The following is a 57,671-nucleotide window of genomic DNA, read 5'->3' as shown; positions in this document are numbered from 1 at the left end:
GAATTCGCTTTACCTTGTCCAATGCGCTCTTCGCCATAGCTATACCAAGCACCCGCCTTTTGTACAAACCCGTGTTTAACGCCTAGATCGATTAACTCGCCATCTCTGTTAATACCTTCGCCGTACATAATCTGAAATTCGGCTTGTTTAAACGGCGGAGCAATTTTGTTCTTAACCACTTTGACTCGGGTTTCGTTGCCGGTAATTTCATCACCGTCTTTTACCGCTCCGATACGACGAATATCACATCGTACACTTGCGTAGAACTTAAGCGCGTTACCACCGGTAGTCGTCTCAGGGGAACCAAACATAACACCAATTTTCATACGGATCTGGTTGATGAAAATCATCATGGTGTTCGACTGTTTTAGGTTACCTGTCAGCTTACGCATTGCTTGAGAAAGCATACGGGCTTGAAGACCCATATGGCTGTCTCCCATATCGCCTTCAATTTCTGCTTTTGGCGTTAAAGCGGCAACTGAATCGACCACTATAATATCGACAGCACCAGAGCGCGTTAACATGTCACATATTTCTAGTGCTTGTTCGCCGGTATCAGGTTGAGAGACCAAAAGTTCATCGATATTCACACCCAATTTTGCCGCATATATTGGGTCAAGGGCATGTTCTGCATCAACGAAAGCACATACTTTGCCGTTACGTTGTGCTTCCGCTACAACTTCAAGCGTCAAAGTGGTTTTACCACTTGACTCAGGTCCGTAAATCTCAACGATTCGTCCCATCGGGAAACCGCCAGCACCTAAAGCAATATCTAGACCCAGCGACCCTGTAGAAATAGTTTCTACATCCATTGTTCTATTCTCACCCAATTTCATAATTGAGCCTTTGCCAAATTGTTTTTCAATTTGGGCCATTGCTGAGGCTAATGCTTTGCTTTTGTCTGTAGTAGTAACCATTGTTTGGTCTCCGGAATTTGAAATTCTATTTTGTCATTATACTGTACAACCATACAGTTACAAGTCGCTTTCTAAAAATAGTCATGCTGAGCCATTGTTGAATCCATAGAGTCTTTGATTGGCGTAACATAACTAGATGGTTAGTTCATATGATTGAGCGACGTGTTAGCAGATATCAGGCGTAATTATCTACACCCTACCCGTCGCTCATAATGCTTCATGGATTTTAATCCAACGCTATGTTTTTACTAAGTTTTTTAAGAAAAAAGGCATCATTATCGGCTAGTCTTCGCTGGGTAAAGTATTCAATTTTTTGCTCGCTAACGCAGGTTCGTACCAGCTCGCTTTCTCAGCATAAAAAATATGCCTTTGAGGTTGGGCACTTGATGCATTATCTAAACAACCTGCCGGGATCACCAAGGCTTCCCCCGATAAAGACACATAAGGTAGCGCACTTCCGCACTGGCCACAAAACGCATTTGATATGCTTCTCCCGGGTACGTCGTAACGCTTGACCAGTTCTGCACCAGTAAGCCATGTAATATTATTAATTTCAGTAAATAGGTTCGATGCATAAGCCGAACCTGTCGCTTTTTGGCATTGCGTGCAATGACATAAATGAAAGTGTTTTATCACATCGTCACATTCAAAACGCACACTACTACATAGGCAACTACCGATTATTTTTTCCACTTAGTTTATCCGGTAAATGAGCATTTTGTCGTTGTTCGTCCGTTGTAAATTGATAATCTCACGTAATGCATTGATTGGTAATAACAGTAAGAGAAACTATACGCTATAAATGATATTCCAGTTCATAACTATGCTTACCATCCTGCTGAATAATCCGCATTTTACCGCTAATATCACGTAGTTCGTGACTTCCCGAGCCAGTCAATATAGTAATCTTTAACGATTGGGCAGCAGCTGACATTTCACCTTTATGTAGCAGAGTAAAGCTCCCTTTGTTGTCGTCGATACTACCAACAAACTCTTCGATAGCGAAGTACACAGCAATGCCATTTTCGGTGCGTTTGCTGATCATTTGCCCTACACCTTTACCCACTAACGCTCCAGTGTAGGTTTTATCGATCAACATGCGGCCGACCGGCGCAATTTCATCATTTTGCGCCGATAACATAACTTCAAATGTTCCTACTGCTATCATCATAGTTGCTCTGTCAATTAATTAAATTTGGCCATTTTAGAATGAACCGCTGTTATTTTTAGCAAATAATTTTACTGTCTAATTGAATTAACACAGTGCCAGTAGTTGCTGCAAAGCAAACTCAATCGCTTGTTCCCTAACTTGATGCCGATCTCCGGCAAAACACTGGCAGTCGGTCGTCACCTCTGCGTTAACAGCAAAACCAAACCACACAGTACCGACGGGCTTTTCTGTGCTACCACCATCAGGCCCCGCGATACCACTGACGGAAACCGCCATGTTAGCGTTCGCAGCTTGGGCGGCACCGAGTGCCATCTGCTCCACCACAGGTTTAGACACTGCTCCATGGTCGATTAAGGTTTGCTCACTCACGCCCAAAAGGGTGTGTTTTGCTTCATTTGAATAGGTAATATAGCCACTTTTAAACCAGCTTGAGCTTCCAGATGTACTTGTGATGGCGTATCCTATGCCCCCTCCAGTGCACGACTCAGCGCAGGTTACTTGCCAACCTAATTGCTGTAGCTTTCTACCGAGTTGTTGCGCTAATTGAATTGAATTGTTTGTCATATTTTGCATCCATCATAGGGTTATCTGACGCGCTAATTTTACGTAGCGGGCTTCATTAGCATGCCAAACATTGAGAATGAAACAAAGCGTTAAAAGCGACACAAATAAGAGTGCCATCCAGAATGCCTAAAACGAATACGTTATCATCAGCCGAGTCGGTTAAAACCAACCCCTCTTCTTTGCAGCAACATACTCCTATGATGCAGCAATATTTAAAATTAAAAGCTGAGCATCCAGATATTCTGTTGTTTTATCGCATGGGTGATTTTTATGAGCTCTTCTTTGATGATGCAAAAAAAGCATCCGAGTTACTCGATATTTCCCTTACGGCCAGAGGTAAATCAGGTGGTAATGCCATTCCCATGGCCGGCGTGCCCTACCATGCGGTAGAAAACTATTTAGCTCGATTAGTCAAAATGGGCCAATCAGTTGCCATTGTTGAGCAATTCGGTGATCCAGCTACTAGCAAAGGTCCCGTTGAGCGCCGAGTACAACGCATTGTCACCCCGGGTACTGTGTCTGACGAAGCCCTACTCAACGATAAACAAGACAGTATATTGGCCGCAGTATTTTGCGCTGCGCAAAAGTCTAATCAAGACTTGGTATTTGGTTATGCCACGCTGGACGTCACTAGCGGTCGCTTTACATTGTGTGAACTCTCGGGTGAAGAAGCCCTTGCAGCTGAGTTACAGCGCACAAATCCCGTTGAGCTTCTATACCCTGAAGATTTTGCTTTCAGCCATTTAATCAATCAGCGCAAAGGTTTACGCCGTCGTCCTCTATGGGAATTCGACATACAAACCGCCACTACCCAGTTAACCAGTCAATTTGGCACCAGCGAATTATCTGGTTTTGGTGTCCAGAATCATCAGGTGGGTATCTGCGCGGCGGGCTGTGTTATGCAATACATCAAAGATACGCAGCGCGCAGCATTACCACATATCGATCGTATCGTACTTGAATCACATAACGACACGGTTGTCATGGACGCAGCTACAAGACGCAATTTAGAGCTGACCTTTAATTTATCTGGCGGCACAGAGAACACCCTTGCTAGCATCTTAGACAAAACAGCCACGGCTATGGGCAGTCGACTACTACAACGCTGGATCCACCGTCCGTTAACCGACGTAACCGTATTAAAAGGCCGTCAGCGTAATATTCACGCACTCATGAACTCGCCTTATGGCCAGTTGCAAGATGCACTTAAAAAAATCGGCGATATGCAGCGCGTACTCGCGCGTTTAGCTCTGCGCAGTGCTCGTCCAAGAGACTTTGCACGTTTACGCCAAGCATTTGTGCTATTACCTGATATTCAAAGCTACCTTGAGCATGAAATAGAAAATGCTCAGCATAGTGATTTACCGCAACTCGCTGCCCAAATAAGCCAGTACCCTGACTTTGCTGAATTGCTCGAACGTGCAGTCATTGAAGCGCCACCGGTATTAATTCGTGATGGCGGGGTGATAAAAGAAGGCTATAACGAAGAGCTTGATCACCTACGAGCCTTATCAAAAGGCGCAACGGACTATTTAGAAGCATTGGAATTACGTGAAAAGGAACGTACCGGCATTGCCAGCTTAAAAGTGGGTTATAACCGGGTACATGGCTACTTTATTGAAGTGAGCCGCAGTCAGTCAGATCTCGTGCCTGTGGAATATGTACGTCGTCAAACTTTGAAAAACAACGAGCGTTATATTATTCCCGAACTCAAAGAGCATGAAGACAATGTGCTAAGTAGCCAAAGTCGCTCGTTAGCCCTAGAAAAACGCCTATATGACGAGTTATTCGATTTACTTCTGCCAAAGTTAAAAGAGCTTATGCAAAGTGCTGATGCGATCGCCGAGTTAGATGTACTGACTAACTTGGCGGAACGTGCCGAGAGCCTAGATTACCACTGCCCAGATTTATGTGCCCAAAGTGGTATTCATTTTAGTCAGGGTCGTCACCCTGTGGTAGAGCAGGTATCGGATGCACCGTTTATTGCCAACCCCATTGAAGTGAATCCATCACGCAGAATGTTGGTGATTACAGGTCCGAATATGGGCGGTAAATCAACCTATATGCGCCAAACCGCGCTAATTGTATTAATGGCCTATATCGGCAGTTACATTCCTGCCCAAGACGCCCGAATTGGCCCAATCGATCGGATATTCACTCGAATTGGAGCGTCAGACGATCTTGCCTCTGGTCGCTCGACTTTTATGGTTGAAATGACTGAAACAGCAAATATTTTAAATAATGCTACGGCCAATAGCTTAGTCTTAATGGATGAGATTGGCCGAGGCACCAGTACTTATGACGGCCTATCTCTCGCTTGGGCCTGCGCCGAATACCTCGCCACTACACTTCAATCATTTACCTTATTTGCCACCCATTACTTTGAACTGACCAGTCTAGCTGACTCACTGCCCGAACTAGCGAATGTTCACCTAGATGCTGTCGAACACGGCGATACCATTCGCTTTATGCATGCGGTACAAGATGGCGCGGCTAATAAGAGTTATGGCCTACAGGTAGCGCAATTGGCTGGCGTGCCTAAACAAGTCGTGCAAGCCGCCAAGCGAAAATTACATGAGCTTGAAACTGGCAGTGCTGGGAACCAAGAGCCGTTAGCAAGTCAATCACGCACAGCCAAAACTGCTATTACTCAAGAAAAGAGCGAAACTCAATTAGACTTATTAGCGCCCGTTAGTGAAGCTGAGAATCTGTTACACAACATACAACCGGATGATCTTACACCGAAACAGGCGCTCGACTATTTATATCAATTAAAGAAATTAGTCAGGTAGACTTGAAAGACCATAACTTGCCATAAACGTTAAGCTAAATATTGCAGGTAACGTTTATGGTGAGCCGTTGTTTTACAGACGTTCCATTAAACTAAGGAGACTCATAGGTGTGACCGGCTTCTCAAGAAAGCCAACAGCGCCAATTTCATATGACAGGTTTACCGTTTCTTCCGACGTATCAGCCGAACACATAACGATTTTCACCTCGGGGATTTCTTCACGAAGAATACTTAATAACTCTAAACCATCCACTTTTGGTAGTTTAATATCCATTAAGATAAGCTGATAATCTTTACGGCACACTCGGGCCATCACTTCAGCCGAGTCGCCCGCGGTATCAACCTGCATATATCCATTCCCTTGCAGCACAGTACTTAGAAAAGTGCAGATGGCTTCAACATCATCAACCACTAAAATGGGACGCATTTTATCCATAAAGCTAATCCTTTGACTATTTGGTCTACAGTGTAAACCAATAAAAAGCCATAATCTGTATATTTTTTGCAAACCTAAGCCTCTTTTCAATTGTCTGTCGGGTCCTATTTACGTATACTGTTACGCCGTCCGGTACTGAATAATGTCACGCCTTTTAAAGGGAGCTAGACTACATCAGTATTAAAAAAATCTTACTCAACTCCAACGCCTTAGGGTACTCATGACAAACTATATTTTCGTCACAGGTGGTGTCGTTTCATCACTTGGTAAAGGCATTGCTGCTGCATCACTCGCTGCTATTCTAGAGGCACGTGGTCTTAATGTGACCATGTTGAAACTCGACCCATACATTAATGTCGATCCAGGCACAATGAGCCCCATTCAGCATGGTGAAGTGTTTGTCACCGACGACGGCGCTGAAACTGACTTAGACTTAGGTCACTACGAGCGTTTTATTCGCACCCGTATGACTAAGCGCAATAACTTTACAACTGGCCGTGTGTACGAAGAAGTCATTAAACGCGAACGTCGTGGTGATTACTTAGGCGCAACCATTCAAGTCATACCGCATATCACTAATGAAATTAAGCGCCGTATTGTTGCGGGTGCTGAAGGCGTTGATATAGCCATTGTTGAAATTGGTGGAACCGTAGGTGATATCGAATCACAACCGTTCTTAGAAGCGATTCGTCAATTGGGCACCGAAGTGGGCCGTGAACATGCCATGTATATGCACTTAACATTGGTGCCTTACATTGCAGTATCGGGCGAAGTGAAAACCAAGCCTACACAACATTCTGTTAAAGAGCTTCGCTCAATCGGGATAATGCCTGATATTTTGGTTTGTCGTTCAGAAAATGCATTGCCATCAAACGAGCGCCAAAAAATTGCTCTGTTCACCAATGTAGCTGATAAAGCGGTTATCTCCCTAAAAGACGCCAACAGCATTTATAAAATACCAGCAGCACTAAAAGCACAAGGTATGGACGAGCTTGTTGTACAGCGCTTTGGTCTAGACTGCCCAGAAGCGGATTTGAGTGAATGGGAACAGGTGCTATACGCTGAATCTAACCCGATTGGTGAAGTAACCATTGCCATGGTCGGTAAGTATGTTGAGCTACCAGATGCCTACAAATCAGTTAATGAAGCGCTCAAACATGCTGGACTTAAAAATCGTTTGACCGTTAATATTCGTTACATTGACTCTCAAGACATTGAGAGCAAAGGCGATCAAATTCTTAACGGTTGTGACGCAATTTTAGTGCCTGGTGGTTTCGGTGAGCGTGGTATCGAAGGCAAGATTGCAGCTGCCAAGTATGCCCGTGAACAAAAAGTTCCTTATTTAGGTATTTGCTTGGGTATGCAAGTTGCTATTATCGAATTTGCGCGCAATGTTGCTGGCCTTGAAAATGCCAACAGTTCAGAATTTGATCCGCAAACACCCTACCCTGTCGTTGGTTTGATCACTGAATGGCTAGATGCTGATGGCAGCACCGCACAGCGTTCTGAGGAATCAAATTTAGGCGGCACCATGCGCTTGGGTAGCCAGTTGTGTCATTTAATTCCTGGCAGCAAAGTCCATGAGTTATATGGCTCATCTGAGATTTACGAACGTCATCGTCATCGTTATGAAGTGAATAATAATTTGCGCGACAAGTTAGAAGCAGCAGGATTGCAAGTAACTGGTCTGTCTACTGATAAACGTCTAGTAGAAGTCATCGAACTAGGCGATCATCCTTGGTTTGTGGCGGGGCAATTTCACCCCGAATTTAACTCTACACCTCGCGACGGTCATCCTTTATTTGAAGGGTTTGTTAAAGCCGCGGGCGAATATTATAAAAATAATAATTAGCAAACGATTGAAAACTAAGCGTATCTGCTCTCAGATAAACGATAATTTTTTATAACAAGGCTACAAATATGTCAAATATGTCAAACATCAGTAAAATCATTGCTCGTGAAATCATGGACTCTCGTGGTAACCCTACGGTAGAGGCAGATGTATATTTAGAGTCAGGCACAATGGGCAGAGCGACTGCACCATCTGGCGCATCTACTGGTTCACGTGAAGCGCTAGAACTGCGCGATGGTGATAAAAGCCGTTATTTAGGTAAAGGTGTACTGAAAGCGGTTGCGGCGATTAACGAACATATCGCCACTGCCCTGCTTGGCAATAGTGCATTTGAGCAAAAGAAAATCGACCAAATCATGATCGATTTAGACGGCACTGAAAACAAAGAAACGTTTGGTGCAAACGCCATTCTTGCGGTATCTCTTGCTGTCGCTAAAGCGGCTGCAATTGAAAAGAAAATTCCCTTGTATCAACATATCTCTGAGCTTAACGGCACACCGGGCAAATATTCAATGCCGGTCCCTATGATGAATATCATAAACGGTGGCGAGCATGCTGATAACAATGTTGATATTCAAGAATTTATGGTTCAACCCGTTGGTGCGCCTAGCTTCCGTGAAGCATTGCGCATGGGTGCTGAAATTTTTCATAGCTTGAAAAAAGTACTTTCAGCTAAAGGCTTGAGCACAGCCGTTGGTGACGAGGGTGGTTTCGCACCAAACCTTGCTTCGAATGAAGAAGCGCTAAAAGTCATTATTCAAGCCGTCGAAAATGCAGGTTACGTCATGAATAAAGACGTGACGCTAGCGTTAGATTGCGCCGCATCTGAGTTCTATAAAGATGGTAAATACGATCTTAAAGGCGAAGGTAAAGTATTTGATTCAGAAACCTTTGGTGATTATCTAGCTGACCTAGCGGCTAAGTACCCTATTATCTCTATTGAAGATGGCCTTGATGAAAGTGATTGGGATGGTTGGGCAAGCTTAACCAAGAAAATTGGCGACAAAGTACAACTTGTTGGCGATGATTTGTTTGTGACCAATACCAAAATTCTTAAACGCGGCATTGATAACGGCGTAGCTAACTCAATTTTGATTAAGTTTAATCAAATTGGAACGTTGAGCGAAACCCTTGAAGCCATCCGTATGGCACAAGCGGCTGGTTTCACAGCGGTTATCTCTCACCGTAGTGGCGAAACTGAAGATGCAACCATCGCTGATTTAGCAGTTGGTACAGCTGCGGGTCAAATAAAAACCGGTTCATTGTGTCGTTCCGACCGTGTTGCTAAATATAATCAACTATTGCGTATTGAAGAAGCATTAGGTGATGCAGCAACATACGGCGGACGTAAAGAAATAAAGGGTCAATAAGACCTATATCTGGAGTGCTTTAGTTACATGCTAAAGCTTTTTAGATGTAAGCGGGCAGCGTTTGCTGCCCCTCATTTCTTATGGTGACGCCTCCCGCGCAGCCCCAAGTAAATATATTCTCTGACTCACAGCAGCAGACCCATTTTGCTGAAATTTGTAATGCTTTGTATGAGCGAGAACTCAGTTCGCTTGCCCAGCAACCCATCTCCAACATTAGTTTACTACAACGTAAATTAGGCGGTCTACGCCATCATGTTAAACGCGCCGCATACCATTTCATTCACCATACAGGCCCTTTGTCTGTTGACGTGCATAACGCCAGTTGGCAAGCAAAGCAAAGTGCTACCTGCATGGGTAGAAGACGCGATAAAGATAAAACCCACCAATGGTTCGCGCAATATGCTCGGTCAGGTCTGCCGGTTGTGGTTTATGTGAAAAACATACATGGCGAATACTTAGAGTTAGACTCCATTGACCGCATCGATACCGAGACTCAGAAACTGCACAGTAATAAATTTGGCTGGTTTGCTATGAATGGAACCCATGACATTGACCTTACTAGTAGCAACATTCGGGACCACTCAACTGTCGGCGAGTGTGTATTATTACGTCCAAGCAATGCTATTTTTTCAGCCGCGTGCTGCGGGCATACTTGGAACCATAAAGGTCGTAGTCAGCCCCGAACATTAACCCTCAGAGAGCTGTTACTTTCTGGTAGTATTAATTGGAAAAATTTTCGATAAGCGAAATGCCATCCTGCAATTCACTTCAAACCTCACAAAAAAACTAGTCAGACCACCTGTTTTTCCTGATAAATCAAGTTTATATGCATTTTTGTTATATATTGATTTGTTAACTAAGGTTGACGCATGCCACCCAAAGAGTTACAAATACCGCACTGACGTTTCGAGCTTAATATAAAATGAAAACATTTTTACTATCAACTCTACTTCTGCTGGCAGCAAGACTGCATGGGTAGGTTGTAAGCGAAACGCAAACAATAACTAAAAACCCGTGCCTAGCACGGGTTTTTTCGTTTATAGCGTGTTAGAAACGCGCATCATTCAATAGAGGAAAATATATGTCCAACCAAGTCAAAATATTCGACACCACATTACGTGATGGCGAACAAGCACTAGCAGCAAGTTTGAGTATGAAAGAAAAGCTACAAATTGCTTTCGCGCTAGAGCGACTTGGCGTTGACATCATCGAAGCCGGCTTTCCAGTATCGTCACCAGGCGATTTTCAGTCAGTACGCAGTATTGCCAAAGAAATCAAAAATGCCACTGTTTGCGGATTATCTCGCGCCTTAGAAAAAGACATTGACGCCTGTGGTGAAGCCATGAGTGTGGCTGAACAATTTAGAATACATACTTTTATAGCGACTTCTGACATTCATGTAGCAAATAAGTTACGTAAGTCACAAGATGAAGTGGTCGAAATGGCGGTTAAGGCGATTAAGCATGCGGGCCGCTACACGGATGACATTGAGTTTTCTTGTGAAGATGCAGGTCGCACACCTATTGATTACTTATGTCGTATGGTTGAAGCGGCTATTAATGCTGGTGCTACCACGGTTAATATTCCAGACACGGTGGGTTATACGACACCAACCGAGTTTGGTGGCATTATTCAAAATTTGTTCAATCGCGTACCTAATATCGATAAAGCGGTTATTTCAGTGCACTGCCACAATGATCTAGGTTTAGCCGTTGCCAATTCTTTAGTCGCAGTTGAATACGGCGCTCGTCAAATTGAATGTACCATTAACGGTATTGGTGAGCGTGCGGGTAACTGTTCGTTAGAAGAAATCGCCATGATTTTGCAAACTCGCCAAGCCATGTTGGGTTTAAACACCAATATTCGCAGTCAGGAAATTTCTCGCACCTCTAAATTGGTCAGCCAATTATGTAATATGCCGGTACAAGCTAACAAAGCAATTGTAGGCGCAAATGCTTTTAGTCATTCTTCTGGTATCCATCAAGATGGCGTCTTAAAAGCACAGAATACTTATGAGATAATGACCCCAGAAAGTGTGGGTATAAACAAAAACAACTTAAACTTAACGTCACGCTCAGGCCGCCACGTTATCAAACACCGCCTTGAAGAATTGGGATATAAAGCTCAAGACTACGATTTAGATACCTTATATGCATCATTCGTAAAATTAGCCGACAAAAAAGGCCAAGTGTTCGATTATGATCTTGAAGCCTTATTGTTTTTTGATAAGCAAAAACCAGCGGACGAGCATTATAAGTTACTTTATTTACAAGCAAGTTCAGGCAAAGAGATCATCCCAAGCGCCACCGTTAAGTTACAAGTTGGCGATGAAGAAATCATTCAGTCATGTACAGGCAATGGTCCAGTAGATGCTGCATATAACGCTATTATCAAAGTGTTAGGCCATGAACAACTTGATATCGTCGATTTCAAACTCGACTCTAAAGGTGAAGGGGCCGATGCGCTTGCCCAAGTGAGTGTCATCGTTGAATATAACGGCCGCCGTTTTAATGGTATCGGTTTAGCCACAGATATCGTCGAGTCTGGCGTTAAAGCCCTAATCCATGTATTAAATAACACCCATTTAGCCGATCGAATTGATCATCAGAAAAAACAACAAACACAGATTGCTGGAGTCTAGGAACACATGTCGAATTATAATATTGCCGTGTTGGCAGGAGATGGTATTGGCCCAGAGGTCATGCAAGAAGCAAAGAAGGTTTTATCAGCTGTAGAACAAGCGTTTAATGTATCGTTCACCTTAAATGAATTTGATGTAGGTGGGATTGCCATCGACAACCACGGTGAGGCACTGCCTCCAGCGACGTTAAAAGGCTGTGAAGCAGCTCAAGCTATCTTATTTGGTTCAATTGGTGGCCCGAAATGGGACAGCCTTCCTTTAGAGCAGCGACCTGAGCGTGCTGCTCTGCTTGCCCTTCGTGGCCATTTTGACTTGTTCAGCAATCTTCGTCCGGCAAAGATTTATCCAGGTTTAGAGTCCTTATCTCCATTGCGGGCTGATATTGCTGCCAGTGGCTTTGATGTACTTGTGGTACGTGAACTCACTAGCGGTATTTATTTTGGTCAACCTAAAGGTATTGAAGGCGAAGGCGAAGAACAATTTGCCTTTGACACCATGCGCTACAGTAAAAAAGAAATCCGTCGTATCGCTATCAGTGCGTTTGAAGCGGCTCAGAAGCGCGGTAAGAAGGTAACATCGGTAGACAAAGCCAACGTGCTATTGTGTAGCCGATTGTGGCGTGAAGTGACTGAAGAGGTCGCTAAAGACTATCCTGAAGTCACCCTAGAACATATCTATATCGATAACGCCACAATGCAATTGTTACGTTATCCAGGCGATTTTGATGTGATGTTATGCTCGAACCTATTTGGCGACATTATCTCTGATGAATGCGCCATGATTACTGGTTCAATGGGCTTATTGCCTTCAGCCAGTATTAACGGTGAAAGTTTTGGCTTGTATGAACCCGCCGGTGGTTCAGCCCCGGATATCGCAGGTAAAGGTATCGCTAACCCGATTGCCCAAATTCTATCCGCATCTATGTTACTTCGTTTCAGTTTAAATCTAACGGATGCTGCCGATGCAATTGATGCTGCAGTCGTTAAAACCCTTGCCGATGGCATATTAACCGGCGAACTGCTCAGTGCAGAGAATCGTGGCCAAGCCAGATCGACCAGTGAAGTAGGCGATTACATCGCCAATATTATCGCCACAGCAAACGCTTAAAGGAAAGACCAGACATGAGCACCACCTTATACGACAAAATTTTTCAGGCACATATTGTCGATGAAATAGGCGACGATGCATTATTGTATATCGATCGCCACCTAATCCACGAAGTTACTTCTCCCCAAGCATTTGACGGTTTGGTACAAAAGGGCCGCAAAGTTCGACGTCCTGATCTAACATTTGCCACCATGGATCACAGTATATCGACTCGTTCTTTAGCCATTGATGCCTGCGGTCCTGCAAACAAATTACAGTTACAAACCCTGGCGGATAACTGCGAGAAAAACAATATTCAATTATTTCCTGTGGGTCACCAAAAACAAGGGATCGTGCATGTAATGGGTCCTGAACTTGGTTTGATTAAACCTGGCACAACCGTTGTTTGTGGGGATTCCCATACCGCGACTCACGGTGCTTTTGGGGCGCTCGCTTTTGGTATTGGTACCTCGCAAGTAGAACACGTATTTGCTACCCAAACTTTGAAGCAGAGTAAAGGTAAGTGTATGCAAGTTAAGGTCACTGGAGCTCGTCCATTAGGTTTGACTGCAAAAGACATTATCTTAGCTATTATCGGTAAGATTGGTCATGCAGGCGCCACTGGCTGTGTCATCGAGTATTGCGGCGACACTATCGAAGACTTGAGCATGGAAGAGCGCATGACCGTATGCAACATGAGCATCGAAGCCGGGGCTAAGGCGGGTCTTATCGCCCCAGACCAAATCACCTTTGATTATCTTAAAGGGCGCGAATATGCCCCTAAAGGTGATGATTGGGATGCTGCAGTCGCTTATTGGAAGACGTTGAAATCTGATGCTGATGCTACTTTCGATATCGTCGTAGAGCTTGCAGCCCAAGATATTGCTCCACAAGTGACGTGGGGAACCAACCCAGGTCAGGTTATTGGCGTTAACCAGCCTATCCCTGCACCGGAAGACTTTAGTGACTCGATTGACCGTGATTCAGCGGTAAAAGCCCTTAAATATATGGATATTAAGCCAGGTCAAAAATTATCAGAACTAACGGTCAATCATGTGTTTATTGGCTCTTGTACTAATGGCCGGATAGAAGATATGCGCGCCGCTGCTGCGATTGCCAAACAAGGTAAAGTTGCCAGTCATGTAACGGCTATTGTGGTGCCGGGCTCTGTCGCAGTCAAAGCGCAAGCTGAGGCTGAGCAGCTAGATAAGATATTCCTCGAGGCGGGCTTCGAATGGCGTTTGCCTGGGTGTTCTATGTGTCTTGGTATGAACGATGACATTTTGGGCCAAGGAGATCGCTGTGCATCAACTAGCAACAGAAACTTCGAAGGTCGGCAAGGTCGCGGTGCACGCACCCATCTTGTTAGCCCAGCCATGGCTGCTGCCGCTGCTTTAGCAGGGCATTTTGCCGATACGCGCGACTTCGTTGCCAACGATTAATAATTAGGAATAAACATGAGCAATCAATCTACCCCAGCAAGCTCTGGTATCAGTGTGCATACTGGCCATGTCGCACCGCTAAATCAAGCGAATGTGGATACAGACCAAATTATTCCTAAGCAATTTTTAACTTCGGTTACCAAGAGCGGTTACGGAAAACATCTATTTCATGATTGGCGTTATTTAGACTTACATGAGCAAGAGCCCAATCCAGACTTTGTGCTTAACAAACCTGAGTATCAGGGCGCTAGTATTTTACTTACTCGCGAAAATTTTGGCTGCGGTTCAAGTCGCGAACATGCGCCTTGGTCATTAGACGACTACGGCTTTAAAGTTGTTATTGCCACCAGCTTCGCCGATATTTTCTACGGTAACTGCATCAATAACAGTTTGCTACCGGTGAAACTTGAAAGTGCGCAAATCGATGCTTTATTTGAAGCGGTGGCACAAGACGCTAATTGTCAGGTTGTAGTGGACTTACCTCAACAACAAGTGCGCTTTAATGATCAAGTGCTGCCGTTTGACATAGCACCTCATCACAAAAATAATCTGATCAAAGGCTTAGATGCCATTGGTCAGACCCTAGAACTGAATGATAAAATCAGCGCGTTTGAAGCTAAGCAACCTGCTTGGCAGTGTTAATTAATTTTTAAGAGCGTCACAGGGTAGCCGCTTAACATAGCGGTTACCCTGCCTTTTGGTTATTTATCATACAAATGAAAAAAATGTTCCTTCCATCGTTCTAAAAACGATAATATTCACTTAACACTTTAATAAATATAACTTTTTTTAAGAACTTCTATTTATTATTAAACCTGCAGATTTGAAAACGTTTACAGCCAAGCATTCTGACGCTAATCTATAGTTTATCGGTTATCCCAGTAAGAGAGAACTCTTTGGCTAAGTTAGGCATAAAAGATATTGCGGCCATCTCCGGTGTTTCTCCCGCAACGGTATCGCGCACTTTGCGTAATCCAGGTATTGTCAGTGAAGAAACCCGTAAAAAAGTGATGAAGGCTGTAGAAGAAGGGGGATATACCCCGAGTCGATTTGGTGCCAACTTACGTACCCAAAAGAGTGGCAATATTATAGTGGTGATGCCAGATATTACCAATCAGGTAAATGCAGGCATCATACGCGCTATTGAGCGACAAGCACAAAAGGCTGGCTACTCAATTCTGCTTGGCGACACGCAAGGCTTGATTGAGCGAGAAAAGCATTACGCCAGCATGGCGCAATCTGGTCAAGCTGACGGCGTATTATTATTTACTTACCATATGCCTTTCAATCTCAACCACAATCAGCCTGTGTTGAAACAGTTACCCCCAATAGTCAATTCATGCGAATCAATTCCCATTGAAGGGATCAGTAAGGTCATGATAGACAACGTATCAGGCGCGCGCACGGCTGTTGAACACTTGTTGAGCCTAGGCCATAAACGTATTGCTGCGGTTATGGGCCCAACTGACACGCCCAGCACGGTAGAGCGTTTTGATGGCTATAAGAGTGCACTAAGCAATGCAGGTATAGAAATAGATGAGCAGCTGATTATCCGCGGAGATTATGGATTAGATTCTGGTATGGGAGCCATGGAACAGCTATTAAAACTGCGTATGCGACCCACTGCAGTATTTTGCTTCAGTGATGATATGGCCATCGGCGCGATGAGCGTATTGCAAGAAAACGGTTTTCGTATTCCACAAGATATTTCGATTATGGGTTTTGACGATATCCGCTACGCCCGATTAATGACCCCTGCCCTGACCACTATTCATCAGCCATTAGAAGAAATAGGTAAAGCGTGTATTGAATTGTTGCTTGAACAACTCGATGGTAAATCAGAGCCTGGTCGGTACGTTGAACTGCCTTTTACACTCATGGTTCGCCAAAGCACAGGACCCGTCCCAGTAGATCGTTAATACGATTTTTATCGGCCTTAAAATCCATTACACTAAGGGAAATACCTTTAGTGAGCGATGTATGAAAAAAATATTAGCAATTCTTGGTAGTGCGCTACTCTTAACCGCCTGTGATTCGAACGAAGTCGGTGATGTAAGCTTAGGTTTATTTACCACCAAAGATATCAAACTGAATATTCTGCAAGACCCACTTATCAGAGGGGTAACGTGCCACGTGGCCAGCATTGAAGCTAACTTAAGCTTTTCTGATCCTTCTGACAGTTCGATTTCCTGTCGTCAGACAGGTGAAATCACCCCAGAGATGATTGCCAAAATTGATAAGTCAGCATCTGGCGATGTGGTATTCAAAAAGTCTAAAAGTGTGTTTTTCAAAACCATGAAGATACGTCGTATTTTTGATCCTAGTAGTCAAACACTGATGTATGTGTCGTACTCGACCAAAGAAACCTCAGGTAGCTTTAAACATAGCCTATCAACCGTGCCTCTATGGGGCACAAAAGCCTTTAATAGCTATACCGGTTCATAGCTCAGCCGTTATTGCAAAAAACGCTCCCTAAATGCCATTAAGCGTAAAGGGAGCAAATGAGGAAACTATTTTTTAGCCATTTATTACGTTTAGAAAATAGGTAAGCAACCGAGTTTTTCTTTAGCAAAAAACATTGTCACTAACCTTTTAAAATAGTCGCAATCACATGATGCTCGCCGCTAAATAGGCTGTAATCAATCATATTACCCGCTACCTGTGTACCGTCAATTTCCAATCTTATCTTACCAGTGCTTATTCTGTGCGGATTACGTACTTCTATGCTGTAATGGGCATTGCGGAAGCGACGAGAAACTGCAAAACTAGGCCACTCAGCTGGAATACATGGCGTGATAGTTAAGCCCTTATAATCAGGCTTAATACCCAAAATGTACTGCGTTGCCGCATAAAAACACCAAGCAGCAGTCCCGGTTAACCATGAATTTTTCGCCTGACCAGGAGTGGCTGCATCGTTACCTGCAATCATTTGACTGTAAACATAAGGCTCAGTTTTATGCAGTTTTTGCACGTCTTGCAGGTAAGCGGGTGAAATGCTGGCAAAATACTCAAAGGCCTTATCGCCTCGCCCAAGCATCGCTTCAGACACCATGATCCACGGGTTGTTATGACAGAAAATCCCGGCATTCTCTTTATATCCAGGAGGATAAGATGAAATTTCACCCAGATATTTATCGTAGCCACTAAACGCCGGTTGATTGAGCATAATACCGTAGGGCGTGGCTAAATGCTTTTCAACAGAATCAAGTGCTTGGCGGGCTTTTCCATCTTGCATGCCGATGCCTGCCATCACGCAGAAACCTTGTGATTCGATAAAAATTTTGCCTTCTTGGTTCTCGTGACTGCCTATTTTTTTGCCTCTAGCATCATAGGCACGCAAGAACCATTCACCGTCCCAACCATGTTTAAGCACGGCATCTCGCATGGTATTAACGTGCTGCTGAGCGTAATTGGCTAATGTATCTTGACCAATTTGTTCACATAATTGCACAAAGTCTTGTCCGTAAAGCACAAATTGCCCAGCAATCATTAGGGATTCAGCTACATCTGATTGCCCTCGCTGGGTAGTTTGATAGGACTCATTAGGATCCTCTGAAAAACAGTTTAGGTTTAAACAGTCGTTCCAATCCGCACGTCCGATCAATGGCAAGCCATGGGGACCTAAATTATTTACGACATGCTCAAATGCACGGCGTAAATGCTCAAAGTGATCTGTATTTCCTTCATTGTCACCATCAAAACCAACCTTTTCAGTTAATATTGAAAAGTCACCGGTCTCTTTAATATAATTTACCGTAGAGAGTACCATCCACATGGGGTCGTCATTAAAGTTACCACCGATGTTAGCATTACCTTTTTTAGTCAAAGGTTGATATTGATGGTATGCGGAGCCGTCAGCTTTTTGAGTGGCACTCAAGTCTAAGATACGCTCTTTGACTTTATTGGGCACCATATGGGCAAACCCTATGGTGTCTTGGTTAGAATCTCTAAAGCCCATCCCACGGCCAATACCCGATTCGTAGAATGAAGCACTTCGAGATAAGTTAAACGTCACCATATTCTGATATTGATTCCATATGTTCAGTGAGCGATTTAACTTTTTGTCTGGACTGTTTAGCTGGAATGTACCGAGTAATTTATCCCAATGGGCAGCTAATGCGCTAAGTGCTTGTTGAACACTGTAGGCACTTTCATAACGACTCATCATATCTTTAGCCGGCGTCTTATTAATCACACCTGGAGATTGCCACTTTTGCGCTTTATCCACTTCGCAGTAACCTAGCACAAATACCAAAGTATGCTCTTCACCGGGCGCTAGCTCTACTTCTAGATGATGAGATGCAATCGGTGACCAACCGTGGGCATGTGAATTGGTTGCTTGACCGTTTTGAACACACAAAGGATTACCGACACCACGATAAGGTCCTAGGAAGCTCTCTCTGTCTGTATCGAAGCCGCTAATAGGTTGATTAACCGAATAAAACGCATAATGATCACGACGCTCTCGGTATTCGGTTTTGTGGTAAATCACACTACCTTCAACTTCGACTTCACCGGTAGATAAATTACGTTGAAAGTTCGCGCCGTCATCTTCTGCGTTCCACAAACACCATTCAATGTATGAAAACAGACTAATTTTTCGATGTCGAGCACCGCTGTTTTTAAGGGTCAATCGATGCACTTCCGCTTTTTCACCTAAGGGCACAAAACAGGTAAGTTCGGAGTCTATATCTAGATTGCTGACGAGAAAGCGACTATAGCCCATACCATGGCGGCACTCGTAACGTTCTGGTTGCTTATCAACCGGACGTCCCGAGGCAGACCATACGTCGTCATCACATTTTAAATAGAAATAGCGACCCGATGTGTCAACAGGCACGCTGTTGTAGCGATAACGGGTTAACCGGCGAAACTTAGGATCTTGATAAAAGCTATAGCCCCCAGCAGTGTTGGAAATCAAGCCGTAAAACCCATCATTACCAAGGTAATTGATCCAAGGTGTGGGTGTAAATGGCGTCGAAATTACGTATTCTTTTCGTTCATCATCAAAATAGCCAAATGAATTGTCTTTGGTGTCAGTGAATGGCTTGGTCATGGGTAAATATCTCTCTTGGTGAATTACGCAGCACTGAGGCAAAAGCGCTATTGATGATCTGTGGATAAAGTATTACGACGCTCAACAAGTTGCGCATTCATTTGGCGCTGCTTTTTATCGGTAAGGGGGTAAAACAGCATGAGCAAAGCGCCCGCGACACCAAAGGCGGCAGGAATAAAGCTCATAAGCTGTTGCATGCCAGGCAATGACGCGGCAATGGTGGTTGAGTCCATACCGTTGTAGCCATAACCCGCCAGTACTACCAGCACTAAAGCACCCGCGAAGCCGTTACCGGTCTTCTGCACAAACGTACCTGCTGAGTACACAAGCCCCGTCGCTCGACGACCATTACGCCATTCAGAATAATCTGCGGCATCTCCAAGCATGCTAAAGAACAAGGTAGGCATCATGGCTGCAAAAAATTCAGCGGCACAACCGAGAACAAAGATGTAAGTAATATTTTCAGCGGATAACCAATAAAAGCCACTCGTCAACGCACTACTAAATAGCAAAGCGACAATAAATAAATTGCGTCGGCCTAATTTATTAGCCAAATAACTGGTGCACAGCGCCCCCAGAATTGACACCACCAGCAAAGCAATAAAGTATTGCCCTGTTAACAGTTCATCACCGACAAAGTACTTAAAATAGTAAGCAATAACGCTGTATTTAATGCCATTGAACATCATGGTCAAAAAGCCCATGCCGAGTAAAATAAGCCAAGGTTTGTTGGTTAATAAATCGAGCATATCTTGCTGCGTACCAGAAACATCTCCCCGAGGACGATTCAACATGCGGCGAACAAGCCAAGTCGCTGTGGCAAAAACGAATACAAAAATCACACCCGTCAATAGATTGCGATAGTAGAAGAACAGCGACATTGATAGCAGAGGAATCAGCACAAAAGGAGATTGCTTGGTCAAATCCCATAACTCGCTGCGCAAGCTACCTCTAACATGTTCAACTGGCGCAACTCTCTCTTTGGTAGTCGCTACTGACGTCACCATCAGTGCCATCAATAACCCTGCGAAAACATACATGGTGTACTGGTAACCCTGTACGTCGTCTCCATCACCTAGCAAAGCCACTAAGGTAGGTAAAAAGCCCATTACGAACAAGCCGCCTAAAAAGGCTCCAGCAAAACGAAAACCAGATAAACTCGTGCGCTCTCTATCATCTTCGGTCATCACGCCCATTAATGCGGAATAAGGCACATTGTTAACCGTGTAAGCCAAGGTTAACCCTATATAGGTCACGTAAGCATAAACCAACTTACCGCTGTCGCTGAGATTTGGCGTAGTAAAGCACAGCACCATAAAAGCGCACAAAAAAGGTGTCGACCAAAATATCCACGGGCGGAATTTCCCCCATGAGGTATGGGTTCGATCGGCAATCATACCCATAATGATATCTGTTACACCGTCAGAGAGGCGGACCACTAAAAATAAGATAGCAGCTGCGGAGGCAGTTAATCCGAATGTATCTGTATAAAAAACCGCTAAGTAGGCAAGCGCTCCTCGCCAAACTAAATTGGCAGCCGCATCCCCCATGGCATAGCCAATCTTTTCGTAAAGGGGTAGTTTGATCATGAAAGTATTTCCTTAACAGACATGTACTTTATGTGTTGGCGCATTGTTGTTATTCCTATATCCAATGCCCTTTTAGGCGCTTGCGTCAGCACATCTTAATGGATAACGCCTGAAAGAATTACCATCGTCGTGCATTGTTAACGTAACGTTAAATGTAAATGAAAACGTTTTCAATGGTTTTGTGAGATTTTATACAAATTTAACGGTTTTTATTATTAAGCAGGTAAAAAAAGGAAGACCTGATGATCATTCTAGCGAGAGGAAACAAAGAAAAAGAAGAAAAAATCATTGCCGAGTATATGAATCGTTATGGATGCTCGTATCCGTAATAATGCATCACGACCACCATTATTGCCTAAGAAAATAACACGACCTAAACATCCCACTTAAACGATAAAAAGCGACATAATCGACTAATGGTCGAAAAGAGTCGCTTATACCTACTCCAGTAAAAAATAACCGCTCAGCCAAATTTAAAAGGACTTAACCAAGGCGCTTGAATGGAATTCCTCAGCGGGTTTTGTACTATGTTCTCGGTATTTGAAAGGGAACAACCATTGCTGTACACCGACGCCTTGTTTTAAACCCGCTGGATGAATTCTAAGAGAATAATTATTGATTAGAATTGGTATTAGACCTTTTGAAAACCGTAACGTTGAACATGAGAAAGCAAATCACGATTGCTTTTCAAGCCGCTCATTAACTTACGCAGTTGTTGTTGGTTTTCTTGTAAATCTTTCATCGCACTTTGCGGTTGGTCGAATACCCGTGAAGATACGTCGTTTACCGTATCAAATCCCATGCCGTACAACACGTACTGATAACTAGCAGAAGGGAACATAATTTCGTTTTGTACAAAGTCACTGCGACTCGGAGGCTGGAAACGCCACTGTATAAGTAAAGCACGTAACCGTGATGAAATTGATTCAGGTGCGCGCATCTGCTGCCAGTAAGGCTCACTGCGTTCACTCAATACGTAATGCAACTTTAAAAATTCAACAATATTTTCCCAGTGCAACAAGAAGCGCCGATTAAAATTATCGCTCGTGACCTGCATATGTTCCCTAGTAACAGGCATATTTTCGGCAATAGCCGTAGCCGACAACTCAACAAGTGCTAACGCCGAGGCTTCTAATGGCTCTAAAAAACCCGCGGATAAACCCACAGCGACACAGTTTTTATGCCAAAAATATGCTCTATGCCCTGGCTCGAAAGAAATTTTACGCGCCTGTAACTTAGCAGCTTGCTCGTCACCTATCGACTGAGCCACATAAGACTTTAGTGTGCGCTCAGCTTGCTCATCATTGATATGGGCGCTGGAGTAGGTATACCCTACACCTCTGCGATCCTGAAGGCCTATATCCCAAACCCAACCCGCTTCTTGTGCAGTCGAAACAGTTGCTGATTCAATGGGCGCATCAGATTTGATGTAAGGCACGTGTAACGCCATGGCACTGTCATTAAACAAGACTGACTTTTTGTCAATAAAAGGCACATTAAAATGTTGGCCTAGCAATAAAGAACGTGCGCCGGTGCAATCAATAAATAGATCCCCACTGAGTTCACCGTAATCGCGGGTTATCAAAGATTTGATATCGCCATTGTCATGACTAAGCACACCCTCAACGTGATCTTGAATGTGCGTGATACCCAGCTTTGCGGTACAGTGTTGCTGTAACAACTGACCAAATTTACCTGCATCTAGATGATAGCCGTAGTTGAGCACACCCGCGTATTCTGGGGTAGCGTTTTGCTTAGGGGCAAGTCCAGCTTGGCATACTTGGCTTTGGGCGCTGACGACATCAGCAAAGGACTGCTCAGCACCATAGGTCTTCCACGTGCTGTATTGATTTGCATGACCATAACCGTTAGGCACCACAAACGGATGATAATAGAAGTCTTTTTTAGAGCCCTCTTTCCAGCCGACAAATTTTGAACCTTGTTTAAAAGCCGCGCCGCAGTGACGGATGAATTCAGTCTCACTTATCCCTATGCGTTGCAATGAATTACGCATCGAAGGCCAAGTCCCCTCACCTACCCCAACAATATTAACGTCTGGGGATTCAATTAATGTCACTTGGAGTTGACTGTCACTGGAGGCGCATTGATGTTCAGCGGCTATAATACCGGCGGTTAGCCAACCCGCACTGCCGCCGCCCACTACGACAATTTTTTTAATACTGCGGTTATTCATTTATTACTACCAATCTAAAACGTAAAGCGCCCAGTGTTGCCTAATGAGCGAGCATCGAATAAGCAAATACTATCGTATTTGATAGGGTTTAATGCAAAAATTCCTGTCATATCGTTATTCACTTATTATCTTTATTCGTTAATTTGCCGAACAATATCGTTGAAGAAATTGCTGGTGACTCGGTAAACTGCTAACGCGCTGCTCAATTGCCTTGCGCATACCATCGAGAAAACGCCGCAGTTCATCATCACTCATCTCATTTACGATACGATGATACTGCTTCGGCTCTAAACCTTGACCCAGCATAACTTGAGTCCATGAATCCACTCGGAAGATATCGCCATCATCCAGAAACACACGACCCGTTTCCTTAAATAGATGAATTTTATGAGACAAGGATGCAGGCACATCCATGCTCTGACAATGACGCCAAAACGCCGAGTCGTCTCGCTGAGTTACTTTGTAATGCAAGATGATGAAATCACGAATGCTATGTAACTCACTCGTTAGCTTTTCATTGTACTCATCAATGGCAGATTGGCGCACCCCATCAAATGGGAATAAACGCATCAAGCGTACAATACCCGTCATAATCAGATGAATACTGGTGGATTCTAATGGCTCTACAAAGCCACTTGCCAAACCTAAGGCAACACAGTTTTTATTCCATCCTTTACGCCTACGACCGGTTTTAAACTTAATGACTCGAGGCTCATTGATTGGACTACTATCTAAATTCGCCAGCAGTGCTTCTTTGGCTTCTTCATCACTCACGTAACGGCTACAAAAGACCATGCCGTTACCGACTCGATTTTGCAGCGGTATCCGCCATTGCCAGCCAAAATCATGGGCTGTAGAGCGGGTATAAGGCAGTGGATCGGAATTAGCTTGTGTTTGCACTGCAATAGCGCTATCGCAAGGTAACCAATGAGACCAGTCTTCGTAACCGGTATGCAGTGCCTCTTCAATTAATAGTCCCTTAAAGCCGGTACAATCGATGAAGAAGTCTCCGTCGATTACTTGGCCTGAATCCAGGGTCAACGAGGAGATAAAGCCATTATGGGTATGTTTATTAACAGACTGAATTTTACCTTCAATGCGCGTAACTGATTCACCGCAAAAATCACGTAGAAACTTCGCATAAAGTGTCGCATCTAAGTGATACGCAAAATTCATTGGCGCGTTAGCGGAAAACGCGAACTTACCCTGCTTTGATGCTTGCAACTCATAGCAGTAATCTCCAAAAGGGGCGTTGATCCCGAGTTCTTTGCCTCGTAGCCAGAAATGATGAAATTCTCCGGCCCAACATTCTTTTCCCGTGACACCAAATGAATGAATGTAAGTATCGTCTTTTTGACCCCAATGATTAAACTCGATCCCCAGCTTAAACGTGCTATTGGTGGCGCGCATAAAGGCTTTTTCATCAATATTGAGTAACTTATGCAGCGTACGGATAGGCGGAATAGTTGCTTCCCCTACACCAACGGTGCCAATATCGTCAGATTCCACTAATGTAATATCGAGTGTTTTTCCCAGTAATTTGGATAAGGAAGCAGCGGCCATCCAACCAGCTGTCCCCCCACCTGCGATCACCACCTTCTGAACTTTTTCGCTATTCAAGACCGACCTCTACCTACGTATATTTGTGTAGTGTGTTTGTTTTAATATAACTAAAAAACAAGCCGCGATAAATCGCGGCTTATGAAATGCCGATTAACTCGGCTTACCTACAGGCACACACACTCATTAAAACACTAGAATGTATAGCGAGCCCCGAGCGCGTAACGTGCGCCAAGTTGCTCTAAGTTCCATAATTGAGCTGATGTACGACCGTGACGGCGACTGTTCTCTTCGGTAATGTTAATCCCTTCTAAAAATACCGATAAATCGTCATTCACTTGGTACGATACGTTGAAATCAATTTGCGAATAAGACTCAGTAAAACCCGGTTCATTCACGTATTGACTGGTGGTATCAAGGAACTTGTCACGCCAATTATAAGCGATACGCCCTTGCCAACCATCTTTCTCATACATAGCCACAAGGTTGGCAGTATCACTTAACCCCACTAGCGCAAATTGAGTTACTGATGGATTAGCGGTTGTGTCGTAACCAACATCACCATTAACTGTCGTGTAGTTAGCTTGAATACCAAAGCCGGTATCACCAAAGAAATGCTGCGCAGCAAGTTCGAAACCGTATATATTCGCGCTTTTATTATTGACCGGTTTTGAGTTTATGAACGTCAAATATGGGTCATCTTCATTAGGCAATACATCATATTGAGCTTCAAATTGTTCAATGGTTAGTGAATCGTACGCAATGTTGTTTTCCATGGCAGCAACCATGTTAAACAAGTTTGTATCGGTTAAAGGCTGGCCAATCCGCTCAAGCTCTGCTGCTGCCGCCTCTGCACGCGGACCAGCTGTCGCATCACGCAAACCAAATATGCTTTCTTCAACTTGCTCATTACCAATGAAATTTTTCACGCGTTTATCGTAGAACCCTATAGACACATAACTGGTATCTTCAAAGTAATACTCAACCGACAAGTCGAGGTTGTCTGACTCTAACGGCACAAGTGACGGGTTGCCAGAACTCGCGGTGGCTGTTGCCCCCTGGGTAATGAGGGTTGGTCCACTTGGCGTGCCTACAGAAGCCGCTGCGCTTAAATTATTATATGTCGGACGCGCAATGGTTTTGCTGTATGACAAACGCGCTTTCACACCATCGATGACTTCGATGTCGAAATCGATACTCGGCAGAACATGATCATAATCAGAGTCAACTGCTACATCCTGGCTTTCAGAGCCAAAGCGCACGTTGAAATCATTGTTTCCTTCCCATGCTATTGCATTTGGTAAACTAATATTGGCAACGGATTTTGAATCTGTACTCTCGTAGCGTACGCCGGCCAAAATATTATATGGACGACCACCTAGTTCGCCGTCTAATTCGAACTCCACATAGGCAGCAAATATATCTTCTTCAATAGTACGATTAGTAGCATAAGGATTATCCGCTTCGAAGGCAAAGCCATATTCTTGGGCCGCAAAAGCGCCAAGTTGCGCCACGCTACCTGTAAACCCTTGGCTAAAGATACCGTTAGTGTTGTAGTCTTCAAATTCATCAGCAAAGCTAAATGGCGTTAAATAATCTGCTGGCAACTCGCCAGGGTTTTCGATCCCCCAGTTCCCCATGGTGCGGCGGGTCAACGCTTGTAATGAAGTACTCTCCATTGAGCGTGATTCAACACCGAAGTTAATCCCACCGTCATCAAATGCGTATTCACCGTCTAAACGGAACTGAGTAATATCTGTACGCTGCGAATTAAAGTTCATATCAAGAATAGCGGTACCCACATCGTCTTGGTCAAGCACCCCATTACCGTTTAGGTTATCACGGGAAACATCGTCAAAATCCACCGTCATAATAGGAAACTCACCCGAGAAATCAGCTCCTTGACCACGATTCACGTTAGCGCCTAAACCTAGGTTTGTCCACGTACCGTAAGGCGCATCAGGACGGCCTTCAGCCGATGAATCATGCACATCGAAGAACAAGGCTAATCTATCATTCACATGGTATTCAACATTGAAACCAATGGATTTATTTTCATTAATTTGATTTAGTTCTTGCATTGCTAAACCAAGATCCCGTGGCAATAAATCACGGCGTTCTTGTTCGATAATTATCGGTGTTTTAACGATACCATCGTCAAACGTTAGTTCAGAAAAATAACCGTCATCCATCCAAATTGATTGCTCAGCGCGCGCTTCAAATAAATCTTGTTTAGAGTAGGTATAATCTAATGTCGCGGTTAAATCTTCACTGGGTGCGTACTGAAAAGTCAGCTGTGCATTGGTCCGTTTACGCTCGCGATCTGCGATGGAGTAACGTAAATCTGCAGGAATAGCGAATAGCTGTCCATCTGCAGGGCCGTTATTTATCACGACCGCAGGGCCGTTAAAACCTGGTAAGCTTGGGTCCGTCTGATTAGGCGTTTGAGGGATAGTCCCCTCATAAGGGTTAACGCGCCATTCATTAACAAATGCCCCTACTGCAGAGCTATCTCGCTCCTGCACACTGGCCGACAACGACACACCAAAAATACCGTCGTCATCAACAAAATTAAAGAAGCCTGACACTTCTGGCGTCACGTCATCACCCACTCGATTTGTGGTGTCCATTAATGCTTTAGCACCCACTGAGCCGGTAAAGCCACTTTCTACAGCCTCAAGAGGCCGAGCCGTTTTAATATTAACTGTTGCGCCAATGCCGCCGGTAGCGATACTTGCACGGCCTGTTTTATAAACTTCAACCCCGCGCACACTTTCAGAGGCTAGGTTTGCGAAATCAAATGCCCGTGAATTAGGCGTGCCACCGCCACCAGGTATCGCGGCACCTGGCATAGCACGGCCGTTTAGCGTGACCATATTAAAATCAGGACCAAAACCTCGCGCTGTGATCTGGCTGCCTTCACCGTTACTGCGACTAATAGAAATACCGGTAATACGTTGCAACGATTCCGCTAAGTTAGTATCTGGGAACTTGCCGATATCTTCAGCTGAAATAGCATCTACGACCCCCGCGGAGTCACGTTTAATACCCATAGATTCTTGAATACTTGAGCGCATGCCACGCACTTGAATCACTTCCAGATCACTTGCCGTTTCTTGTGCAACAGCAACGGCTGGAGCAAGCACTGCACTGCCTAGCAGTATCGAAATACTTTTGGTTAGCAGCGATTTATTAAATTTCGCGTATGTGTTCATAATTGTGCGTCCTTTGTGTTTCTATTAGTAGAGTTACTTGAAAACCATCCAAGTTAGAGGAAAGCCCTTATTTCGCACTATCCCCGCTTAATCACCATGTCTAAGAAACGCGTCACTAAAATGCATCGTACTGCTAAGTACTTCGTTGCAATGCGTATTGCATGGCATTTTTCGGTATGCGATTCATCCATTACGCTAAAACCAATCACGCAATGTAAACGTTTTCATTATGCTAAGATTAATTTAACAATTCGTCAACATTTTACTGGTCAAAAATATTGAAATTTAGACTTACAACATCAAGGTAGTCAAATGTTACAAATACATTAATGGAAATTATCAATGTTAGGTATTAATAAATCGGTTAACTCTATGACAAATTCGGCGCGTCATTCTAAATAAAACCACTCCCCCCCTATAAATAAAGGCTTAAATTAGATAAATGAAAATGATAGATTTTATTCACTTTGCGATGAAACACAGTCAAATGTTAAAAATACATTTCTTAAAAACACGTAAAGTAATTGAATAAATATTAACTATCACAAAATATTTAGTTTTTTTTATTAACAAATGTATATTTCATTGAGGAATATCGGTTAAATTAACTACCTCAAAAGTTATGTAGGTAAATCATTCTCGAATAATTGCTCTGAAAACGAAAACATACCTGTTTTTCCGATGGCAATACGCCTCTAATGCGTCGTAGAAAAAGCAGCTAATCAAGACTCCCCAATGTCACATATTTCTACTTAGTCAACGATGAAAGTAACTGAATTTTTTTAGGAAATGACACAATTTACGCTAACTAACAGCTCACCAATCCGTTGTAGAAGCGATACCGTGCGAAACTATTTGAGAACCATCTGAAACTTTATGGTTAAAAAAGCGTGATGATAAGCTCGGTTTAAAAAAACGTTTATTAGTCAACCACAGCTACAAATAGGCAAGAACAGCCGCGCAAAGCAATTTCATAATATAGAGCCTTTTTATGACTAGACTTGATAGTTAGACGCTCAACCCAGTTGATTTATTCGAATGGATATCCGCGCCCCTTAACCCTCGCCTATTTTTAGGCGGATCCTCATCTTACAAAATAGATCGGTAAAGTGTTTTTGATATGAGTGCAGCCAATTTTTACAAGATATAAAAACGTTTTTATACATTAGTTGGATTTACGTTGTACTACCTAGGGTACTATTGGGGAGTAATTAGCTGCTCAAATTTTTGGTCTATGCTTGCTTTGCGGCCATCTTTCGTTAGGGTGCTAAATGCGCGGTTGAATCTTTCCATCCACGTTTGACCATCAGGATAAGATTTAGAAATAATAAAGTGCAAATTAACCTTTTCTAAATCTGTAGGTAATACGCGTAACTCACTATCAATCAGCCGATTATTATTTACCTCATTTAACGACACATAGCGGTTGGTTAGCCCTGCATCGCTCCACCCACGTTGCACATGACCAATACAAGCTGCGCCATCGAGCACTCGATTTATCTTTAAATTTAGTTTGTCGACGACCCCATCATGAGCAAAGTCATCGCTGTAACCAAAGGGAAGGCATAAGCGCTTATTTTTTAGTTGCTGAATATCAGTGATATTAGATGTCTTAGCCACATAGAAACGTACAGAAATATAATTGATCGCAGTGGAGAAGAAAAATTTCTCCGCCCTTTGCGCAGAATAAACATATGGAAAGGTTCCTAAAAACCGTTTCTCTTCGGTCCACATCTGACCGCGACCCCAAGGTAAAGTATGAATATCAACCTTATGACCCATTTCTAAGAATGTGCCTACTACCAAAGCTTGTGACCATCCGCCCTGAGGCAAACGTTGAGATACATAAGGATAATAACCTTCTCCCGTTGCCAATCTGATCTGTTCACTGGTCGTATTTACAAGCGCTGAAGAAGTACCAGAGACCCTCGCCACAAAAGAACGGTTTTCTAGTTGCTCACTCTGCTGGTTAGTCTTTGTCGTGTTCTGGCTTGTTAATTCACTTGCGTGGCTGATAAAACTTAGCCACATGCATAACACTGGTATTAATATAGCAGTGATGCAGTGCAGTTCCTTGGCTAACATGTCTGTTATGTGTCCATAATCGCGGTAATCCGTGTTCAGTCATCGCATTATGCATATTAAACCGTACATTTCTAGCCAATGACGTGTTTAAGCAGGTGGTCTGCGGTGTTGACGGATTACCACTCGCTAAGAGCAGACATACTGAAAGTTTGTCCTTGATAATTCAGGATAACGTTTTGCGGCTCAATGTGTTCGATTTGAACTTTGTCGTCAATCATGTCTCCTTCATGTAGTCGCCTATTATTCACCTCGACCCAACGATCTTGTTCAGAGGAAGAATACATATGCATTGAAAATACCATTGGCGGAAGCTGAGTGAGTACCCATGCGGGCAACTGATCAATGCGAGGCGTATCTATACTTTTCGTTTGTGTAGGTTCAAAGTCTTTGTCTGGCTCATTGTCTATTTCGGTAATGGCTTTTTCAAATCGTTTCAGTAAATCAGCTGATATTCTAGAACTCGATTGTTCGGTTCCGTAACGCTGGCTAGTCCGACTATCAACAGTATTTACTTTACGGTCCTGTGATTGACTAGGATCGACGTTAGTGCGGGCTAGTGATTTGTTTTGCTTGGGTTGGACATCATTTGATGACGTATTGACTATTTCGGGCTTTGCAATTTGGCTAGTGTCAGTATTATTTGTTTCTTTTGTTTCTTCAATCGATTGGGCAACCACCTCAGTGGAGCCCGTAGAATTGGTATTCGCCACTTTCGATGCTAAATCAACCTGCTCACTGTTATTGGCTTGCTTTAGCATTCCGGCCATATCGAGCTTGTCCAACCACTTAGGTGCAACTGACGCTCCCCAGCCTAATGCAAAACCAACACAAATAACCATAAAACCTTGCACCAAGGGCTTAGCATAGTATTGCCATCGTGACGGCAATGCCTGGACCGATGGTAGAAATAAGCTGCGATTGAACTGATCAGACACAGCCGCATTTGCGCCATGCTCACTTAAACGATCACTCTCTAATAACTTTTGGGTTTGTGATTTTTGTACTTTTGGCTTATCTATTTCGACGGTTTGCGCTGGATCAATCTCTACTTGTTGAACCCCCATTTCACCAAGTCCAGTGACCATTTCCATACTGGTTACTAAACCTGATTTACGTATTTTTATCGGTCCATTCTGTTGTGTGATTTGAACAATCACCATGCCTGGCAATAACGCGTCGATAGTTACGAGGTTATCCATACCAACTGCCTCCTAAATACCCAACACCCAAGGCGACAACAAATAAAGCGCTTAACAATAAATTGCGCTGTTTGCCCCGACGTTGCGCGACTACGTCTGCGCCTAAAATTTGCTCAGCTGCGGCATAAAAAATATGTGTATGTACTACGGGGGATTGCTTAGTAAACGTCAAGGTTAACGCGCGATCGCATAATAAATTAATGACTCTTGGTATACCCCCTGTCACTTGATACACCGCACCTAACGCGCCAGAACTGAAAACACTACTGTCGCCATTGGCCACGCCCAAGCGATGGCTGATATAGGCTTTAACTTCACCCGATGTAAGCGGCAACAAGTGATAACGAGCCGTGATCCGCTGAGCCAACTGGCGCAACTCATTGCGTTTCAAAAGCTGTTGCAATTCTGGCTGGCCTATCAACACTACCTTTAATAATTTCTCTCTATTCGTTTCGAGATTTGTTAGCAAACGTAATTGCTCAAGGACCTCAGGTAACAAATGCTGAGCTTCATCTATAATCAAAACCGTATTCAAGCCGCTGTTATGGTTGGTCGCTAATTTATTAAGGATCAAATCAGTAAAATATTTAAGACTGGCCCGCTCATAAAGATACTCAATACTTAGCTCATCGCAAATGGAGGCTAATAGCTCTATGGCCGATAAAGTCGGATTAAGCACCATGGCTACCTGAGTATTATCAGGTAATTGCTGCATTAATTTGCGCGAGACAGTGGTTTTGCCTGTACCCACTTCTCCCGTTAGCATCACAAATCCGCCACTTTCACGCAAACCGAACGTTAGGTGCGCTAAAGCTTCTTTATGTCTGGGGCTCATATATAAGTACGCTGGATTAGGCGCGATGGAAAACGGATTATCTGAAAGTCCGAAATAATTGAGATACATAACAACGCTTCTAATGACAGTTTGAGGATAAGCGGAGGATAAACTAACCACTTCATCTAAACTTGTCAAAAATAAGCCTGTGTTTAGTGAAACAGCGTATGTCTTGCGCTCTTCGACATCAAATTAGCGATTGATCAAGACGTTGATTCAACATCGAATCCATATTACCAATATGGCAACGATTTTTGCTATCAGCACAAATCAGGCATAATAAGGTGATTTTATTATTTAAGGTATGTATGCAGGTATATTTAGTTGGTGGTGCGGTACGCGATAAACTTCTTAATCGCCAGATAAAAGATAAAGACTGGGTTGTTGTCGGTGCCAGCGAAGCAGACATGCTTGCTAAAGGTTATCAGCAGGTAGGTAAAGATTTCCCGGTATTTCTGCACCCTACAACCCAACAAGAATATGCTTTGGCGCGCACTGAACGTAAAGTAGGCCAGGGTTATACCGGTTTTGAATGCGATACTTCGACTAGTGTTACCCTAGAGCAAGACCTAATGCGCCGAGATCTCACGGTGAATGCAATGGCCATGGACGACGCAGGCAATATCATCGACCCGTTTGATGGTCAGGGTGATCTTAATAAACGCATTTTGCGCCATGTATCGGCTGCTTTTGTCGAAGATCCCCTGCGTGTATTACGCGTAGCGCGTTTCGCGGCACGCTACTCCAGTTACGGTTTTACCATTGCCGATGAGACGAAAGTGCTTATGCGTGATATCAGCCAATCTGGTGAACTAGCGAATTTAAGCGCGGAACGTGTGTGGGTCGAAACGGCTAAAAGCCTGCTTGAAGATACCCCGCAAGTGTATTTTGAGACATTGCGCGAGTGCACCGCGTTAAAGGTCTGGTTTGCTGAATTAGATTGTTTATGGGGCATACCAAACCCGGCCAAATGGCATCCAGAAATAGATACTGGTATTCATACCATGATGGTACTTGAACAGTCTGTACGCATATCGAACAAACTGTCTGTGCGTTTTGCCGCCTTGGTACATGACTTGGGTAAAGGTTTAACCGATCCCACGCTGTGGCCGTCTCACAAGGGGCACGAGAAACTCGGTATAGCACCTATCAACACATTGTGTGAGCGCTTAAAAGTGCCTAATGATTGCCGCAACTTAGCCATATTAATGAGCGAGTATCACAGCTATGTTCACCACGCATTCAAGTTAAAGGCTTCGACCATCAACGACTTTCTAGATAACTGTGACGTATGGCGTAAACCCGAGCGCTTTGCTGATTTGCTGTTAGCTTGTACAGCAGATGCACGCGGCAGAACAGGCTTTGAAGACAGCCCTTATCCTAATGCCGACTATATTTGGCAGGCTTACTTACTCGCTAAAGAAGTCAACGTGCAGGAAATCGTACAAGCTGGATATAAAGGTGCAGAAATAAAACAACAACTCAGGCAAAAACGCATTCATGCTATCGCTGCAAACGTGGCATAATACCCGTCCGCTTTTTGTAGCAACCAGACCATAATCAGAACAAACAAGGCTTACCATGTTATCCACCACTCAATTAAACACTATGCTGACATTACAAGAAGGCATGAACTATAAAGTGAACCCAAATTGGTTGAGCGCGAACTATGCATATTTGCGCGCGGCAATGATCGAATCAGTCGAGGGTATTGAGCATCACGGTTGGAAATGGTGGAAAGCCCAACATAAAGATTTATCACAGTTGCAAATGGAGTTGGTGGATATTTGGCATTTTGCTTTATCGTCGATCATTATCCAGTTCAAGGGTGATATCAGTCAGTCTGCCTGTGTCATTGCCGAACAACTTGCATCCGGTAATAACAGTGTTACGTTTGATGGTAAAGATTACCCATTTAGCAGCTTGGATATACTCGACAATTTGCAATTGATGACAGGTCTTTGCGCTGCCAATCGATTCGATGTGTCTTTATTCATCAAAATTGTCGAGCAAGCTGATATGACCGCCGATGAACTGTATCGTCAGTATGTGGGTAAAAATGTATTAAACTTCTTCCGTCAAGACAACGGTTATAAAGATGGTAGCTACTTAAAGCTATGGCACGGCCGTGAAGACAACGAACACCTAGTCGATGTGTTAAACACATTAGACATTGCTTTACCTGATTACAGCGATAAGGTTTATCAGGAATTAAAGCAGCGCTACCCAACGAATTAAACTCGTTAATTGCCTTAGGCATCTCGGGAGCTTAACAGTTTTGTTTTTGCGCCCATTATATTAAGTACAACTTTAAGAAGCATAGAAACGCCATGTTTGAGCAACTAGACCTAGATGATGAACTTTGCCGCGCAGTCGCTGAGTTAGGCTACATAGAACCCACCAGTATTCAGCAGTTGGTTATTCCAGCAGCGATGGAAGGCAAAGATATTCTTGCCTCAGCCCCTACAGGTACGGGCAAAACAGCAGCATTTTTATTGCCTGTTTGCCAATTTATACTAGATTACCCCCGTCGCGGTATTGGCTCGACGCGGATTTTAATCTTAACCCCGACTCGTGAGCTCGCCCAACAGGTTTATAATCAGGCTTTAGAGCTAAGCAAATACACGGATATCGTCTGCGGAGTGATAACAGGTGGTATTAACTATGGTACCGACAGAGACACACTAGAAAAAAATCTAGATATTCTTGTTGCGACCCCGGGGCGTTTGTTCGAACACATTGAACAAGAAAGTTTTGATTGCCGTGATATTGAATGCCTTATTTTAGATGAAGCGGACCGTATGCTTGATATGGGCTTTTCATCAATCGTAAACCAGATTTCTGCTGAAGCTCGCTGGCGCAAACAAAGCATGTTGTTTTCAGCCACTCTTGAAGGTGCTGGCATTAGCCGCTTTGCAAAAGATATTCTGAATGATCCCGTTGAACTTGAAGCCGCTCCGAGTCGCAAAGAACAAGGTAAAATTCATCAGTGGTTACACCTAGCTGACGATGCTAAACACAAATATGCCTTGCTCAAGCATATTCTGACACATCAGGTTGAATCAGCGGTCGTTTTTGTTAAAACTCGCGACCGTCTGAACGAATTAAAGCAGGTATTAGAGCGTGACGGTTTTATTGTATGTTGGTTACAAGGTGAGATGCCGCAAGATAAACGTAATTTATCCATGGCTAAATTTCGCTCCGGTGAAGTCAAAATTCTTATCGCCACCGATGTAGCTGCCAGAGGCATTGATGTAGAAAACATCAGCCACGTTATTAACTACGACATGCCACGTACTGCTGATATATATGTACACCGTATTGGTCGTACGGGTCGCGCAGGTAACAAAGGCACCGCTATTTCGATCGTCGAAGCACACGATATCGCAATCGTGCCTAAAATTGAACGTTACACGGAGCAGCCCCTTAAACGCCGTGTGATTGATGAGCTGCGCCCGAAAAATAAAGAAGCTAAGCCACCGGCCAAGAAAAAAATGAGTAACCGCGCCAAAAAAGCGGCGGGTGTACCTTTGAAGAAAAAAGCCAAGAAGAAAAAGAACAAAAGCTAATTACTGCTCTTTTTAGCACACGTTCAATCATAAAAAAACCTGCACAATTGCAGGTTTTTTTATGATTGAAGAATAGCTCGAAATCAGCTCGGATTATTCTGGTTAGGCATTTCTAGTAGGGTAAATTGGCTATCGGAGTCACCTACCACTCTTACGCTGCAACGTCCCCAACTGGCAGGGATATGCCATATGCTATCGGTTGTAGCGCTGTATAACTCCCTTTTGTTATGGCAACGCAGTTCAACAGAATTTAGCTTACCGCTTACATCTTGCAAGCTAAAGGCACTTCGACTCAATTCATGCCACCAATCACCGTCTTGCTTTACTTTACCGGGGATCGAAATCACCTTGTCGCTTTTAAGTAAATTAAGCACCTTAGTCACATAGGGTTTAAGCAAGGCGATATTTTCGTCGTTATTCTGTTGGGTTTCGATACGCTGAAATGTATCCAAGGAATCAAGGTATTGCGCTTGCGTTAGTTGCAGCGCAAACATGCGATTTAGCAGTAAGGAATACGCTTCGTTGCCCAAATATTCACCTTTTCTGTCGGTATTCAAGATACGTTCAATGTGTTTAAGCTCTGCAAGATCGTCGCTCTTGGCTTTTGCCAAGTCAGCTCTTAGCAACGAATAGAAGACAAACTCTATGCTATTGAGCAAACCTTTGTCTTTCATGCTGTCACTCAACTCACGCGCTAAGGAAATATCATTGCTGTTTAACGCTTCTCGTACATTTTCATAATTGCGTTTAAACTTACGCCTAACCCCTCTTACTCCTCCATCTAACTGAAAGTCCATTTGAACTTTGTTGTAACATTGCTCGATTGGCTTGCCATCAATAAACGCGGGGCTGTATTGCCAGTTTTTCATTGCTGCTACAGCGGCTTTCTCGAAATCTTGCATGCCCGTTGAATCAACGACGACTATGTTATTTACGCTGCCGTCAGTACCCACCACGAAATTCAGTTGTACCCAGCCCTCTGCGCCTTTGCGCGCCATGCTTACTGGGTATTTAGGTGCTACACGCTCTATAGGCTCAGGGAGCTTAGATGACTCTAAAAGCACCGTGCTAGGTTTGATTACTGCGACCAACTGAGTCTGAATTTCGGCTTTTATTTTGGTTTTAGATTGAGGATCCACAGCAGCTAGGGTATATCCTGCCATTAGGCTCGCACTGCTAAGTAGAAGTGATTTGGCTAAAAAATCCATAATGCATCCTTGCGCTAGTAAGCAGCTAAATTTTGAAAATATAGTAGCGAAATAAAAAACGGTACACTCTATTTATGCAATCAAGAATAAATAATTTACCTATCAACAGCAAGGCATAATAGTAATGAGCCCCCACCATCGATGTGGATAAAAGAGCGCCACAGTGCAATATCAATTACGGCCTTAAACAGGTAAAATTCGGTTATATCAGTCCAATGCATGAGTTCCCCCTTGTCACGTAAAATCGTATTAGCCACAGGCAACAAAGGTAAAGTGGCCGAGCTAAGTCAGCTACTTAGTCCACTAAAGATAAATATTATTCCGCAGAGCGAATTTGACGTACCTGAGGTGGCGGAAACCGGCACCACCTTTGTTGAGAATGCCATAATCAAAGCTCGACACGCAGCCAAAATCACCGGTTTACCTGCCATTGCTGATGACTCAGGTTTAGCCGTTGATGCATTAGGCGGTGCACCGGGTGTATATTCAGCGCGTTATGCCGGCAGCAATGCCAGCGATAGCGACAATATTGATAAGTTACTCCACTCACTGAATGATATTGAACCTGCAAGACGCCAAGCACGCTTTTTATGCGTATTAGTTTATATGCGCAGTGCCGATGACCCCACACCGATAATTTGCCAAGGCGAATGGCATGGTGAGATTACGCACGAGCGCTGCGGTGAAAGCGGCTTTGGTTACGACCCAGTGTTTTGGGTAGAACAAAAGCAGTGCACCTCGGCGCAGCTAAGCAAAGAGCAGAAAAACGCTCTAAGTCATCGCGGCCAAGCCCTGCAACAGTTACTTGTCAAATTAAGTACTGATCTTGATTAACTCTTTAAGCAGCAACGTGAGCAACAACATGCATAGCGGTTCGACATCAATGGCAGCTTCTGCGCTCGTTAAAACACTACAACTCCCTCCCGTTGCTTTGTATATTCATATACCTTGGTGTGTGCAAAAGTGCCCTTATTGCGACTTTAACTCCCATGGACAAAAGCAAAGTACCTTGCCTGAAGCCGAATATGTCAGTCATTTATTGGATGACTTAGCCGAAGACGCCAAGTTTATTGGTGATCGCCCCGTGCGCAGTATTTTCATTGGTGGCGGCACGCCTAGTCTCTTTTCCCCCGAGGCCATTGGGCGTTTATTAGCAGGCGTGCGTGAGCGGGTGAATTTAGCATCCGATGCCGAGATCACGCTTGAAGCAAATCCTGGTACAGTGGAAAGCGAGCGTTTTAACGGTTTTGCCAAAGCGGGGGTAAACCGCATTTCAATTGGTGTACAAAGCTTTCAGCAAGAAAAGTTAGAAAAACTTGGCCGTATACACGACGAGCAACAAGCACTCAACGCGGCAGGTTATGCACGTAATGCTGGCTTAAACAGTTTTAACCTTGATTTGATGCACGGCCTACCCGAGCAGTCCATTGACGATGCTTTATTTGATTTACGCCAAGGTATTGCCCAGCAACCACCGCACTTGTCTTGGTATCAGCTGACCATCGAACCTAATACCCAGTTTCATTCTAAGCCGCCTATACTGCCTGACGACGATATATTGTGGGACATTCAAGAACAAGGCCACGATATACTTAGTAGCGCGGGCTATGAGCAATATGAAATATCTGGCTATAGTTTGGCCGGCCAGCAATGTAAGCACAATCTTAACTATTGGCGATTTGGCGATTACTTGGGTATCGGTTGTGGCGCACACGGTAAAATCACCTTAAAAGACACGGGCCATATCGTTCGTACCGTTAAAGTGAAACACCCTAAAGGCTACATGGATTTAACCCGTTCCTATATGCACCAGCGGCATATCGTGCAAGATGACGAATTGCCGTTTGAGTTTTTTATGAATCGATTACGCTTACTTGAAGCCTGTCCTAAACAAGATTTCACCGATTTCACCGGGCTAGTCATGGATGAGCAAACCGAATTAAAAGCCAACTTAAACAGCGCCATCGAAAAAGGTTTGTTAGCCGAAACAGACACCCATTGGCAAGTCACCCCACTTGGCCGACGTTACCTTAATTCATTACTAGAAATGCTGGTATAAATGATGATTTATCCCCACTTAGGGTCAACTTCTTAATCGCTTAGCAGCATGCTCGAGTGCCGACTGTGATAAGTCGGCACCTTGCCACAGACGTTTAAGATTTTTTGCCGCCACTAACGTCGCACCAGAACCAAAAAATGGGTCTATGACGATATCCCCTTCCCTTGAACTTTGAATAATGAGATTTTCAATTAGCGGCACGGGCTTTTCCGTCGGATAACCCCGCCAAACGCGCTTTTCTTGCAACACATCAGGCATACCTAAGTCCTGTAATTTACGTTTACCTTTTTCAAAAAACAGGATGAATTCATAACGCGCTCGATAGTGATAGCCCATTCCTATGGCGCATTTGTCCCACACCAGTGGTTTCCAGAAAGTAAAACCAGCAGCCTCAGCAAGCGGCTTAACCACAAACATGGTTTCCTGATCGCAGAACAAGTAAAAATGACTGTTGGGTTTCAACACCCGGTAAATCTGTTCTACTAGCGCAGTAAAACGGCTATTAGGGAAGATTTCAAACCAGTCATTGCTCGACGCTTTACTGTGTTTTAGGCGTGTAGTGGTGCCTTTGGCTCGATGTTTTTCTAATGATTCATATGGTGGATCAGTTATCACTAAATCGACGCTGGCGCTTGGCAGATTTGCCAGCCATTCAACAGCATCTTGACGGAATAAATTCATAGTAAAGGATCTTTGACTAGCAACGCAAAACGGCGGCTATACTAGCAGCGGACAGGCGCCAACCCCAGTCTTTATATGTAATAACAACGGCGAATAGCCATTTAATGAGAGCGGGACTTCGCGCTGCTTACTACATCGTATTGCGCCAACTCGGGAATATCTCGACGCAAACGATTCTCCACTCGATCAAGACGATTAAATTCGTTGCAAAACCAGTGTGCTTTTTGCTGTAAAGTCTGGCCTTTGGACGTAATAACCTCATCTACGGAATTGCCGATGCTGTCAATTTTTTCAGCTAACTTAGCAATTTTTTCTTCGGTACTGGTACTTTCTGAAACCAAACCACCAATCGCCGATAAAATCCCCCCGAGCGAGGTATTCATTGCTTCTTCGATTTGCTCTTCGAGTTCACGGTCGACTAAATCGTCCACGTTCTCAAGTGTGCCCGGACCCATATAAAAATTACTGCCCGCATGTATGAATTTTTCTTTGACTCGGGACTGTACTCTGGCAAGAGACGAGCGAAGTTTTTCGTAGCTATCGTGCTCGTCCCCTACTAATCCTAGATATACATGTTCAACTGTTTCAATGGCCAGTTCAACACCTTCGCTGGCCAGTAAAATCATTTTTGGTACGACGTGGTACACACCATCAGCCAGTTCTTTCAATTCTATTTGCTGTTTGGGCGACAGCGTTACCCACTGTCCTTGAACAATCAGCTGATCGTCACCGTTAATTTGATAAACGGTACGACTGTTATCAATGACTCTGATCTGATTTGTCGTTACCACTAACCCATAGTTTAACTCGACGTCACACTTATATTCAGCTTTTACATTGGCTATATGGAAGCACAGAAAAATTAACCACAAAAAACGCATATCAAACCGCTAACTTAAAAAGACCCAGATATTCTGACCATTAAATCTCGGTATTGAAAGCACGATACGATAATCGAATTAAAATATAGGTTAATCGACTGTTCTCACTAGTCGGGTATATACGAATAAACGTTTTTCTTTCAGCGCATTACTGCTGTTAAAAAATGCCACCACCCAAGCTCGACTGGCATCGGTCACAGAAGGAGTCGATGTCCAGTAATCATCGGATAATGTATCAGGGAAAACAATTTCATTAATCGCTGGGCGCACACACGCTCGCTCAGTCAGGGTCGCGAGTTCTTTCAAATTAGGTACCCGCCAACCGCTTAGACCAGCAAAGGTATAACCATGAGCATCATCTAACGCTTGCTGCCAATTCAGTTCATCGGCTTCGCCTATACAACTTTCATTGCTGTAAGTTTGCCCAAGGCTGCAGCGCATCCACATTAGACCACTTTCGGTATGCGTGGCCGTGCCATCAGTATTGACCACAAACTGCTCCGCGCTTGCAGTTTCGCTCACACTATCAAGACATGTTTGTGCGCTTGCATTAAAACTAAGTAGGGCCAAAATTAATAACTTTCTCATATTATCGTCCTGCTCTAACTAAGCGCACATTGACCGCTGTAGACTTATTTAAAAAATTATCGTTACCTGATGAAAAATCAATCGCCCAAGCGTTTTGCGCTTCCTCGTTAGTTCCATCAACACTCGTTTGTGATGTCCAGTACCACAAGGTGCTGGTTGATCCATCATCTGCATAAGGAAAATAATCTGTATCTAGCAATGGCGTGGTCGATTTACCAAAATGTACCACGGACAATAGTTCATTATGGTTGGGCAATTTCCAATCATAAAATCCGCATAACCCTTGGGCATTCACTTCATCAACAAACGCCTGAGTGTTGCAGTTACTGATAGAACAACTCGGCACACTTGGGTTCAATGGGCCGCTGTATCCTCCGTTATTTTCTTCCTCATACCAACTATAGGTATGACGACGACCATGTAAGTCACCGGTCGTGGTTTTTATTTCCCATACCAGTCCGGTTACATTGTCACGCACACAACGCCAAGGTTGACTGACATCATCCACTTCGTCACCAATGTTATCCAGACGAGTGAAATCGAATCCGCCCTCACCGCGCCCCGCTTTAGTTAACATATTATTATTGGCAATAATGTCGCGCCCTCGCTGACCGTCTTGCGCTGGGTAATCAGCTTGATGAGACGAATTTATAGCATTAGTACTACCTTGACGAGTGACGCCAGTATCGTTAATTAAACTGCGGGGGAAAGGCTTAACCGTAACCGAAATACTATCGTCTACTTCGTTGTTGTTTGCATCTGTCACCTGCAACGTAAACGTTAACACCTGAGCACTACTTACCATTGGCGCTACCGCAAAGGTCTGTAGCACATTGGCGTTGTTAATTTGTGGTTCAAGTAAGGAATCTTTTAACCATAGAAAGGTAAGCGGTTTCGCTGACGGTATGGCGGTATCTGCGATACCAGATAACAAGATACTCTCCCCTGAAAATACTTGATGATCGACACCTGCATCAACCGTCGGCACATTGTTGCGAGCACTTAAAATGGTTATCGTAAGCTCTTGGCTATCCGTCCCACCTTCGTAATCGGTTACCGTAAGCTCAAACGTCAAGCTCGTGTCTTCATCCAAAATGGGGGTGGTAAAAGAAATGCTGTTGGCATCTTTGCTTACACCAGAAAGTACACCAACTCCGGCAAGTTGTTGCCATTGATATGCGGCAATGGGGTCACTGGCGTCCGCTGCGTCTGCGTCAGTGCTCGTGCTACCATCTAGAGTAACGTCCATTCCTGCTGGAAATATATTATTGTTAAAACCATCTAAAGGTTGGTAAGTAATCAACGCGTTAGGTTTAGTATTTAGGGGTAAAACCGTTATATCTAATGAGTCTGAACCTACGTTTCCGTTACCGTCGGTTGCCTGCAATGTAAGGCGATAAGTCAGGCTGTCACTGGTTGTTGGCGCCACAAAAGATGCGACTCCTGAAGTGCTATCGTCATGCGTAATATCAAGCGTAGGCGCAGCAGACCATGCATAAGTCAGCTCATCAGTAGTGCCTACCGCATCACCCTGAAGATTCACTGTGGTTCCTTCATTGACTGTTGAGCCGGGTCCCGCATTAACAAGTACTTTTGCGCTATTGTCGGTACTTGAGTCTGGTGATCCTGATCCACCACATGCCGTTAAAAAAAGGGTAACGAGGAAAAGGGATAGCCAATAAGGTATTGGGTAGTGTGATAATTTGCACATATGTGGTAACCAGAGTCCGTGAAATGTTGTCTTTTAATGACAAAGATAATTTCATCATTTCAATAAGCTAAACGTCATTGATAAGCGAGTTCAATTTATACGCTTATTCAACACATAAACTTACCTAAGCAACATTCGCACCACTAGCTGAATAGAAAGAAAATAATAGGTAGAATTATCGCAGTTAACACACCATTTATGCATAGACCTAATGAGGCAAACGCGCCGACTTTTTGACTCATTTGAAATCCTTGAGCCGTGCCTATTGCATGGGCAACTGTGCCTAGTGCGATCCCTTGAGCTTGTTCCGATTTAACACCTAACAATCGATAAATACTGGCGGCAAATATCGCACCGACAATACCGGTAAAAATCACAATCACTACAGCTAGCTCAGGAATGCCGCCAATATATTGACTGGTCTCAATCGCTAGGGGCGTAGTGATAGATTTAGTCAGAAAACTTAGCTTTATGCTGGCTTCCATCGGCAAAAAGTACAAGCCAATCAAGGCCAGTAAGGGGGCTAACGCGCCACCCACTATTATAGGTAGCATAACGCCCAAACCATTTTTCTTTATACTGTTAAGTTGCGTATATAAAGGAATGGCTAATGCTACTGTTGCCGGCCCAAGTAACCAGCTTAACAAGCCGGTGTAGCTCTGATATTCTTTCACATTGACCCCTGCATAAAACAACAGCATGGCTAGAATAGCGATACAAAAAATCATTGGATGAAAAAGAGGCCGACTGCCTAATACGCGGTAAATGAGCAGTGAGCCAAGATATACCAATAGGGTGATGCATACCCAAATAGCAGCTGATAGTAATTCGCTATTATTACTGAGCATAGACGTTCTTAGTCTTAATCATCGTGATCCTCGATCGGAATATCTGCTGGCTCATGATTCTGCCAATGGCGTTGAGCAATCCACGCAGTAATGCCCAAGCTGATGACAGTGCTGATAATAATCGTTAATACTAACCACCACAGGTTACCAGCGAGTTTTTCACCAAATAATAAAATTCCCATCGTTGCAGGGACAAATAGCACTAACATATGCCCGAGTACAAACTGCGACACGCGCAATAACGCACTGGGAATTTGTTTTAGCCACATCAAGGCCAGTAACAACAATAATAAGCCAAGTAATGAGGCGGGCAACGCAATGAACTGACTCAGAAGCAAACCAGCAAACCAAAAGCCCACCAAAGATAAAAGCGCCAGTGCATATTTAAACCAATGCATCTACGCCTCAGTTACCATTTGACTGGTGTTAATCGTATTAACCATCGTGATAATTGTCATTACAGTCTAAGCCAGCAAGCATACATAAACTAAGAGCCCGTTTTAATGTCCTCTAAATGGTATTTATCTATAAGTGAATACAAGGTAGGACGTGTCACACCCAGTAATTCAGCCGTGCGCGACATATTACGTTCAGCCACTTGGAAAGCATGCCGAATCGCTCGGCTCTCGGCTTCTTCGCGCACTTCACGCAAATTTAATGTAGGCATCACACTTTGGTGCTCATTCACTTGAAGACCTAAATCATCAGGTTGAATATAGGCAGTCTCCGTCATAATAACCGCAGACTTCAGCTTATTCTGCAATTCACGAATATTACCCGGCCAACGATGCTGTAACATAGCCTGAACAGCACTGTCACTAAAGCCTTTGACCTTGGTTTTAAAATCTTCGTTATACTGATTTAAAAATGTTTTACCCAATAAGATTACATCGTTTCCGCGGTCGCGTAACGGCGGGATCAAAATATTGATCTCCCCAATACGATAATATAAATCTTCCCGGAACGTTTCTTCAGCTACCATCGATGATAAATCACGGTGAGTCGCACAAATAACCCGAATATCGACCGGTATTTCTGAGCGACCACCCACCCTTTCAATGACTCGCTCTTGTAAAAAACGCAACATTTTGGCTTGTAAACCGACTGGCATATCGCCTATTTCGTCTAAGAACAATGTACCGCCCTGGGCACTTTCAATCTTTCCTGGGGTGGTTTTATTTGCGCCGGTAAACGCGCCTTTTTCGTAGCCAAACAATTCACTTTCGAGCAAATTTTCCGGAATTGAGGCACAGTTAATCGCCACAAACGCGTTATTTTTACGTAGACTATGCTCGTGAATGCTGCGGGCGAATACTTCTTTACCCGTTCCACTTTCGCCTAATAATAAGGTGCTTATATCGGTTTGCGCGATACGTTCTGCTTTTTTGCTAACCGCTAGAATCTGTTCACTATTACCAATTATCCTATCCATTGAGGGCGCGACAGCCGATAAGTGACGGATCTCTTTTTCTAAGTCGTAAAGTTGGGCGGCGCGGCTAACCAACAGTTGAATAGTATCTGAGTCTATTGGCTTCTGATAAAAATCGTATGCACCTAGCTCAATGGCTTTTAACGCGTTGAGCTTATCGTTGTTGCCCGTGACCACTATCACCTTAGTGTTCGGTGACAATGCCAGTATCTCCTGCAACGCGGCAAGTCCTTCAGTGGCGTTTGCCGGATCAGGCGGCAAGCCTAAATCCAGCGTAATAACCTTGGGTTCGTGGCGACGTAATTGCGTAATGGCCGATGCTCTATCATCTGCGAATACCACGTCATACCCAGTAAAACTCCACTTTAGTTGCTTTTGAATGCCTAGGTCGTCATCGACGACTAAAATCTTATCCATGTAATAGTCCTTGCAACTTAATTCATTAGTCTGCTGGTATGTTCAATGTAAAGACTGTACCAACATTTTCTTCACTTTGAACATATAAAAAACCACCAATTTTTTCCAAAAATGTTTTAGCATCATATGCGCCAATACCCATTCCTGCGTTACCTTTGGTAGTATCAAAAGGCTTAAACAAACGTTGCTGAATAAACGTCTTACTCATTCCCGAGCCATTATCAGAAATGGTCACAACCATCTGCGTGTTTTGCGGAGCATGCTCTACTTCCACCCGCACAAAGCCATCATCAGCAGTGGCCTGCTGGGCATTGCTTATTAAGTGATACATCACATTGGCGAATTTATCCTGATCTAACACGACATCCGTTTCACTTATAACGTTCAACTCCACTTTGGGCAGTTGATTGGCGCAGCGTTGTTGAATAACATTGTCTATGCACTGGGATATACGACATAAGCGCTGAGGACTGGCCAAGTCAGAATTCTTCTCAGATAGCTGGCGCAGCATTTTTTCCATCCGCGCTTTAGTATGATGCAATGTTTCAAAAGTATCATCGATAAACTCAGGATTGTCTTTATGCTGCTCAGCATTACATAAAATCAAATCAATTTGCGCCAATACATTTTTCAAATCGTGAAGAACAAAAGCCGACATACGGGTAAACGCCGCAAATTGAGCGTTTTCAGCCACCTCTTTCGCCGCTTCGTGATGAAATAAGAAATTGGCGACTTGGTCCGTCACTGCGGTTAAATAATCTCGTAGCTCCCAATTTAGACTGCGTGGTGTTTCTTTGGTATTAGTCATTAAAACCAATCCCCAAAATACTTCCTCACGGTATATGGGTACCACCAATTGAAAGGTGGCTTTATTGAGTGCCGCGTGATTAACCTTTAACTCTTCGTACACAAAAGGTTTAGTGCGCAATTCAGCGATATCAATAATCCAATTTTTATGCTGAAAATAGTCAAAAAACTGCTGCATCACAATCAACTGATCTTCGCATAATGGCTCTGCATCTTGATCTGCCAGATACTCAACTTTATTGTCAACACACTTAATCAATAAACCCGACTGATAATCCATCGCTTGTAAAAAAGCATTAAGCACCGTTTGATAAACGGTTTGCCCCGGCCGATTATGGGCCAATGATTGGGTTAATTTAACCCATTCATGGCGATAATCAAATTGATTTGCAAAGAAGTGCTTGGTAATAAATACTTTTACTTTGGTACGGAAACTAGCAGATAAAAAGACAGTAACCAGTAAGGCTAACGATAAGAAAAATAACGATATTTGGATCGTGGAACTCCACTCTCCGCCCATATATTTAACCACATAACCAATCAGCGACATCACAAATAAGTAACAGCCCGCCACCACAAGCAAAGAACTGTGTAGCACTACCTCTCGACTAACAAATATATCTACGCCCCAATGCTGGACACGACGAATAGCCAGCACCAAAAAAGGGATAAGAGCAGTATAAATAAAGCCTCTGGCGGCGATGTAAGTGAGATCAATCTGCTCAACCATAAGGGCGTTAGCAAACGTCACAAACTCAAATAAGTTCGTTGCCCCAAGGTACAAGATCAGCGGCTTAAATGCCCAACGATTATCCCCTGCTTGACGATAGATGATTTCAAGCAATATCAGTACTTGCAATGCAAGCACAGTTTGAAATAAGAACAACCAACTGTCTGCTACATTAAAAAATAACGGCACAATAATAGCGACCATGGGTAGCGCTAAAATCAACCAAGTTTCGGGGCGTCTTAACACTCCGGTGAGACTGGTAAAGTTGTCTTTCAAGCAGGCTGCCAAGAACAGTAGCCAGAAAAATTGTTTTATATTATCGAAGACGATTAATCGTTCGACCGTAATTTCATCCATGAAAAATGGTGACAACGACCACAGGCACGTAGCAGCTGTAGCGAGAATTAGTAAGTATTTTGCTAACCCCGATTTACGCGACGTTAACAGTAACAACAGCAACAGTGCGTAACCTAACGCACTGGCTGCGTATCCCCAAACTGCTAGCATAATGGTGTTGTCCCCAACGTTATTATTCCGTTTTTATGCTAATGACGTAAAAAGCCATCCCTTTTCCAGTCGGCAACTACTGTCGCCGACTTAGCCGCTATTTTTTTCTAACCAGCAAACTGCCTATCGAATAACCTGCACCGAAAGAACATAGCAACCCGTAATCACCTGCTTGTAAATCCTTATGGTGCATACTAAAAGCAATAATGGAGCCTGCAGACGCTGTATTGGCATACTGATCTAATACAATCGGAGCTTCCTCTCGTGTGGGCTCGCGACCAAGTAATTTTTTGCTAATAAGGTTATTCATATTGATATTCGCTTGGTGTAACCACCAACGTTTAACATCGGCGGTGGTTAGCGTGTGACGCGTCAAATGCTCACTGATATGTTCAACTGCCATCGGGCAAACTTCTTTAAACACTTTACGTCCTTCTTGATGGAACAATTTGTCAGCACCGTAAGGGTCAACATCATTCGCTCTACTAACATAACCGAAATTAGAACGAATATTATTCGAAAATTGGGTCACGGCTTTAGTGCTGATAATTTCAAATACGTGGTCTGATGTAGCGGTATCCGCATTTTCGACTACCATCGCTGTTGCTACATCACCAAAAATGAAATGACTGTCACGGTCACAGTAATTGACCTGAGGAGACGTCAATTCAGGATTGATCACCAAAACTCCTTTGGCCGTGCCAGCGGTAATCATCTCATAGGCTCGGTGTAACGCGAACGTGGCTGCGGAGCAAGCAACCAGCATATCAAAGCCAAAGCCTTTAATACCCAGCGCGCCTTGGACTTCAATCGCTAAAGCAGGGTAAGAACGTTGCGTGTAGGCACAAGAAACGATAACGACGTCGATATCATCAGCGGTTTTGTTAGCTGCTTTTAACGCTAATTTAGCGGCATTAATCGCCATTTCAGCTTGATCAGATAACTCGTCATCTGAACGCTCCGCAATCATTGGGCGCATACGATTGATGTCTAAAATACCGTCTTTCACATAGCAATATCGACTGCGAATACCCGAAGCTTTTTGGATGAATTCAGCACTTGATAAAGGTTTCGCCACTAATGAGCCTGCTTCAATCTCATCGGCATTTTGTTCATTGAATTTTATGGCATAGGCATTGTACGCATCTACTAACTCTTCATTTGAGATGCTGTGTGGAGGATTCCATAATCCCGAACCACTGATCACTACAGAATTTGTCATGTTTGTTTTTCCGCTTGAAATATCTCGTTAGCTTATCGCTTTGCAACGGAAATGTCATGAATGTTCAAGCGTTTGGCCATTCCCTAACAAACTTTGTTAAGTTTAGAAGTGAAGTTTTAAGTCGATGCATCGCTAGATCTAAGCTTGCGCGGCCTCTGCGCCATAAAGCGTGTTCGGTAAAAAATCTGTAACAAATCGCAAGGGTGACCCTACGGATTTATTCATTATTCTAAATTTTGGATAAAAAAAGACGCGCTAGGTAGCGACAAATTGTCTTAGCACGTCTTATTATCGTGTGGATCGGGGAATCAATATTCCCAACTAACCTCAATGTTCTCGCTGATGACTCTCATGGGCAACTTCATGCTTTAACGTTAAGGCAATCAGTAATATCGCTCCGATACACCCGCCGACCAGCAATACGAAGCCGCCGTCCCAACCAAAATTATCTACTGTATAACCAAGGGCAATATTTGCTACAACCGCCCCGCCTAGATAACCAAACAAGCCGGTTAAGCCGGCTGCGGTTCCCGCTGCTTTTTTAGGCACGAGTTCGAGGGCAAAGAGACCAATTAACATAACAGGGCCGTATATTAAGAAGCCGATTGCCATTAACGCGATAATATCCACGCCCGGATTACCGGCTGGGTTTAACCAGTAAACCACCACGGCCACCAGCACCAGAATCATGTACAAAATAGCTGCTGGCGCCCGTCGTCCCTTAAACCACTTATCGCTTATCCAACCACATAAAAGTGTGCCTGGTATGCCCGCCCACTCATAGAGAAAATAAGCCCAAGAGCTTTTATCGAATGAGAAATCTTTAACTTCGTATAAATAAGTTGGCGCCCAATCCAATACTCCATAACGAATTAAATACACAAACGCATTTGCCACGGCTATAAACCACAACAGTTTGTTATTCAGCACAAACTGCATAAAGATTTGCTTAGCCGTTAATTCTTCCTCATGGGCTGCAGAATACTGTGCGGGGTAATCATTACGATATTCTTCAATTGGAGGCAAACCACAGGATTGAGGGGTATCTTTCATAATGAAATAAACAAACACTGCGATTAACGACGCACCGGCAGCTGGAATATAAAAAGCACTGTGCCAATCGTTAAACCATGCCATACCTAAAATGAAAAGCGGGCCTATTAAGCCCCCGCCAACGTTATGGGCAATATTCCAAAAAGAGACCGTTCGCCCCCTTTCGTTACCAGAGTACCAATGCACCATGGTACGCCCACATGCGGGCCAACCCATCCCTTGAGCCCAGCCATTGATAAACAGCAGTAAAAAGATACTAACGACACTTTGTGTTGCCCAATCGGTAAAACCAAAGATGAACATCACAGCAGACGAGACCAACAAGCCCGTCATCAAAAAATAACGAGGATTACTGCGATCTGACACACTGCCCATCAAAAACTTACTTAAACCATATGCAATAGACACAGCAGATAAAGCAATACCAAGTTGACCTTTGGTAAAGCCCTGCTCTTCAATTAAAAATGGCATAGCCAAAGAGAAGTTTTTACGGACTAAATAATAGCCTGCGTATCCAACAAAAATCCCAATAAATACTTGCCAGCGCAATGCTTTGTATTCTTTATCGATTTCTTCTTTGGGGAGTCGAGGCTGATGAGGAGCGGGTTTAAAAATACCGAACATATGATTACTACTACTTATAATTTTCTTAATTAAAACAGATGTTAAGCGTTAATGATATGTTGCGAATATGACAATTCATCAAGCCACATCCAATATTCAGTCATTTTTACTAAAAAATTTACCGATAATTATCAATGGGTAACGCTATTTTTTGCCTGAGCGTCACTCAGTCGACCTAACTTACTGACTTTCTTGGCCAACAATAATGCGCAAAGGCAACCGATAAACATAATCGCGCCAATAAATAAAAAATAGTACGCAAAGCCGTTTTGCCCTGCATCGAGCATGCGCCCAGAAATAGAGGCAAAGAAAATATCAGGGGTAAATCCCAGCACCGAAATTATGCCTACTGCTGTGCCAGTGGCCCCCATTCTAATCTGGCTTTCATCAACCAAGGCAAAGTAAATCCCACGTAGCGCAAATACGGCAAAAAAAGTAAACAACAACATAGCTAACAATAACGTTACCGCAGAATTGAAATTGGCAAGCCAAGCAATACCTAAAAATGCCAATCCCAGAGAGGCGAACAAAATATAGGTCATGCGACTGGTACGCAATCGGTCAGCAAGTATTCCCGCGGCGAGGGCTGCAATAGGACGAGAATAGCTGGCGAAGGTAATAAATTGCGCCCCTTCAACTTGCGACCAATTAAACGCCTGCACAACGAAAAGACTATAATTATCCAGTGCCTTATAGCCGCAATATGCACAAACCACCACACCGCCTTGTAACCATACCAGTGGATTATTCAGCGTTATGCGCAACGCACTCCAGAATGAATGATGTGGAGCGACTAGAGATGTTTGACTATGGTTGTCATCCACCTCTGGACGCTCAGCACTAACAAAGAACCAAGTTAGCAGCGCCGCAACAACCGTTAAAAATGTGTAGTAAATGATGAGTGAACTAATGGCCTTAAAAGCGTCATGACTGTTGTTAAAGTCACCTTGTGGATTAAATGCGCCTTGGCTTAATAATAGGATCCCCCCGCTGGCAAACAAACTGGCTGCGAGCCCTCGCCCCCCATCCAACAAACCAAAAGCAAAACCCTGACGATTTGGAGCAGCCGATAGACGTGTGGCTTTTATCATTGCAGCCCAAAAAACTAAGACTGTGGTCGCCCCCCAAAAGCCAAATAACAAAGTCAGTCCGAAATGACTTGGCCCGCTGAGTAAATACACGCCCCCTGCTGCAGTCGATAATAATGAATAACTCATTAGGCGATTAGGTGCATACCTATCGGCAATCAAGCCGCCAGGAAAATAGGACAACATAGCAACCACGCCGTATACCGCAAAGATGTCACCTAGTTGTGTGTTTGTGAGCTCAAATGCCTGCAAAAAAGTCGGCCGAAAAAAACGCGCTAAATGAAACGGTAATGCGAAAATTAGCTCGCCCGCAAGGATAATAATCAAGATATGACCGAACACTGATGTCACATTACTTTCACGACTCATAAGTAACCAAAATATCTATTAAGTGCCAATAGGGTTAATGCTTTTAGTTATCCTGTCAAGCGCATGGTAATTACAAAGAAAACTGGCCCTTGCTCAGCACATGACTCACTGATAGTTAACAAAGTTTGAGTCAACAAGATTCACAAGGTAAACTGCGCGGCAAATTTGCGACACCCGCCTATAAAATTATAATTTCAGCTAATCCTAGCGCTTTGCGCTAGGATTAATAAGCAAATATTTGTTGCCTCTTAGCTATCACTGGATCCCTATGCAAAACACACACACCAAGTGGATAAAGATATTCATCGGCGTCATTCTGATATGTTCAGGCTGCGCAACCATAGCTAACCTAGATTTGAATAAGCTTTACGGTAATGAAGACCCCAGTAATCGTGTATCTGCCACCCTCGCGCAATCAACACTAGAAAGTCCAGCCTCGCTATTTTATGAGAAGCAAGTGGCCCCAATCATCGAAGGGCGCTGCGTTGTATGCCACGCTTGTTACGACTCGCCCTGCCAGTTGAAAATGACCTCCCCCGAGGGAATCGAGCGAGGTGCCAACAAAGAAAAGGTTTATCACGGTTCACGTATTTTAGCCGCCACTCCGAATCGCTTGTTTATAGATGCATTGGATTCACAGGAATGGCGTGAACGTGGTTTTTACCCAGTGTTGAACGAGCGTGCGCAAACACCAAGAGCGAATACTCAAGCATCGGTATTGGCTGAAATGCTAACATTGAAACAACAGCATCCCCTGCCAAATGACAAACTGTTAGATGAGCGTTTTGATGTGAGTACGGATCGCAGCCAACAGTGCCCTACTATTCAAGAGTTTAACGGTTATGCGAAAAGCCAACCCTATGGTGGTATGCCCTACGCGCTGCCTGAACTTACTGACAATGAACACAGTGTGCTAATGAGCTGGTTAGAAAGTGGCGCATATATGCCAGCCCGCGCTCCAATTTCTGACGTTCTGCAACAAGCAGTCAATAAATTGGAAACCTTTCTAAATGGTGATAGCTTAAAAATGCAACTTAGCGGTCGCTACATTTACGAACACCTATTTAGTACCCATCTGTATTTCAGTGAACTGAGCGATTCAGCTGTACAGCCACAGTTTTTCAATGTAGTGCGCTCCAGAACCCCTTCAGGGCAACCGATAGATGTTATTGCCAGTCGTCGTCCATTTGACGATCCAGGTGTTGAGCGTGTTTACTACCGCTTGCAACCCGTGATGTCTACTATCGTAAATAAAGCCCACCAACCTTATGCGATTCACACTCAGCTCACTGATAAGTGGCAAAAATGGTTTGTTGACGCTGATTACGAAGTCTCTGCGTTACCTAGCTATAAACCGGGCGTTGGTGCTAATCCGTTGACAGCCTTTGCCCAATTACCAGTGAATGCCCGTTACCGATTTATGCTTGAGCGAGCACAAAATACCATCATGGGGTATATAAAAGGCCCGGTTTGTCGTGGTCAGGTAGCACTGAATGTCATCAACGACCGCTTCTGGGTATATTTTATAAAACCAGAAGTTGCTGCATCAGCTAAAATAAGCGCATTTTACGCCTCTCAGCGAGATAACTTGCGTCTTCCCGCAGAACAAGAGAGTAGCGCGCTTGCAGTAAAGTGGATTGAGTATGCATCAAGACAAGGCGACTACATGCGTGCCAGAAATAATTTTATGAATACCGCCATGGAAGATGGGCAGCACTTTACCCAGGACGACCTATGGACGGGGGATAATGAAAACGACAACGCCACCCTGACAGTATTTCGCCATTTCGATAATGCCACTGTAATAAAAGGGTTAGTGGGCAAACCGCCTAAAACGTCTTGGGTTATCGACTACGCTTTACTCGAACGTATACATTATCTACTTGTCGCTGGTTTCGACGTATACGGGAATTATGGTCATCAATTGATGACCCGGTTGTACATGGATTTTCTGCGCATGGAAGGCGAATCAAACTTTTTGGCATTTTTGCCGCCTAAAGGTCGACGCGAAGAGTTAGCATCTTGGTATCAAAAACCTAGCCCCGAATTGACAGAGTTTGTTGAAGGTAAAATTAATCCATTTGATCAACCTAGCGGCATTCAATTCAAAACTAAGCAGTATAAAAAAGAACTTTATGCTATTTTTGCTGAGCGTGTAAAAGACGTCCAACCAAACCGTTACAGGGTGCAAGACAGCGAACTAAACAGAAACAGTAAGGCCTTATTAGGGCAGTTAGCCAATATTAAAGGTCCTAGTGCATCTATTCTGCCTGAGCTAAGTATGATGATGGTTGAGCCTCAAGACGGTAATCAAGCTGAAATATTCACATTGGTGCGTAACAGTGCTCATTATAACGTCAATAGTTTGTTTTCTGAGGACGCCAATCGTGATTACAAAAATGATGATGTAACGTTAGTCCACGGGTTACTTGGTAGTTATCCAGATGTATTTTGGCGAGTCAAAGAGGCAGATTTAGCGCGTTTGGTCGCGAGCGCTCAACAGATTAAAAATGAACAAGATTACGAAGCTTTCTTAGATTCATTTGCCGTGCGCCGCACAACAAAAGACTTCTGGGAGTTTAGTGACAAACTTAATCAAATTTTTATGCAACACGACCCCATTGAAGCGGGTTTGCTAGATTACAATCGATTAGAAAACCGTTAAGCGGTTAATAATATTGGTATTTACGGTTGAATTCACTTAACCGTAAATACCAGCAAATTTTAGAGTTAACGACTTAAGATAATTGCTTCTTGCGACGACGCAAGCTAATAAAAGCTAACGCAAATACCCCGCTAAATAATGTCACTAGTGCTGATGGAGCCGGTACAGGAACATTTCCTACGACAATATCAATTGAGCTGGTTGCTAGCGCTCCACCGTTTGCATCAAACACGGTTAAGTTATAGGTGAAAATACCTTCTGCATCCGCGTCAAGTATGCCTGAATAACCGAAGCCTCGGTTCTGAGAATTCTGCGCTACGCTATAATTCCCAAAAATAGACGCATAGTTAGCCGTGTCGACTATCCCATCACCATTGCCTGTCGAGCTATCACCTAACTCGTTATCAGTTTTTAAGGTAATGATATCGAAAGCGACGAAGTCAGTACCAGCAGTGGGATCTAAATCAAATTCAAATAAATAGGAATAATCATCGAGTGTATTTCCCGACGCATCGGTATCTACGTTGACCGCATACTCGAAATTAAATACCGAGCGATTAGCCGGAATAGAACTTAGCGTAGGATCAAAAGTATAAGTACGATCCCCATCGTAATTAAAAGTATTTTCTGGACTACCCGCTGCGTTATAACGTAACTTGCCTCTAAGGGCGACTTCTACGCCACTAACGGTTTCGCCGGTCCAAGAACCATTTGCGTTACCATCGCCAAAAATGACCTCCGGTGTAATATTACCAGTGCCATTTATTGGCGAGGCGAAAACATTGAAAGATAACCCCAGTACCGCCGTTAAGCTGAGTACCTTAACCATATTTTTAGCTAATTTAGTGCTTATTTTTGTTCTATTTCTTTTGTGCATGTGACATTCCTCTTTATGAAAATCACAGCCAGTGCAGCAAGAACAACACCACAATTAAAAGTGCTTTTTATTCAAGGTCTTAAATAATTCAAGAAAATCAAGACCAGTAAATTGTAAACAAACTTGACATTTTATTAACATTTTTGACTGGTTAACCACTCGAAAATAGTGATTTAGATCTGTCAGCAAAAACATGCCATTATACTAAGGTCTACCAATGACTTCCTATATACATTATGGTTTTTCTAATGCAGCTTGGCGTTCTCGCTCATAATCTTCAAAACGCTTGGCCTCAATTTCTTTGCATTGCCTAAACTGCACATCTGATAAAGCACTGCGTTCACATTCGCTTTTTTGGTAAGACTGTCCAACCTTATATAATTGCTTATTAGTGCAAGCAGATACAGACAATAACAGGGTGATAAAAATGATCGCTTGTGCGTGCACTTTATTCATTCGCGGCATACTAGGTGACATAAGAAATCCTACTCGTTAATTTGGCGCTACATTGCATTTATCTAGAAGAGTCGGCATGCAAAAAAATTTATGTTCTGTAACTCATCGAATTTTTATGCATCATGCTTTTTTCACATCATCTTGCCAACGCAATGCCAAGAAATCAATAAAGGCACGCACTACATTTTGTTGATGATCCCGGGACAGATATACCGCCCATAGATTACTACCCGGTGAAGAATAGTCGGGTAACACTTGGCACAACTCCTTGTTAGCTAAATAATCATTAGCCAAATCGCAGGGTAAATTAGCAATACCCAAACCGCGTAAAGCAGCCTTTAAGATAACGCCCATTTCATTAGCTTGTATATTTCCCCTTACCGGGATTTTTTCATCACTGGTAGCAGACAATACTCGCCACAGACTGTGACTGTTATGCACCAAACAATTATGACTTAGCAAGTCGCTAGGCTGCGAGAGTGCTAGATGTTGACGAATATATTCAGGAGACGCACACAACACACTATCAATATGCATTAATCTCCGGGCAATGAGCTGTTGATGTGGAACTTCTATATAGCGTAATGCTATATCTACCCGTTCATCGACCAACTCACTTAAACTATCTGACAGCACCATCTGAATTTGAGTTTGTGGATGCACTGCGACAAACTGCGCTATTGCATCTAACAACATGTTTTGTCCTAAACCAATTGGTGTAGCAACGCGAATGGTACCAACCAATTCATGATTATGACTATGAGCACGGCTTTCAAGGTCTGACACCGAACTAATTATTTTTTTGGCAAACACCAACGTTTCTTCGCCTTGTAAGGTCAAACTTACCTTTCGGGTCGTTCGATGGAAAAGACGTAAATTTAGCCATTGCTCAACGTCTTGCACATGCCGTGTCACCTGCAGGCGACTCAAACCTATCTTATCCGCAGCTTTGGTAAAGCTGCTACATCGAGCAACCTCGATAAAGCTTTGAAGTGATGTGATTTTATCCATTAGTATCTTATATTGAAACAATCTTAGTCATAAAAGTGTATTTATCATCAAAATGCATATAAGTAAACTAGCCCCACTGAATTAACACAACACATTAATCATTCGGAGTTTCATTATGAAAATTGCAATTTTAGGCGCAACAGGTTGGATCGGTAGCACTATTATGACAGAAGCTAAAACACGTGGGCACGATGTTATCGCGATAGTGCGTGATCCAAGCAAGGTAAACGAAGAAGGTGTAATTTCGCGCGCTTTTGATTTAACAAGTGGTGACGACTTTGCGCAAGCAGCCCAAGGTGCAGATGTGGTGATTGCTTCCATTAGTGGACGCGCAGCAGGTAACCACAACTTAGTGGCTGAAACTGCGAAACGTTTACTTGATTCGTTAGCCAATACCCAACAACGCTTAATTTGGGTAGGTGGTGCCGGCAGTCTAGAAGTTGCGCCAGGCGTATTACTGGTTTCTTCACCCGAATTTCCTGCCGAATTCAAGGATGAGGCTCTTGCCCAAGGGGAAGCACTCAACATATTCCGTGCGAATAAAAGCGCTACTCAATGGACGTTTGTTAGCCCAGCAGCCCAGCTTTATCCGGGTGAGAGTGAAGGTACCTTCCGCATTGGTGGAGACGCATTTTTTACTAACAGCCTCGGTGAAAGTAAAATATCAGTGACAGACTATGCCAAAGCATTGGTCGATGAAGCTGAAAGCGCGGCGCACAATAATCAACGTATAAGCGTTGCCTACTAAGCAGCCATTAACGCTATTAACTGTATGGCGTTTTATCAAATCATCATACGTAGGATCTTAAGGAAATTAGGGGTTGAATGCATGTTCTAAATCTGATCAGATGTTTATCGCCAAACAAAC

Annotated in this window: 45 protein-coding genes (1 of these 45 running past the window's edge); 17 read left to right on the top strand and 28 right to left on the bottom strand. The window is 43.7% G+C overall.

The annotated features are described in order from the left end of the window. The 4 genes from recA to pncC form a co-directional block, all read right to left on the bottom strand. Positions 1-917, bottom strand: the 5' portion of a protein-coding gene (gene recA, locus GQS54_RS14605; RefSeq protein ID WP_158770922.1) for a recombinase RecA. It extends 124 nt beyond the left edge of the window; the window shows 917 of its 1,041 coding nt (coding positions 1-917); its start codon is at positions 915-917; the stop codon falls past the left edge of the window. Positions 918-1,199: 282 nt separating this feature from the next. Beyond that, on the bottom strand, positions 1,200-1,610 hold the full coding sequence (locus GQS54_RS14600) for a GFA family protein (protein ID WP_166424714.1): 411 nt from the start codon (positions 1,608-1,610) through the stop codon (positions 1,200-1,202). 103 nt (positions 1,611-1,713) lie between these two features. Continuing rightward, positions 1,714-2,088 (bottom strand): DUF3224 domain-containing protein, encoded by a 375-nt coding sequence (locus tag GQS54_RS14595; RefSeq protein WP_346766580.1) that lies wholly within the window; start codon positions 2,086-2,088, stop codon positions 1,714-1,716. Positions 2,089-2,172: 84 nt separating this feature from the next. After that, the gene (gene pncC, locus GQS54_RS14590) at positions 2,173-2,652 is read right to left on the bottom strand and encodes a nicotinamide-nucleotide amidase (RefSeq protein WP_166424713.1); all 480 of its coding nucleotides are present in this window, start codon (positions 2,650-2,652) and stop codon (positions 2,173-2,175) included. 122 nt (positions 2,653-2,774) lie between these two features. Between pncC and mutS the strand changes: the two genes are divergently transcribed. Next, positions 2,775-5,444 (top strand): DNA mismatch repair protein MutS, encoded by a 2,670-nt coding sequence (gene mutS, locus GQS54_RS14585; protein ID WP_166424712.1) that lies wholly within the window; start codon positions 2,775-2,777, stop codon positions 5,442-5,444. Positions 5,445-5,516: 72 nt separating this feature from the next. Here the strand turns inward: mutS and GQS54_RS14580 are convergent, their stop codons facing one another. Continuing rightward, a complete protein-coding gene (locus GQS54_RS14580; protein ID WP_166424711.1) occupies positions 5,517-5,879 on the bottom strand; it encodes a response regulator in 363 nt (120 codons plus the stop codon). 220 nt (positions 5,880-6,099) lie between these two features. On the opposite strand from GQS54_RS14580, the gene GQS54_RS14575 reads away from it, so the two are divergent. The 9 genes from GQS54_RS14575 to GQS54_RS14535 all read left to right on the top strand — a co-directional run bounded on the left by GQS54_RS14575 (position 6,100) and on the right by GQS54_RS14535 (position 16,715). Continuing rightward, complete coding sequence (locus GQS54_RS14575) at positions 6,100-7,731, top strand: CTP synthase (protein WP_166424710.1); 1,632 nt, start codon at positions 6,100-6,102, stop codon at positions 7,729-7,731. Between the two features lie 77 nt (positions 7,732-7,808). Continuing rightward, positions 7,809-9,101, top strand: coding sequence for a phosphopyruvate hydratase (eno, locus tag GQS54_RS14570; RefSeq protein ID WP_166424748.1), 1,293 nt, complete (start codon positions 7,809-7,811; stop codon positions 9,099-9,101). A gap of 80 nt (positions 9,102-9,181) precedes the next feature. Next, positions 9,182-9,844 (top strand): hypothetical protein, encoded by a 663-nt coding sequence (locus tag GQS54_RS14565; RefSeq protein ID WP_166424709.1) that lies wholly within the window; start codon positions 9,182-9,184, stop codon positions 9,842-9,844. Positions 9,845-10,182: 338 nt separating this feature from the next. Further along, positions 10,183-11,742 carry a 2-isopropylmalate synthase gene (leuA, locus tag GQS54_RS14560; protein ID WP_166424708.1) on the top strand — a complete coding sequence of 520 codons (1,560 nt, stop codon included), beginning with the start codon at positions 10,183-10,185 and terminating at the stop codon, positions 11,740-11,742. 6 nt (positions 11,743-11,748) lie between these two features. Next, entirely contained in the window at positions 11,749-12,849 is a 1,101-nt protein-coding gene (gene leuB / locus GQS54_RS14555; RefSeq protein ID WP_166424707.1) for a 3-isopropylmalate dehydrogenase, read from the top strand. Positions 12,850-12,863: 14 nt separating this feature from the next. Beyond that, positions 12,864-14,270: a 3-isopropylmalate dehydratase large subunit gene (gene leuC, locus GQS54_RS14550; RefSeq protein WP_166424706.1), complete on the top strand. Its 1,407-nt coding sequence runs from the start codon at positions 12,864-12,866 to the stop codon at positions 14,268-14,270. 15 nt (positions 14,271-14,285) lie between these two features. Further along, a complete protein-coding gene (gene leuD, locus GQS54_RS14545; RefSeq protein WP_166424705.1) occupies positions 14,286-14,912 on the top strand; it encodes a 3-isopropylmalate dehydratase small subunit in 627 nt (208 codons plus the stop codon). Between the two features lie 254 nt (positions 14,913-15,166). After that, positions 15,167-16,189, top strand: a complete 1,023-nt coding sequence (locus GQS54_RS14540; protein WP_166424704.1) for a LacI family DNA-binding transcriptional regulator — start codon at positions 15,167-15,169, stop codon at positions 16,187-16,189. Positions 16,190-16,250: 61 nt separating this feature from the next. Beyond that, positions 16,251-16,715: a CreA family protein gene (locus GQS54_RS14535; RefSeq protein WP_166424703.1), complete on the top strand. Its 465-nt coding sequence runs from the start codon at positions 16,251-16,253 to the stop codon at positions 16,713-16,715. A 139-nt stretch (positions 16,716-16,854) separates the two neighbouring features. Here the strand turns inward: GQS54_RS14535 and GQS54_RS14530 are convergent, their stop codons facing one another. The 8 genes from GQS54_RS14530 to GQS54_RS14495 form a co-directional block, all read right to left on the bottom strand. After that, positions 16,855-19,326, bottom strand: a complete 2,472-nt coding sequence (locus GQS54_RS14530; protein WP_166424702.1) for a glycosyl transferase — start codon at positions 19,324-19,326, stop codon at positions 16,855-16,857. Between the two features lie 47 nt (positions 19,327-19,373). Further along, positions 19,374-20,915 (bottom strand): MFS transporter, encoded by a 1,542-nt coding sequence (locus GQS54_RS14525; RefSeq protein ID WP_166424701.1) that lies wholly within the window; start codon positions 20,913-20,915, stop codon positions 19,374-19,376. A 631-nt stretch (positions 20,916-21,546) separates the two neighbouring features. Next, a complete protein-coding gene (locus GQS54_RS14520) occupies positions 21,547-23,109 on the bottom strand; it encodes a tryptophan halogenase family protein (RefSeq protein WP_166424700.1) in 1,563 nt (520 codons plus the stop codon). 138 nt (positions 23,110-23,247) lie between these two features. Next, entirely contained in the window at positions 23,248-24,729 is a 1,482-nt protein-coding gene (locus GQS54_RS14515; protein ID WP_166424699.1) for a tryptophan halogenase family protein, read from the bottom strand. A 134-nt stretch (positions 24,730-24,863) separates the two neighbouring features. Continuing rightward, positions 24,864-27,884: a TonB-dependent receptor gene (locus GQS54_RS14510; RefSeq protein WP_166424698.1), complete on the bottom strand. Its 3,021-nt coding sequence runs from the start codon at positions 27,882-27,884 to the stop codon at positions 24,864-24,866. A gap of 1,197 nt (positions 27,885-29,081) precedes the next feature. Then, on the bottom strand, positions 29,082-29,969 hold the full coding sequence (locus GQS54_RS14505) for a transporter substrate-binding domain-containing protein (RefSeq protein ID WP_166424697.1): 888 nt from the start codon (positions 29,967-29,969) through the stop codon (positions 29,082-29,084). A gap of 116 nt (positions 29,970-30,085) precedes the next feature. Beyond that, positions 30,086-31,168, bottom strand: a complete 1,083-nt coding sequence (locus tag GQS54_RS14500) for a general secretion pathway protein GspB (RefSeq protein WP_166424696.1) — start codon at positions 31,166-31,168, stop codon at positions 30,086-30,088. Beyond that, complete coding sequence (locus tag GQS54_RS14495) at positions 31,161-32,072, bottom strand: AAA family ATPase (protein WP_166424747.1); 912 nt, start codon at positions 32,070-32,072, stop codon at positions 31,161-31,163. Before GQS54_RS14495 ends, GQS54_RS14500 begins: the two co-directional genes overlap by 8 nt. A gap of 239 nt (positions 32,073-32,311) precedes the next feature. On the opposite strand from GQS54_RS14495, the gene GQS54_RS14490 reads away from it, so the two are divergent. From GQS54_RS14490 to srmB, 3 genes are all read left to right on the top strand, one after another. Continuing rightward, positions 32,312-33,529, top strand: a complete 1,218-nt coding sequence (locus GQS54_RS14490) for a multifunctional CCA addition/repair protein (protein WP_166424695.1) — start codon at positions 32,312-32,314, stop codon at positions 33,527-33,529. Positions 33,530-33,584: 55 nt separating this feature from the next. Beyond that, on the top strand, positions 33,585-34,241 hold the full coding sequence (locus GQS54_RS14485; protein ID WP_166424694.1) for a dUTP diphosphatase: 657 nt from the start codon (positions 33,585-33,587) through the stop codon (positions 34,239-34,241). 92 nt (positions 34,242-34,333) lie between these two features. Next, positions 34,334-35,572, top strand: coding sequence for an ATP-dependent RNA helicase SrmB (gene srmB, locus GQS54_RS14480; RefSeq protein WP_158770947.1), 1,239 nt, complete (start codon positions 34,334-34,336; stop codon positions 35,570-35,572). 83 nt (positions 35,573-35,655) lie between these two features. Here the strand turns inward: srmB and GQS54_RS14475 are convergent, their stop codons facing one another. Further along, positions 35,656-36,780 carry an energy transducer TonB gene (locus tag GQS54_RS14475; protein ID WP_166424693.1) on the bottom strand — a complete coding sequence of 375 codons (1,125 nt, stop codon included), beginning with the start codon at positions 36,778-36,780 and terminating at the stop codon, positions 35,656-35,658. A gap of 231 nt (positions 36,781-37,011) precedes the next feature. Between GQS54_RS14475 and GQS54_RS14470 the strand changes: the two genes are divergently transcribed. Together GQS54_RS14470 and hemW are read left to right on the top strand one after the other, a co-directional pair. Beyond that, positions 37,012-37,614 (top strand): XTP/dITP diphosphatase, encoded by a 603-nt coding sequence (locus tag GQS54_RS14470; protein WP_166424692.1) that lies wholly within the window; start codon positions 37,012-37,014, stop codon positions 37,612-37,614. Between the two features lie 49 nt (positions 37,615-37,663). Next, positions 37,664-38,839 carry a radical SAM family heme chaperone HemW gene (hemW, locus tag GQS54_RS14465; protein ID WP_166424691.1) on the top strand — a complete coding sequence of 392 codons (1,176 nt, stop codon included), beginning with the start codon at positions 37,664-37,666 and terminating at the stop codon, positions 38,837-38,839. 24 nt (positions 38,840-38,863) lie between these two features. Here the strand turns inward: hemW and GQS54_RS14460 are convergent, their stop codons facing one another. The 11 genes from GQS54_RS14460 to GQS54_RS14410 form a co-directional block, all read right to left on the bottom strand. Then, positions 38,864-39,520 (bottom strand): site-specific DNA-methyltransferase, encoded by a 657-nt coding sequence (locus GQS54_RS14460; RefSeq protein ID WP_166424690.1) that lies wholly within the window; start codon positions 39,518-39,520, stop codon positions 38,864-38,866. 101 nt (positions 39,521-39,621) lie between these two features. Then, the gene (locus GQS54_RS14455) at positions 39,622-40,401 is read right to left on the bottom strand and encodes a YggN family protein (RefSeq protein WP_166424689.1); all 780 of its coding nucleotides are present in this window, start codon (positions 40,399-40,401) and stop codon (positions 39,622-39,624) included. 90 nt (positions 40,402-40,491) lie between these two features. After that, positions 40,492-40,989 carry a DUF1566 domain-containing protein gene (locus GQS54_RS14450; RefSeq protein ID WP_166424688.1) on the bottom strand — a complete coding sequence of 166 codons (498 nt, stop codon included), beginning with the start codon at positions 40,987-40,989 and terminating at the stop codon, positions 40,492-40,494. Between the two features lies 1 nt (position 40,990). Further along, the gene (locus GQS54_RS14445; protein ID WP_166424687.1) at positions 40,991-42,700 is read right to left on the bottom strand and encodes a DUF1566 domain-containing protein; all 1,710 of its coding nucleotides are present in this window, start codon (positions 42,698-42,700) and stop codon (positions 40,991-40,993) included. Positions 42,701-42,843: 143 nt separating this feature from the next. Continuing rightward, positions 42,844-43,548: an LrgB family protein gene (locus tag GQS54_RS14440; RefSeq protein WP_166424686.1), complete on the bottom strand. Its 705-nt coding sequence runs from the start codon at positions 43,546-43,548 to the stop codon at positions 42,844-42,846. 14 nt (positions 43,549-43,562) lie between these two features. Continuing rightward, the gene (locus tag GQS54_RS14435; RefSeq protein WP_166424685.1) at positions 43,563-43,946 is read right to left on the bottom strand and encodes a CidA/LrgA family protein; all 384 of its coding nucleotides are present in this window, start codon (positions 43,944-43,946) and stop codon (positions 43,563-43,565) included. An 89-nt stretch (positions 43,947-44,035) separates the two neighbouring features. Beyond that, complete coding sequence (gene prsR / locus GQS54_RS14430) at positions 44,036-45,394, bottom strand: PEP-CTERM-box response regulator transcription factor (RefSeq protein ID WP_166424684.1); 1,359 nt, start codon at positions 45,392-45,394, stop codon at positions 44,036-44,038. Between the two features lie 25 nt (positions 45,395-45,419). After that, positions 45,420-47,438 (bottom strand): XrtA/PEP-CTERM system histidine kinase PrsK, encoded by a 2,019-nt coding sequence (gene prsK / locus GQS54_RS14425; protein ID WP_166424683.1) that lies wholly within the window; start codon positions 47,436-47,438, stop codon positions 45,420-45,422. A gap of 97 nt (positions 47,439-47,535) precedes the next feature. Next, positions 47,536-48,660: a beta-ketoacyl-ACP synthase III gene (locus GQS54_RS14420; RefSeq protein WP_166424682.1), complete on the bottom strand. Its 1,125-nt coding sequence runs from the start codon at positions 48,658-48,660 to the stop codon at positions 47,536-47,538. A gap of 327 nt (positions 48,661-48,987) precedes the next feature. Then, positions 48,988-50,337: a glycerol-3-phosphate transporter gene (gene glpT, locus GQS54_RS14415; RefSeq protein WP_166424681.1), complete on the bottom strand. Its 1,350-nt coding sequence runs from the start codon at positions 50,335-50,337 to the stop codon at positions 48,988-48,990. Between the two features lie 131 nt (positions 50,338-50,468). Then, positions 50,469-51,794 carry an MFS transporter gene (locus GQS54_RS14410; RefSeq protein ID WP_166424680.1) on the bottom strand — a complete coding sequence of 442 codons (1,326 nt, stop codon included), beginning with the start codon at positions 51,792-51,794 and terminating at the stop codon, positions 50,469-50,471. Between the two features lie 268 nt (positions 51,795-52,062). Here GQS54_RS14410 and GQS54_RS14405 point away from each other — a divergent pair, with 268 nt between their 5' ends. Beyond that, positions 52,063-54,459, top strand: a complete 2,397-nt coding sequence (locus GQS54_RS14405; protein ID WP_166424679.1) for a fatty acid cis/trans isomerase — start codon at positions 52,063-52,065, stop codon at positions 54,457-54,459. Between the two features lie 73 nt (positions 54,460-54,532). Here GQS54_RS14405 and GQS54_RS14400 read toward each other — a convergent pair whose 3' ends face one another. The 3 genes from GQS54_RS14400 to GQS54_RS14390 all read right to left on the bottom strand — a co-directional run bounded on the left by GQS54_RS14400 (position 54,533) and on the right by GQS54_RS14390 (position 56,803). Then, the gene (locus tag GQS54_RS14400; protein ID WP_166424678.1) at positions 54,533-55,336 is read right to left on the bottom strand and encodes a PEP-CTERM sorting domain-containing protein; all 804 of its coding nucleotides are present in this window, start codon (positions 55,334-55,336) and stop codon (positions 54,533-54,535) included. A gap of 234 nt (positions 55,337-55,570) precedes the next feature. Continuing rightward, on the bottom strand, positions 55,571-55,813 hold the full coding sequence (locus GQS54_RS14395) for a hypothetical protein (protein ID WP_240919957.1): 243 nt from the start codon (positions 55,811-55,813) through the stop codon (positions 55,571-55,573). A gap of 99 nt (positions 55,814-55,912) precedes the next feature. Next, a complete protein-coding gene (locus tag GQS54_RS14390; RefSeq protein ID WP_166424677.1) occupies positions 55,913-56,803 on the bottom strand; it encodes a LysR family transcriptional regulator in 891 nt (296 codons plus the stop codon). A gap of 115 nt (positions 56,804-56,918) precedes the next feature. Between GQS54_RS14390 and GQS54_RS14385 the strand changes: the two genes are divergently transcribed. Then, positions 56,919-57,551, top strand: a complete 633-nt coding sequence (locus tag GQS54_RS14385; RefSeq protein WP_166424676.1) for an NAD(P)-dependent oxidoreductase — start codon at positions 56,919-56,921, stop codon at positions 57,549-57,551. Positions 57,552-57,671: the final 120 nt, after the last annotated feature.

This window comes from Paraglaciecola sp. 20A4 (assembly GCF_011378905.1).
Taxonomy (GTDB): domain Bacteria; phylum Pseudomonadota; class Gammaproteobacteria; order Enterobacterales; family Alteromonadaceae; genus Paraglaciecola.
The sequence above is the reverse complement of the archived record's forward strand: the minus strand, read 5'-3'. Positions and strand labels throughout refer to the sequence as shown.

Bases quoted from the DNA above. Each gene is read 5' to 3' on its own strand.
- GQS54_RS14595 (WP_346766580.1), bottom strand. From the start codon at position 2,088: ATGATGATAGCAGTAGGAACATTTGAAGTTATGTTATCGGCGCAAAAT.
- pncC (WP_166424713.1), bottom strand. From the start codon at position 2,652: ATGACAAACAATTCAATTCAATTAGCGCAACAACTCGGTAGAAAGCTA.
- mutS (WP_166424712.1), top strand. From the start codon at position 2,775: ATGCCTAAAACGAATACGTTATCATCAGCCGAGTCGGTTAAAACCAAC.
- GQS54_RS14580 (WP_166424711.1), bottom strand. From the start codon at position 5,879: ATGGATAAAATGCGTCCCATTTTAGTGGTTGATGATGTTGAAGCCATC.
- GQS54_RS14575 (WP_166424710.1), top strand. From the start codon at position 6,100: ATGACAAACTATATTTTCGTCACAGGTGGTGTCGTTTCATCACTTGGT.
- eno (WP_166424748.1), top strand. From the start codon at position 7,809: ATGTCAAACATCAGTAAAATCATTGCTCGTGAAATCATGGACTCTCGT.
- GQS54_RS14565 (WP_166424709.1), top strand. From the start codon at position 9,182: ATGGTGACGCCTCCCGCGCAGCCCCAAGTAAATATATTCTCTGACTCA.
- leuA (WP_166424708.1), top strand. From the start codon at position 10,183: ATGTCCAACCAAGTCAAAATATTCGACACCACATTACGTGATGGCGAA.
- leuB (WP_166424707.1), top strand. From the start codon at position 11,749: ATGTCGAATTATAATATTGCCGTGTTGGCAGGAGATGGTATTGGCCCA.
- leuC (WP_166424706.1), top strand. From the start codon at position 12,864: ATGAGCACCACCTTATACGACAAAATTTTTCAGGCACATATTGTCGAT.
- leuD (WP_166424705.1), top strand. From the start codon at position 14,286: ATGAGCAATCAATCTACCCCAGCAAGCTCTGGTATCAGTGTGCATACT.
- GQS54_RS14535 (WP_166424703.1), top strand. From the start codon at position 16,251: ATGAAAAAAATATTAGCAATTCTTGGTAGTGCGCTACTCTTAACCGCC.
- GQS54_RS14530 (WP_166424702.1), bottom strand. From the start codon at position 19,326: ATGACCAAGCCATTCACTGACACCAAAGACAATTCATTTGGCTATTTT.
- GQS54_RS14525 (WP_166424701.1), bottom strand. From the start codon at position 20,915: ATGATCAAACTACCCCTTTACGAAAAGATTGGCTATGCCATGGGGGAT.
- GQS54_RS14520 (WP_166424700.1), bottom strand. From the start codon at position 23,109: ATGAATAACCGCAGTATTAAAAAAATTGTCGTAGTGGGCGGCGGCAGT.
- GQS54_RS14510 (WP_166424698.1), bottom strand. From the start codon at position 27,884: ATGAACACATACGCGAAATTTAATAAATCGCTGCTAACCAAAAGTATT.
- GQS54_RS14505 (WP_166424697.1), bottom strand. From the start codon at position 29,969: ATGTTAGCCAAGGAACTGCACTGCATCACTGCTATATTAATACCAGTG.
- GQS54_RS14500 (WP_166424696.1), bottom strand. From the start codon at position 31,168: ATGGATAACCTCGTAACTATCGACGCGTTATTGCCAGGCATGGTGATT.
- GQS54_RS14495 (WP_166424747.1), bottom strand. From the start codon at position 32,072: ATGTATCTCAATTATTTCGGACTTTCAGATAATCCGTTTTCCATCGCG.
- GQS54_RS14490 (WP_166424695.1), top strand. From the start codon at position 32,312: ATGCAGGTATATTTAGTTGGTGGTGCGGTACGCGATAAACTTCTTAAT.
- GQS54_RS14485 (WP_166424694.1), top strand. From the start codon at position 33,585: ATGTTATCCACCACTCAATTAAACACTATGCTGACATTACAAGAAGGC.
- srmB (WP_158770947.1), top strand. From the start codon at position 34,334: ATGTTTGAGCAACTAGACCTAGATGATGAACTTTGCCGCGCAGTCGCT.
- GQS54_RS14475 (WP_166424693.1), bottom strand. From the start codon at position 36,780: ATGGATTTTTTAGCCAAATCACTTCTACTTAGCAGTGCGAGCCTAATG.
- hemW (WP_166424691.1), top strand. From the start codon at position 37,664: ATGGCAGCTTCTGCGCTCGTTAAAACACTACAACTCCCTCCCGTTGCT.
- GQS54_RS14460 (WP_166424690.1), bottom strand. From the start codon at position 39,520: ATGAATTTATTCCGTCAAGATGCTGTTGAATGGCTGGCAAATCTGCCA.
- GQS54_RS14455 (WP_166424689.1), bottom strand. From the start codon at position 40,401: ATGCGTTTTTTGTGGTTAATTTTTCTGTGCTTCCATATAGCCAATGTA.
- GQS54_RS14450 (WP_166424688.1), bottom strand. From the start codon at position 40,989: ATGAGAAAGTTATTAATTTTGGCCCTACTTAGTTTTAATGCAAGCGCA.
- GQS54_RS14445 (WP_166424687.1), bottom strand. From the start codon at position 42,700: ATGTGCAAATTATCACACTACCCAATACCTTATTGGCTATCCCTTTTC.
- GQS54_RS14440 (WP_166424686.1), bottom strand. From the start codon at position 43,548: ATGCTCAGTAATAATAGCGAATTACTATCAGCTGCTATTTGGGTATGC.
- GQS54_RS14435 (WP_166424685.1), bottom strand. From the start codon at position 43,946: ATGCATTGGTTTAAATATGCACTGGCGCTTTTATCTTTGGTGGGCTTT.
- prsR (WP_166424684.1), bottom strand. From the start codon at position 45,394: ATGGATAAGATTTTAGTCGTCGATGACGACCTAGGCATTCAAAAGCAA.
- prsK (WP_166424683.1), bottom strand. From the start codon at position 47,438: ATGCTAGCAGTTTGGGGATACGCAGCCAGTGCGTTAGGTTACGCACTG.
- GQS54_RS14420 (WP_166424682.1), bottom strand. From the start codon at position 48,660: ATGACAAATTCTGTAGTGATCAGTGGTTCGGGATTATGGAATCCTCCA.
- glpT (WP_166424681.1), bottom strand. From the start codon at position 50,337: ATGTTCGGTATTTTTAAACCCGCTCCTCATCAGCCTCGACTCCCCAAA.
- GQS54_RS14410 (WP_166424680.1), bottom strand. From the start codon at position 51,794: ATGAGTCGTGAAAGTAATGTGACATCAGTGTTCGGTCATATCTTGATT.
- GQS54_RS14405 (WP_166424679.1), top strand. From the start codon at position 52,063: ATGCAAAACACACACACCAAGTGGATAAAGATATTCATCGGCGTCATT.
- GQS54_RS14400 (WP_166424678.1), bottom strand. From the start codon at position 55,336: ATGCACAAAAGAAATAGAACAAAAATAAGCACTAAATTAGCTAAAAAT.
- GQS54_RS14395 (WP_240919957.1), bottom strand. From the start codon at position 55,813: ATGTCACCTAGTATGCCGCGAATGAATAAAGTGCACGCACAAGCGATC.
- GQS54_RS14390 (WP_166424677.1), bottom strand. From the start codon at position 56,803: ATGGATAAAATCACATCACTTCAAAGCTTTATCGAGGTTGCTCGATGT.
- GQS54_RS14385 (WP_166424676.1), top strand. From the start codon at position 56,919: ATGAAAATTGCAATTTTAGGCGCAACAGGTTGGATCGGTAGCACTATT.